Below are 57671 nucleotides of genomic sequence, written 5' to 3'. Positions count from 1 at the left end.
CCTGCCGCACCAAATCAATGGGCGTTTGCATCCAGTCGGTCACGGTCAATCGGGTAAAATTGGGACGCATCAAATCGCGGGCGGTGTAGCGTTTGAGCAGCGCATCGAACCGCACCATCACGTTCTCCGAGCGGGCGCTCATAAACACAAAAAAACCAATCAGCCCAAGCGTGAAAGTACCCACCAGAAAACTCAACAGGATGAACGCGACCGCCACTGCCTGACCTATCCACGAGGCCCATTGGGTGGCGCGGACACGCCCCAGCCGAGCCGCCAACAAAGCACGCAACACACGGCCCCCATCCATCGGGAAAGCAGGCAACATATTGAAGAGCGCCAATCCAAGATTGATGGAAAGAAAAGCCGGGAGCGCGGTAAGCAATAAGCCCGGCTCAATGCCCGTCTCGGCCACAAGCTCCTCCAATTGCGAAGGCGTCTCCATGGAGAGCAGCATTTTGAAATCGCTAAACGAAATGTGTCCGATTATCAAATGCCAGAGGCGCTGAAAAAACAGCCCGATGGCACTGAAATAGTCATTGATGGATGCGAGGAAGGCCTCCCAATAAATGCCATCGAACAGCAGTAGCCCCACCCCAAAAAGTATCAGCGCAATCACCACATTGACCGCTGGCCCCGCAATGGCGACAAAAAACTCCTGAATGGGTTTTTCGGGCATCCGTTCCAAACGGGCAATGCCCCCTATGGGGGTCAGGATGATGTCTCGTGTCTCCACCCCGTAGCGGCGTGCGGTGAGCGAGTGTCCGTATTCGTGCAACAAGACGAAACCGAAAAGAGGCAGGATGATAGCCAGCACCCACAACATCCCGAACGAACCCATATTGTTGTCGTAGCCAATCCAAAATGCGTAGAGGAAAATGAGTGCAAACGACCAATGCAAGTACACCGGAATGCCCAACCAAGTAAATATCTTCAGAGAGCCGCGCATAAATCAATAAGCAGTAGTGAGCAGAAATTTATTGTTCGCTTTGGGTTTTTGTTTTTGAAGGCTTCGTCGCCAACACGATGTACTGATAGTCGAGCGCGTCCTTGTCAATTTTTTCGACGACAAAACCCGCCGTGATGAGCTCCTTTTCCACCTGCGAAAGCGCCACCTTGTATTCCTCCGGCGGACCGATGGGCAAGTTGTTCTTTTTAAAATCAATGATGAGCAATCTGGCACCGGGCGACATACCCTTCGATAGGGTCTTCAGGTACTGAACGCGCTGCTGAATATAGCCATAGGTGTTCACCAACACTACCGCATCGGCCTCTTCGGGCATCAGCAGCGGGTCGTCGGCCTTGGCCAGCCGGCTCTCGAAACGCTCGCGGTATTGGAGCGGCAGGCGCACGTTCACGCTGTCGAGAAAACGGATGAACCGTTGGTCAATGTCAATAGCAATCACCTTCTTGGCTTTAGGCACCAATCGGAATGTGAAATACCCGGTGCCGGCGCCAATGTCAGCCACTGTTTTGTCGCTCAGGTCGCCGAGCATCGCAATCACCAATTCCGGCTTTTGCCATATGCCCCGTTCTTTGCTTTCGTAATCGGCCACGAGGCTTTCAAAGTTGCCAGCGCCTGTTTTGGGCAAAGGCAAAGGTTCGGACGCGCGCGTGGCCGTGGGTTTTTCGCGGGTCAGCACAGGTGCGTCGGAAGTGTTTGGTGCGTCGTGGCGGCAAGCCACGAGTGCCAGCGCCAGTGTGAGAACTTGGAAGAATGGTGAAAGATGTTTCATGTTTTCTTTGCTTGTAGAACGACGCAAGGCCGGTTGTTGAGCGGCACTTGGGTTTGTAGAACAAGGCAAAAGTAGGGAAGTTCGGCGATTCGTCAGGTTGTGCCTATAGTCAACGCAAATCAGCCCCGTCCGCTTCACTTGGCCGGGCAAGCCCCTGCGTACAGGGTCTGACAAGGTGATTTTGAACGAACGGTGCTCGCAATCCTTTGAAAATCATGCAAATCAATCAAGGGAATCTTAAAATCCTCTTTAATCTGGGTATATCTTTGCCTTCTCAACTTGCAACAATTCGTTGAAATTCAATTTTCTAAACAAAATCAAACAAGCGCCTAACGGCCCCGAAGCCCGACAGGCGCTCACCATTTTTTTCGCTTGTCTGCTGATAGCGAGCATGATGCTTTCTCCATTTTTGCTCTCCATCAGCATGTGGGGATTGGTGGCGGTGGGGCTGTGGCAAAGTGCCGTCAGTTGCCGGGAGCAAGGCATCGTGCGCAATGCGCGGACTGTGGCGGCGTGGCGGCAGATACTGGTGTGGTCGTTCCGACGACTTTTCCAACGACCGCCACTTGCCCTCCTTTTGCTGCTCTTGGCGGCGCCAACGCTGAGTTGCTTTTGGTCAGCCGACTTGGCCTATTGGCTGAGGAGGGTGCAGACGCGCTTGCCTTTCCTTGTGCTGCCGTGGGTGTTTGCCAACCTGCCCCCGTTGAGCGGGCGCCAAATGCGCCTCGTGTTGTACGCGTTCGTTTGGATGTTGCTCCTTATCTGTCTCGGCATCGCCCTCCATTTTGCCCTCCATTTTCACGAAATCGTGGCTGGCATCGGGCGCGGCGACCCTATTCCCGTGCCTCGCAGTCACATTCGGTTCAGCCTGATTTTGGCGATAGGCATTGTGTCGGGGGCGTGGCTTTGGGCAGAGGGATTTTACTGGCGCAGCCCCCGCGAACGCTTGGCATTGGCAGCCACAACGGTGTTTTTGTTCCTCTTCATCCATGTGCTGTCTGTCAGGAGCGGCATTCTGGGGCTTTATGCGATGCTTCTTTTTGGGCTGGGCTGGTATGTGTGGCACACCCGGCGCTGGGTTGTGGGCGCATTGGCGTTGGGCATCGTGGTGGCCGCGCCGATAGTGGCCATGAAGACCCTGCCCAGCTTTCGGATGCGCGTCCACTACATGATATGGGATTGGCAGCAATACCGACAAAACACGGGTGGCGCCTACTCGGATGCCGAGCGCATCGTTTCGCTCCATACTGGCTGGCAGTTGTGGCGAGCAAACCCGGTGTTCGGAGTTGGCACGGGCGATTTGCCGACGGAAGTGCAGCGCGTGACGAAGGAACAATATCCTCAATACAGCAAAGAACCCAAATTGCCGCACAACCAATTTCTCTATATCTTGGCCGGGACAGGGGTATTTGGCTTGGCGCTGAGTCTCGTCGCTTTTTTTGCTCCCTTGGCAACCCCTCTGTACCGACGCTTTTTTTTGTTTTCAACCTTCCAAATCCTCGTCTTCAGCTCATTCATGGTGGAATATACCATCGAAACAGCAATTGGCGTGGCCTTTTATCTTTTTTTCACCCTCTGGTTCATGAAAATGGCGGAGGTCAACGAAAGTGCTTGAAACTCAGACGCACACAACCATTCAGCTAACGCAAGGTATGCAAGCAAAAAAATCCTACGGTCAGCACTTTCTTAAACACGATGCCATCGCAGCACGCATCGCCAATAGCCTCCAGCAGGCCACCCGCACGGGGCGTGTGTTGGAGGTCGGCCCTGGCATGGGCATGCTGACCAAACACCTACTGGCCCATTCGGAGTATGTGACTTTTGCGGTGGAGGCCGACCGCGACATGGTGGATTTTTTGCAAAAAAACTACCCGGCACTGGCGGAGCACCTTGTCGCGGCGGATTTTCTCGACGTTGACCTGAAGGCGCTCTTTGGGGACGATGAATTTTGCCTCATCGGGAATTTCCCCTACAACATTTCCTCCCAAATACTTTTCAAAATGCTGGATTGCCGCCACCAAATCCCCGAAATGGTCGGAATGTTCCAGAAAGAAGTGGCCGACCGTGTGGTATCGAAACCCGGCTCAAAGGTGTACGGCATCACGAGTGTGCTGATGCAGGCGTTCTACCGCACGGAGTATCTCTTCACGGTGGAGCGAGGCTCTTTCAACCCGCCTCCGAAGGTGCTGTCGGCGGTGATACGCCTCACCAGAAAAGAGCAGTTTGAATTGGGCTGCGACGAGCATTTGTTCAAAAACATCGTGAAAACGGTGTTCAATCAGCGCCGCAAAATGCTTCGCAACACGCTAAAACCCTTTTTTCAGCAGGAAAAACTGATGAATGATCCTTTTTTTGAAAAACGCCCGGAACAACTGGGTTGGGAGGAATATGTGCGATTGGCAAACGAGATTTCCAACAGCGATTCTTGAATAAAACAACACACATCGAACCGCTTTCTCCTCGGGCAGGCCTGCTTGCCCAGCCTGTTTTTTTCCAAAAAAAATTCATTTTTGAAAAAATCGTTTTTGCCGAGATGTGCGTCGGCGAAAACGCGCGCCACGACGTGGCGGTGCATCTGGGAAAAAAACTGTTTCGCTGCTCCTGCCTTTTTCAGCCCAAACCCTGCATCCACGCGCAGGCGCTCTATCTGCTTTTTGAACGGGAGGGTGAACAAGCCTTCGTGCCCACCGTCCAATTGCCCGAATGGGCAGGCACCTTGCTGGAGGGCGCGACTGCCACCCCGCTCAAAAACGCCGCCGCCGAAGTCTCGGCACACCAGCAGCAACGCCGATTGGAACGCCTCGAACGTGCCGCCAACGGCATGGACGACTTGGAGGCTTGGCTGCTCGACACGGCCCGACGCAGTCTGGCAACGGTGGTGTCAGAGCATCCGCAGTGGTATGAAGGCATCGCCGCACGCATGGCCGATGCTTCCATGACCGGCCTCAGCCGAACCCTGCGCCTGCTTGCTCAGGTGCCCGCGTCAGCGCCTGATTGGGCTGAACAGATGTCTGCAACCTTGGCGAGCTGCTACCTTGCCGTGCGTGCTTTCCGCAATCGGGCAACGATGCCTGAGGCATTGCTCCACGACCTGCAAAATTTCATCGGCATCCACCACAAAAAGGAAGAGGTGCTGGCCAATGGCGAGCGAGTGCACGACGTGTGGGTGGTGCTTGGCCAAGTGGAGGAACCGTTGGAGGAACAACTGATGGAGCGTCGCACTTGGCTGCTGGGAAGCACGACGAAGCGCCACGCCTTGTTGCTTGAGTTTGCGTTTGGCGGCGGTGGTTTTCCCGCTGGCCTTCAGCCGGGCAGCTTTGAGCAGGGCACACTTGCGTTCTACCCTTCTGCCTATCCGCTGCGTGTGTTGGCTGTTGGCGATTTCGTCCGATTGGAAAAAAAGATGGAAACGCTGGCTGGATTCGAGGATTTCGACGCTTTCATGCGGGTCTATGCCGCTGCATTGGCCGCGCAGCCGTGGCTACAGATTTTTCCGGCGGCCTTCAGCGCCGTTGTCGCTTTGAAGCAGGGCGATGCTTTTTTTATCGTTGACAATCGAGGGAAGTTGCTTCGCCTCCAAGTGAAGGGCAACGAGGGCTGGCGGTTGCTCGCGTTGAGCGGCGGGCAAGCTGTGGGGTTGTTTGGCGAATGGAACGGCGCCGCGTTGCGCCCGCTGTGCGCGGTAGCCGAAGGTCGATTCGTAAGGCTGGGCTTGGAGGGATTCAAAAAATGACTTGAACTCGAAAACGGGGTCTCCAATCTATACTTCGCGCCGTCAAGTTTTGGGCATGGCTAAAAGCGCAATCTGGTCAAAATCATGGATATCAATCGTGGTTATCTGACTGAGCCAAGCGAGTCAAGGTATATATAGGCTCATGCCCCTGCCCGACTGTCAGGTTTTCTTTGACAGTCGGGCAGGGGCATGAGCTACACATTCAATCGCTATCAGGCTTTTTCCAGCACTTTTGGCGCTGCATTGAGAATTTCCGCCTTGGCTTGGTCGGCGTATTTCTCAAAGTTTTTCACGAATTCTTCCGCCAATTGGTTGGCTTTCTTGTCGTATTCGCTTTTGCTTGCCCATGTGTTGCGCGGGTTGAGGATTTCGGATGGCACATTCGGGCAGGAGGTGGGCATCATCATGCCGAATATCTCGTGCTTTTCGTAGTGCACGCCGTCGAGGTATCCGTTCAGCGCGGCCGTTATCATGGCGCGGGTGTAGGCGAGTTTGATGCGGTTGCCCTCGCCATAAGCGCCGCCGCTCCAGCCGGTGTTGATGAGCCAGACCTTGGCTTTGCTCTTGCGCAATTTTTTACCCAAAAGGTCGGCGTACTTGGCGGGGTGGAGGGGCAGGAACGGGGCGCCAAAACAGGCGGAGAAGGTTGACTTGGGTTCTTTCACGCCCACCTCTGTGCCTGCCACGCGAGCCGTATAGCCACTGATGAAGTAGTACATGGCCTGTTCCGGCGTGAGGCGGGAGATGGGGGGGAGGATGCCATAAGCGTCGCAAGTGAGGAAGAAGATGTTTTTGGGGTCGCCTTCGGCACGGCTCGGGCTGACGGCATTCTCTATGTGGTGGATGGGGTAGGAGACGCGCGTGTTCTCCGTGATGGTTCGGTCGGCGTAGTCCACTTTGCGTGTTCCCTCGAAGAATTTGACATTTTCAAGGATTGCCCCATGGCGGATGGCGCGGTAGATATCGGGTTCTTTTTCTTCGGTGAGGTCAATTGTTTTGGCATAGCAGCCGCCCTCGAAGTTGAATACCTCGCCATCGGCCCAGGCGTGTTCGTCGTCGCCGATGAGTGGGCGATTGGGGTCGGCGCTGAGGGTTGTCTTGCCGGTGCCGGAGAGGCCGAAGAAGAGTGCTATGTCGCCATCAAGGCCAACGTTGGCGGAGCAGTGCATGGGCAGGGCGTTTTTGGCACGGGTGGGCAGCACAAAGTTGATGACCGAGAAAATGCCTTTTTTGATTTCGCCGGTGTAGCCTGTGCCACCGATGAGCAGGCGGCGTTTTTTCACGTTCACGATGGCGAAATTGTGTTTGCGGGTGCCGTCGCGTTCGGGGTGAGCCTTGAAGCCGGGTACGCAGAGCACCGTCCAGCGGGGGTCGAAAGTGGTGAGTTCCGAGCGTTCGGGGCGCAGGAACATATTGTTGGCGAATTGGTTGCTCCAGGGGTATTCCGTGATTACGCGGATGGGCAGGTGGTAGTCGGGATTGGCGCTTGCGTTGGCACGCACGTCGCGGACATATATTTCTTTCTTCTTGAGATAGTTGCAGCAGCGGCGCCAGAGCGCGTCGAACTTGCGGCTGTCGAAGGGTAGGTTGACTTTGCCCCAGTTTACCTTGTTGGCGGTGATGCTGTCTTTCACGATGAAGCGGTCGTCGGGCGAGCGACCGGTGAATTCGCCGGTATAGATGACAAGGGCACCGCTATCGGCCAGTTGGCCCATTCCCTTGCATATTGAGTGTTCGACGAGTTCTTCGGGGGAGAGATTCCAATAGGCGGCCTTGATGTTTTTGAGGCCGAGTTCTTCCAAGTTGGCTAATGGGTTTTTAAGTCCAAGTTCTTGCATAAAATGTTAGTTTTAAACTGGTTAGGCAATAAGGCCGACAACGCAGCCGCCATGGTTTGCGCCGTTGGTGTAGGGGAAGAGGGAAAGAGGTGGTGGTCGCAAACGGCAGGCAAAAGTAAGGCAGGCCGCTTTGATTCGGATGCGGCAAGCGGAATTTTAGATTTTTTCAAAACCGTCGTGTCAAAATTGGAGCGGCGACATATCGCCTGTGGCGAGCAGGCTGGCCCAAAAGGCTGGGTGCTGCCTTGATTCGTTTGTCGGGTTGGCCAAAAAAGCGAGCTTGGCCTGCTGCAACGCGAGGTCCTTTGCCAGTCCGTCTTTGATGTGGTGGAAAAAGGCATCCACCAACGCAGGCGAGGAGGCCCCGTGCAGTTCCCAGATGCTCATGAGGGTGGCTGGCACGCCTGCCGAGGTGAGGGCGCGGGTGATGCTATACACGCCTTCGCCCTTGTGCAGTTTTCCGTAGCCGGAGTAGCAGGCGTTGAGCACCGCGAGGTCAATGGGCAGGTAAGCGCGTTGTAGTTTGTTGGTGTATAGCACGTTATAGTCCGAGCTGTCTTTTTGTGGGTTGCCGAATATGAGGCGCGACAATTCGGGGTATTCCTCGTTGGCAAACCCGTGCATGGCAAAAAGCAGGATGCGGCATAGGGGCGCAATTTTGAAAAACTGTGTTTCGTTGGCCTCGTCCCCGACGAAGGCCTCGCCACCAAACCGCGCCTTCGCGGTTTTCACGAGTTCTTCCATGCCCGAGATGGTGTTGAGCAGGCTATCGGTCTGGGGGTCGCGTGTGCCCACCTTGTACGTCGGCGCAAAACCTACGCAAGGGGTTCGCTTTATTTGGCTATGTTCGTGTGTGTTGTGCTGCTGGCGCTCGAGCACTGTGGCCGAATAAGCGTAGCTGATGCTGTAATCTTTTATCAGATAGGGCAAGTTGGCCCAATCCGCTGTTGATTTTTTGAGGAGCAATATCTCAAAAGGCAAAAATGCCAACACATCGTCGGGTGCCACCACCAGCGACTTGACGTGCGGGCCAATGTGCGGCTCCATGGGTGCGACCAGCAATTGATACAAATCTGCGGCGGTGTTTTTGAGCCAACGATTGTGCTCGTCCGCCACTCTGCGATTGTTCTTGTATTTGAAATAGTTGGCCAAGCGAGCAATGAAGCCTTGCATGATGGAGTCGCGAAAGCCAAGCGGCAGCGCGGATTTTTCCCATTGGAGCGAGCCTTTGGCATCCACCAAAAAGATATAGGCCGTGCTGTCCGTGAGGAAATAATTGAGCAGGGCTTGGTCGGGTCGGAGGAGGGCGGCGGCTTGGGCGGCTTCGAGTGGTTTCACCTCTTTTAAGAGATTTTCATAGCCGGGTATCTCTTTGGCGAGGCGGCTGCGGAAGACCTCTTGTTGGTTTTTGAGTTGGCCCCATGCGTCGTTCAATCGTTGGAGTTTCGCTTCTTCTTCCTTGCTTATTTCTTTTTGGGCTGTTAGTTCGTCTATTTGGCGCTTGTGCCATTCGGTTTTGATGCGCAGCTCGTATTCAAGTTGGCGAATGCTGTCAGGCAATTGATACGACGTTCTTGCCACCCGCATCGTTTTCAAGAGTAGGTTGTTTCGGGTCAGTTCGCTCAAAAGAAAAGCCCGCTGGGCATAGTTGGGCGCATGGGTGTGCTCATAAAGCCCCCAAGCCAAATCCATCGCCACGTTCGTGCGGGGGCGACTGTTTTCGAGCGCGCGCAGGGAGGATGACTCGTACAGATGGCTTTCCAAAAGTTTTGTTTCCACCAATGGAACAAGCTCATAGCACTGAAGTGCTTCTTCTGGCTTGCCGAGCGCCATAAAGGCTTGGGCTTTGCCCAACTGAACTTTGTAAAGGATATTCTCCGCTTTGAGTTTGGGGCCATCATCGGACGATTTGCTTGCCACCGACTGAATGATTTCAAAGGCGGATTGAAAAGAGGCTATCGCTTCTTCATATCGCCCGCAATTGAGCAGGACGTTGCCTTTCTCTTTGTAAAAAAAAGCCAGCTGGCGTTTCGGCGTTGCACCATACCCATGAGCAACGGCGATAGCCTTATCGTACCAATTTATTGCACCCTCACAATTGTCTTTGCCATTGGCGATGAGCGCGTAATTTTCGCAAATACTATATTGGAATTGTGGTGTCTTTCTTTTCACATCTCTGTCAGAAGAAACCGCAATTTGCGATTCTGCCTCTTTATTCATCTCAGATGCTTCATCGTGCTTTCCTTTTTTCTCCAAGCATTCTGCTAAGGTCAATTTCACAAACACCAGGTCTTCTTCCGACATTCCTTGACGTCCCAAGCCCTCGCGCAACAATTGTTCTGCTTTGTCAAGGCTGTCAATACCCATGTAAAACCCCGCGACATCACTGTATTTGGCGACTTTCGGAGCATTGTGTGTGTGGCTATATTCCAAGCCTTCTTCAAAAAGTCTTTTTGCGCTGTCAAAGTCTTCCAAGCGGACAAAGTTGTTCCCATGCTGGAAGAACAAAAAGCTGGCGATAGCATCCTCGCGTCCGTTGAGGTTGGATATGAATATGTCGTAGGCATTCATCAGAGCTGTTTTCCCCCTCACAAAGTCCTCGATGTATTCTTTGCAAATGAAAAACTCTTCCAAAAAAAGCCCGCATAGGCTCCGATAATCATAAAAACTCTTTGGTTGGCGCCATGCCCTCACTTGCGCCGAGCAGGAATCCAATACTTCCAGCGCTTTGTATGGCTCCTTGTCTTTCAGGCAGATTATTCTGGCCATCTGTGTTTGTGATTGAATCCAAAAAGCCAACAAACCTGTTTGCATGGATTCTTTTTCTATCACTCTTAAAGTATCGAGAGCACGGTCGTAATTTTCGCTGTTTCTTAATTCCGTGTAGATTTTAAAGAGTTGCGCTATCCGCAATGAATCTTGGTTCTGCCCAATCATTTGATTGGGCAGAACCAAGGCAAGCAAGAAAAAAATGACTCGGAAAAGCATAACACGAAGGGGGCTTTTGCTGAGAAGGGCTAAAAAACGCCAGATAACTTCTATCCGATTAACAAACTCAAATGGGCGTATTTTATGCTTAGTGGGATGTTTTAATTGATGTTTCAGGAATGAAAACAGCCCACAAGCCCCTTGACCACACCCCGTCGTCGTCGAAAGTTTGGCCCCATTATCTTCTTCTGTATAGGAGCCACAACACCCATATCAGGAGCAACAGGATGATGATGGAAAGTGCCAAGATGATGTATATGGCGCAGCAGCAGTTGTCTTTGGCAATTGCCTCGCCACAGTTGTAGCCAGTGAGAGGATTCACCGTTCTGCCAGTTAGCGCGTAGTTTTTCCGACAGTCTTGAACCCCCGTCTCCTTAAAGGTCACGCATAGCTCCAACCCTTTGCCTTCAGCCAATTTTTGCACGCCGGCCCAATTGGTTTCCACGGTGAAATACTTGTTGACACAGGTTTCAACTTGCTCCTTCAGACCACTATTTTCAGGAAGAGGCACGCCATCCAAAAACTCATCCCACCGATACGACCAAACATCCCCGACAGCACTTATAGAGGCAGGGGGAAGGGAAACCAGCTTGTCCGTGTTGTCAAACACAGGTTTGCTTATGAATCCCGTATGGTCAATAATGTCAACCCTGAACGAATCCGTGTGCATATATCCTTCATTGCAAACTTCCATTTTGATGCGCACTTTGTAGCGATTGTTGCCAAGCGGGCATATCTGCTCAATGGTCAATCCGTTAGGGTCAATGGCAGCCACCATGGATACATCGGTGGAAGAAATCCCCCTGATGAACTTGCCGCCTCCAAACGATAGATTGTTTGTGCCGAAATAGGATTGCACATCGCTGGCCAGTTGTGCGGCCACGGATGATGGCATACTGCCATCTTGTGCCATGTTGCTCCCTCCTATAGCCAACGACAAGTAGTGCCCAATCGGAAGAGTAGTGTCGCCAGTTGTCACCCATGTAGGGTCCCACATGGTTCTCAACGCGGGAAATATGCGAAACTCGTCAAACGTATTTTGTGCCACCGACCTAAATGCGGCCCTTTTGCCAGTGAAGTCATATTTATCCTTGCCTCCTGCAAAAGCACTCACAGGCACGGGAACGACGATGAAGTTATTGAAACGCCGAGCAAGGAACGACCTTAAGCCACTGTCAATGTGAGTTGGAAGACTGCTGATAGGATACTCCACAAAGCTCAGCCCTGAGGGATAGTAGTTGGGCAAATGGACAAAATGCAGCGAATCGTGGATGCTTCTTGCCCCATAGCTGCCAGACGGGTTTTTCACGCTATTGTAGAAGAAATAAACAGTATCAATCCTGTAATCCTCGCTTCGCCCCGACACGGCAAAAACCGTTGGGTAGTGTGGGCGATTGCGCTCGTGATTGAAAATGTCCATGCTGACAGCGTTGAAAATTCTTCGATGAAAGCTGTCCGCACTGGTCGGCGGCAAGGTTGGCGATGGCAAATCAAATGACCTGAACAAATCTGGTGGCGGGTCGGTATTGCTTTTCTTCTCCACCAATATCACGCCCGGGCCGATGGAGCCAGATTCGGAGCGATACCGATACCCCAGATTGTAAGTACTCACATCGCCCAAAGAATCGCTATCGGGAAAGTAGCGCATATTGCCGTCGCCCAACATCCAAAAGGCCTTGTATCGAGCGCCGGGGTTGATGTTCAAGGTGCCTGCTGTGCCAATGACATCGTAGAGTAGATAGTTGCTGGGCACCAACGGAACGCCCGTGGAAGATGCGCAGCTCGTGATGTCGAAATTGACACTCACGCAAGGCTGCGCAGCCAAGCCAAACAATAATAGGAAGAAAAAAAGGATGGTGGCAAAAAATCTGCGAATAGCTTTCATTTCAAAAATTTTTTTTGGTGAATAAATGTGCCGAGCGGCAAAAATGTGAACAATTTGAAATCAGGTGCGAAAAAAACGTTGTTCCCGCCGATTTTTTGTCATTACCTGTTAACATTTTTTTTCGAGGCCACATTAACCGACAAACAACATCCTACTTTTGCCCCCATTGCAACCGCCTCGGTAATCAAAACCGGTTGACAATCAACAAGCATGGATGTATCTCGAGATAGCACTGGCGATGAGGGCTTCCGTCGCCGGGTCGAGCAGATGTTGGAGCAGGAGTATGCCTCTTGCCGGAAAAAGTTCATTGGCTGGGCCGCCGGATGGGTGAAAACCAACACGGGCAAACGCCTCGACGAGCACGAACTCGTGGACTTGTACCACGATGTCATTCACATCATGCTGCGCAAAATCGCACTTGGCACCATGACTGAGCTAACCGTGGCACCCTCGACTTACTTAATCGCCATCGGGAAGTTTTACATCCCTGCCTGGATACGTCGGCGCAACCGCACCGATTTACCCGGCGACGAGCAACTTCCCCGCAACGAAGGCACCGAACTCAGCCCTGAGGACAAAACAATGCTCGCCGAATTGTGGGAAGAGATAGACGAACTCGACGAACCGGGCCGAACGATTCTCTATCTGACGTTCAAACTCGGCTTGAGCAGCAAGGAAATCGCCGAACTTATGGGGTATGCCAGCGAAGATGTGGTGCGCCAACTTCGCTACCGCGCCATGAAAGAACTGCGATTCTGGCACCAAGTCAATCAAATGAAACAACCATGCCGCACCCTTGTCGTGCTGTCAAAAAAACATCGCCTGAGCGACGAAAAAATAGCCCAAAAAATGAACCTCCCAAACGCCGAAGAAGCCCGGCGCCTTCGAGAGGAATGTATGAAAAACATAAAAAAGTAGCCCTTTTAATCCAACCTTACAATGCTTACTAACGTACTAAAAAACACCGCAAACCCACATTCGCTTCAACTCCGACCGACTTAACCCGCGTTCGGTTGGAACAAAACGCTGTATCATGGAAAATAGATACGAACACTTGTTGGAGGCGTATTTCGCCAATACGCTCAACGAAGCAGAAAAACAAGAAATAAAAATACTGCTCGCCACCGATACCGAATTTGCCGCCGAGTTCGCTTGGCAACAATCACTGGCGCGGAGCATACGCACACAAACCGAAAAAGACCCCTTCGACCAAAAACTCAAAGAACTGGAGCGCCGATTTCGATTCAAAAGACTGATTCTGCAAATCACTGCCATCGCCGCATCCATTGCCCTCATCATCTTCGCCTACCTGTCCATCCCCCCCGTCGCAGAGCCAAACAAAGAACAGGTTTTGCAAAATCAGCAAGAAAGGATGGGAAAAGCCGAAGAGCCGTCCATCCAGCCTGCCCCTAACACAACGACTGCCCCTGACGCAAACCAAGCGCAAGAGCAGGCCGAAAAAGAACGGCAGCAGGCAGAGCGGATGATGCAACAACAACGCAGGCAACAACTCGAAAATGCTCGACAAGACTCCCTGCTTCGGCAAAAAATGGTGGCCAATTTTGAATACTTCGGCAATGAATCGGAGTACAACACCGCTGGCAGCGCATCGGACAGCAAGCAATTGGCGCTCATTGCCTTTGCCATTTACAATGACATACTCAAAGGAGAGGACAAACACAAGGAAGCCGTAGCGGCCTTCAAAAAACTAGTGGCAGTCTCCCCCGACAACTCTGAATTCCAATTCTACTATGGCATAGCGCTGCTCGGCAACAAACAATACAAAGAGGCCATTGAACCATTCGACAAGGTATCAAGAGATGATAACACCAATGAAAACTATCAGACAAACGCCTTTTACTACCTCGGCATGGCTCATGCCGGCACCGGCAACTACTCAAAGGCACGCGCCGCTTTTCAGAAGTATCTTGACATGGGGGGCGCAAACAAGCGTTTCGGCAAAAAGGCGAGCGCGATGATAGAGCAGTTGCCCGATAAATAGCCTACAATGGCCGAACGATTCGGTTGCTGACGATTATAGTTAACGCAAATCAGCCCCGTCCGCCTCCTCACTTGCCGGGCAAGCCCCTGAGTACAGGGTCTGACAAGGTGGCTTTGAACGAACGGCGCTCGCAATCCTTTGAAAATCATACAAATCAATCAAGGAAGTCCCCGTCCTGCCAACGGGCAGGTTCAAATCCTCTTTAATCCGGGTATAAAGCCGAGTGGAGGATTCGATTGAACCCCGCATTCGATAGTTGACCGTCGTAGAAAAAACAATCCTCCGCTGGCACAGGCTGGCGGAGGATTGTTCTTTTGTGTATGCCATAAGACGTAAAAACCACACGCAGCAAAAAACTATCGCGGAATGCCATTGCGCACGCCCTCTCGGAAAACCATTCCGGGTTCCCGTTGCGACAATTGCTATTCGCGCCAACAAAAAAAGCCTTCCCGAGGGGTATCGGAAAGGCTTGAGTCACAAATGGCATGGGATGTTTTCAAAGGTCGCGCGTCGTACTCGCCGAGGAAGCCAAACTGAGGCAATTCCGACTTCCCGGCGAGCATCAACGTTCGAGGTGTGTTCCCAAATGATAAGAAGGAGTGTTTCGCATTTGGTCAGGGCCTTAGCCGTCTTTGTGGAGTTACACAGGGTGAACTACCAATCGCGGGTCTATTAGCCGCTAACGTTTCATTCCTTTTTCGTGAGGTTACTAAGCATTTATGTCTCAAGCCGCGACTTCGTGAACAACCCATTTCGTTTTTTTTACGAAAAAAATAAAAAAGGCCGCGAGGGAATGTTCCCAATGCGGCCTTTTTTGTTGAAAATCAAGGCTTTGAAACAAATTTTTACAGCTCAAAGTTCGGCGAAAGTTCCTCGATGTTTTTTTCGTAAAAACGATTGATGTATTGTGTCACCTCCTCTGGGTCGTCGGTGATGAGGAAGAGGTCGAGGTCTTCGGCGTTGATGTTGTGGTGGCGTTCGAGCATCACCTCCACCATCCAGTTTCTCAGCCCTTCCCAAAATTCCTTGCCGACGAGCACAATCGGCACCGGCGATATTTTTTTTGTTTGCACAAGCGTCAGCACCTCGAAGAGCTCGTCCAAGGTGCCAAACCCGCCGGGCATCACCACGAACCCCTGCGCGTATTTGACAAACATCACCTTGCGCACAAAGAAGTAGCGGTGCTTGAGGTTTTTGTCCGGTGCGATAAAAGTGTTGTGGTTTTGCTCGAACGGCAGGTCAATGTTCAGCCCGACGGAGGGGCCGCCTTTCATCCACGCCCCTTTGTTGCCAGCCTCCATGATGCCCGGGCCGCCGCCAGTGATAATGCCATAGCCCTCCTCTGTCAGGCGAGCGGCCACTCTCACCGCCAGTTCGTAATAAGGCGTGCCGGGTTTGGTGCGTGCCGAGCCAAATATCGAGATGCAGGGGCCGATTTTGTTGAGCGTTTCGAAGCCGTCCACAAACTCGGCCATGACTTTGAACATCGTCCAAGCGTTTTCGCCGCGCAGGCTTTTCCATTCTTTCATGACGCGGGCAGGGGGTTGGCCGTTTTCCGGCGTTTTCAAGGCAGCGCCATTCGCTTCTTTTTCGTGATTATCCATAATGCACAGTATTAAAAGGTGAGGATAAAAAAGCCTTCCCGAACGAGTCGGAAAGGCTCTTTCAAATTTGTTTGCGCAAAGTTTTGTTCAAAAAACCGAAAAAATCAACCATTTGCCCGAAAAAACTTGACCCATGCCCCCAACTGACCCACCAGTTTATTTTTTGGCAACTACCGGGGCAGGGGCAGCGCCCCGGAATGTGTTTCGGGGGCGCTGCCCCTGTCTTGGTGTTCGCCTTTTTTGACAGGATTGATATGATTTACAAGCCATTGAAAATGAAACCCCAATCCTGTCAAAAACTTTCTTCCGACAAAACCTGTCAGTCGTTTGGAAGCATTAACCCGCCACAAACACGATTTTTGCCTCCAAAAAACGCAATGCGCCGCTTTGGACTTATTGGCTACCCGCTCGGACATTCTTTTTCAAAAAAATACTTCACGGAAAAATTCGCCCGCGAAGGCATCACGGATGCCACCTACGACCTGTTCCCGTTGGAGCATATCGCCGACCTGCCCGAGCTGTTGCATCAATATCCCGACCTGCGTGGCCTCAACGTGACCATCCCGCACAAAGAAACCGTCGTTCCTTTGCTCGATGAACTGGACGAAAGCGCTCGAGCGGTCGGCGCGGTGAACTGTGTCAAAATCGAGCCTCGGCGTTGCAAGGGCTTCAATACCGATGCAGTTGGCTTTGAGGCTTCCCTGCTAAGCGGGCCCGGCGCTCGATTTGTGGCGCGGGCAATGATGGTGGGCGGCAAGGAGGCGCAAGCGTTGATTCTGGGGACAGGCGGAGCGGCAAAAGCCGTCGCCCACGTCTTGAAAAAACTCGGCATCGCCTACAAATTCGCATCGCGCAGCCCCGTCAGCGACGACCAAATCTCCTACGAAACCCTCTGCCTTCCGCCTTCCACCTTCCGCTCTCTACCCCCTCTCATCATCAACGCCACCCCGCTCGGAATGGCCCCCAACGTGGATGCTTGCCCCGATTTGCCGTATGAGCGACTGACACCCGAACATTTCGTGTACGACCTGATATACAATCCTGCCGAAACGCTACTTTTGCAGCGAGCCAAAGCGCAAGGCTGTTCCGTCCAAAACGGTCTGGAAATGTTGCACTTGCAGGCCGAGGCCGCTTGGAGTATTTGGAGCCGTTGAGATTGTTGGAACAGTTGTGGATTACATCTTGCCAACGAGCTTAACCGATTCAGGGCCATCAGCCAATTCAACCATTTTATGCCCACAGTTGATTTTTCGAATACCGAAATTGCCTTCTCCCACCTCACCAACCGCGAGCTGAAAAAAACGGCTTGGTTGTTCCGCATGATGAGCAAACCCTGGCTCGTGAAACACGGCTCCAAACTCGCGCTTTGGGCCGTGACCAATCGCTTGCCTTTCGCGGAAACCATCGTGAAAAACACGGTATTTCAGCAGTTCGTGGGGGGCACCACGCTGCTTGGCTGTCAGCCCAACATTGACCGTTTGGCAGCGCACAACACGTTGACCATATTGGACTACGGCGCGGAAGCGAAAGAAACGGAGCTCGACTTCAACCATACCATGAACGAGAACATCCGCGCCATTGACTTTGCCAGTCGCTCCAAACACATCCCGGTGGTGAGTACCAAAGTGACGGGACTGGCGCGATTCCACTTGCTTGAAAAAGTACAGCATCGGCCCACCCTCACCCGCGAGGAGCTGAGCGAATATCGCAACGTGCTCAAGCGCCTCGATGCCGTGTGCTACCAAGCCTCGCTCAAAGGCGTGGCCGTCTATATTGACGCGGAGGAAAGCTGGATTCAGGACACGATAGACCACCTCGTGTGGCTGATGATGAAACGATACAACAAGAAGCGCGTGGTCGTGTACAACACCTTCCAGATGTACCGCAAAGACCGCCTGCAATTTCTCATCGAAAGCTACGACCGCGCCCAAAAGGCCGGCTTCATGCTCGGCGCAAAACTCGTGCGCGGCGCATACATGGAAAAAGAAGCATTTTACGCCGCCGCCTACGGCTACGAAAATCCCATCAACCCCGACAAAGAAGCCACCGACGACCACTACAACACCGCGCTGCGATTCTGCCTCGACCACTTGGACACCATGGCTTTTTGCAATGCCAGCCACAACGCCAACAGCGCCCTGCTTCAAGTGGAACTCATGGATAAAAAACGCATCCCGCACGACCACCCAAACATCATGTTCAGCCAACTATTTGGCATGAGCGACAACCTGACCTTCAATCTCGCCGCCGCCGGATTCAGGGTGGCCAAATACCTCCCTTACGGTCAGGTACGCGAGGTCATCCCTTATCTCATCCGAAGGGCGCAAGAAAACACCTCCGTCACCGGCGATGCGGGCCGCGAGTTGGCACTTGTGCAGCAAGAGGTGAAAAGAAGGGGCTTGTGACGACACCCAAAAGGCACTTACCTTGTGCCCATGAAATCCGGCATCAAACTCCTCTACGTCGAAGACGAGCCGTTTTTGGGCAAAATCGTCAAAGAAAGCCTCGAAAGTCGCGGCTTTGAAGTGGTGATGGTAGCCGATGGCGCCAAAGTGCTCACCGCTTTGGGGCAGTTCCAGCCAGATATTTGTGTGCTCGACGTGATGTTGCCCAACCGCGACGGTTTCTCGCTGGCAGCAGAAATGCGCCGCACTCGCCCCGCCCTGCCCATCGTGTTCGTCACTGCCAAAACCCAAACCGAGGATGTGCTGCAAGGCTTCGCCGCCGGCGGCAACGACTACCTGCGCAAACCATTCAGCATGGAGGAACTCATCGTCCGGCTCCACAATTTGCTCGCGCTCACCCACGGGCGCCCCACCCACACCGACCCAAACGAGGCGAGCAAAATAGGCCAATACGAGTTCTTGCCCCTCAAATACGAACTGCGCAAAGGCGACCATATCCGCAAACTCAGCGCCCGAGAAGCCGACTTGCTCAAAATGCTGGTGGAACACCGCAACTTCACCGTTGCCCGCAAAGACATTCTCTTGCGGCTGTGGGGCGACGACAATTTCTTCAACTCGCGCAACCTTGACGTGTATATCACCAAACTCCGCGACTTTCTGCGCGACGACCCTTCCATCGAAATCATCACCATCAAAGGTGTGGGGTATCATTTTGTGGCGGGGTGAAAGAGCGGGAGGCTCGTAGGCAGCGTTTTTGCCCATACCGCTGGACATTGTTTTTGTGCTGCAAAGACACAAAGGCACAAAATTCGGCTAATCAACGCGTATTTTGCTTTGCGTCTTTGTGACTTCGTGGCAAATTTGAAATGTCCAGTAGTGTGGTCACTGCCTCTGGTAGCCTTCAGATGCTGTGTTTGTTGGGTCGCCACGAAATCCCCCCCCCCACCCTGCCATTTCTGGCGCAAACTCAACCAACGGCGGCGTTTCAAGATTTTCCGGCACCGATTGGCAAGCAAGCGGCGGCAGGTGGGCCATGCCGCCATTCTCCCCAATGTTAAGTTTTTTCGCGCCCCCTTGCTTCTCTCCGTCGGCTTGCCGACATTTGCAAGGGTGTTGCGTCTTCGAAAGTGCGCACGGGCGCGATGCCGGGCAGGCCTGCTCTCCTACCTTTAATCTTTTTCCTTACTGTGGCATTGGTTCTTGTGAAAAGTTGCCCAGTCGCGGACGCGACTGGGCATGGTTCTCATTGTTCATCAAAAACTTTCTTCGACATGAAAAAGACAGTAAAAATCGCCTGTTTGACAAACGTACTGCCCGCCGGCATAGACTCCAATTGTGAAAATCCTGTACCTTGTGTCGCGGGGGGGGCATAGCCCCGTCAGCCGCCAGAAGCCCAGATGGATGCCTCTCTTCACATCTTATGTATCAATTCTATTGATGCATTTGCTTTTTGGCATCGTTCCTCACAGCACTTTGCTTGCACAAACCACCGAGCCAGATATTAGTCGCTTTACCCATTGCGTTCCACCTCGCCCTCCTCAGGCACCGCTTGAGGAGCAGACATTATGTCAACAGTACCCCAACCTCAACCCGACTACCGCCTACAAGGTGATTGGGGCCGACCAGTCCAGCATTTCTTATTCCTCGAACGAGAAAGACCCGTCATCACCGCTCGGTTGGTCTGGCAAAACAATGGTGATAAATGGAACGCTGTATATTGACGAATTGACCTTGTTTATTGATTGTACCATCAAAATGGGGCCGGGAGCGCGAATGATTGTGCAAGGCAATCAGTCAATAGAGGTGTTTTTTTCGCGTATTTTTGCTTGCGACCAAATGTGGGAGGGGATACGCTTGGAGCAAAACAGCAACGGGAGCTTCTGGTACTGCCATATTCAGGATGCCAACAACGCCATACACACCACAAGAAACGCTCCCATAGCGGCAGTGCACAACCGCTTCAATCGAAACAACGTTGGCATTCGGTCAGCGTTCGCGGCACCGGGAGGGACGGCGCTGCCCACGAGCCTTGTCACCACTTTTTTCTTTGGCAACGAGTTTACCATGAGCTCTTCCATGAACAATCCATACCCCGGTCAAAGTTTGGCGATTAACTGGCCAACCGGGATTTTATTGAGGAACTCCTCTGCCAGCATACCCGGGTTGGCTGGCGCCCCCAACCGCTTTTCCAGATTGGGTTATGGTATCCATATATTTGGCTCCTCCCTTGTCACCATTGGGAACGCGCAATTCACGGGCCAAGACGTTGCCGGGATATGGTCAAACCGCTGCTTCCTGAACATCAATGCAGCCAATCCTTGTCATTTCAAGGACAACTATGTGGCTGGCATTTGGACCAAGGCGGGCAATACCAATATTTCTGGCTGTACCTTCGGTGCCGACGAGTACCAACTCTACGGAATCATAACCGAGCGAAGCGGCAGCACTCTCTTCCAAAACAATTTCGTGTTGGATAAGACGCACATTGCAGCCGTCTATTGCGAAAGAGGCAGCCACGACATCCATGTTGTCAACAATACCATTGACATTACATCCTTAGCCAATGGCATAATGGTGGAAACGCCCACGGGAGTCAGTGCGCAAGGGGTCTGTTCCGTTGATGACAACAAGATAACAATCAACGAAAACGGCCAAGCCGACAACATCGGTATCCACGTCATCGGCGGCACGGGCGACAACTTCCAAATCACCTACAACACCCTCGACATAAGGCCGCAAGGCGGGATGTTCTACAACATCAGGGGCATCCTCTTTGAGCAATGCACCGGCTTGGACCATCTGGTGTCGGGCAACACCATCTTCAACGCGCTCGACGACAAATCCGCCGCGGCGGCCATTTATATTCGCGGTGTGCAAAACGGCGTGTATTGCCTCAACACCACCGACGACTCCTTCGACGGCATGGTCTTTTTTGGCAACAACTTTCCAGCGGATGTAGAGCGCAATTACTTCGACCACCACAACTACAGCCTCGTCGTGGATGGCAATGCCTTCTCTCCGGCGGTAATCGGCCAACAGGTGCGCAAAGCCAATGCGTGGAACCCCGAAGGGTACAAGGTATTAGCGGCGGTTTGCACGGGGGATGCAGAGCTTTCCCAATTCTTCATCCATAGCCCAAACGTGCTTTACTTTCCGCCACCGCCTTTTGTGTCTCCCCCTACAAATTGGTTTATTGATTTCTTTGGCGACCCCAACCCATTCAACACCTGTGTACGAAGGCCCGAAGCATCAGGCGATTTTGAGATACAAATCGCTGAAGGCACTTATTTTGCTTCAAGCACATCTCCTTTGGTGCAATGGGAACTGAAGCGCAACCTTTATTACAAGATGTTGCGCAACTCCAACTACGGGCAAGAGAACCCAGCCTTCGCAGCCTTCTTCTCCGCCAATGCCAGCACCAGCGCGGGCAAATTCGCCAAAGTGGAGCGCGACCTTTATCTGGCCGGAACGATGTCGGCCTCGCTGCTCGAGGACTTGGCGGAAATAGCAACCCAACGCGACAGCTTGTTGCTGCAATTGGCTCAATTGGAGGCTTCTCAACAGCCGCCGAGCGAGCCGGAGCCTGTGAACGTGACTTTCGCAAACGCGAAGCATGCGCTGTTGGACGATTTGAGCGAATTGGGCGAAGAAGAAGCGACACTGCTCGACCAGCATTTTGCCAACGTGGCCGCTCAATTGGCTACCATCCGCGCCTACAATCAGGCCATCCCGGTCACACACACTTTCGAGGCCAACCAAAAGGCCATCAACGAAATCGGCATCAAGATGGCGCTGGGCGAGCCGCTCTTGCAGAGCGATTTGACCACCTTGGAAAACATCGCCGAACAGCCGGATTCCACCGCAGGCACCACGCAATGGAGAGCCGCTTCGATGTTGCCGTGCAGAGTCGGAGTTTCGCCGAGAAGCAATGGCCATGATGAACGACCGAGTGTATTGGCGGAGATGGCACAAAAGGAAGCGTTCCAGCAGTTGTTTGTGGCTCCCAATCCTGTTAGCGACGAGGTAAATGTTCGCTTCCAGCAGCCGTTCACAGGAACGCTCACACTGCTGGATGCCTTCGGCAGGTCTGTGCGGGAAGTCGCCGTTAGTGAAACCTTGTTTGCTACAATTGTGTGCCAGGGTCTTCCCAATGGCATCTACTACTTGCAAGCGCAAGGAGACAAGCAAAAGCCTCGCATCGCTAAGTGTGTCATTGCAAATTGAACAGTATGTTTATCCCTCCCCCCCGACTGCGATATGCAGCCGGGGGCTTTTTTGTTCTGAATCAAAAGTTGCTTTATGAAAAAACTTTTTCTGGCCTTTTTACTCACTTTTAGCCTTACTCTGCACGCCCAAAAAGAAGACTATATCTGGTACTTGGGCTATCTTCCCAATGTACCCGAACAAAAATTCGGCGGCACTAAGATTGATTTTCACAAGTCGCCGCCGGAGGTTTCGTTTTTTAATGTCGCCTTAAGATTCTTGCCAGTCGGGATGATTAGTAGTTCATCTGGCATGGTTCAGTTTTACTCTGGAGGATGCTCTGTCGCAAATCGGGATAATGAATTGATGATAAATGGCAATGGAATAAATTCTGGTTCTTTTGCCGATGTTTATTGTCCAGTATCTGGTTACCCCTGTGGAAATTGCGTATTAGCTATGCCAGTACCGAGAGACACGTCGAAGTATTATTTGTTTCACAAGCGAGCTGACAACTCTACATTATCGAAAGATTTGTTGCTCACACAGATAGATATGAGTCTGGGCAGTGGTTTAGGCGCAGTGACATCTAAGAATGAAATCATCCTTCAAGACACATTCTCCGATTTTCTCACCGCCGTGCGGCATGGTAATGGGCGCGACTGGTGGGTGATGCTGCACAAAAACCGCAGCAACCGCAGCCTTTGCTACCTGCTCGACCCGGCAGGACTGCACGCTCCAATCGTGCAACACCTCGGCCCCATCTGGAATTATCAAGACTGGGCGGGGCAGTCGGTCTTTTCTCCCGACGGGAGCAGGTATGCCCGCGCCAACCCCAACAACGGCCTCAGCGTCTTCGACTTCGACCGCTGTGCTGGCACTTTGTCCAACCATTTGTTCATCAGCCTCGCCGCCGATTCTGCTTCCGCTTGCGGCGTGGCGTTTTCTCCTAATTCCCGGTTTTTGTACCTTTCTACCGGCACGAAACTTTTTCAGTTCGATATGCAAGCTGCTGATATTGCCGCCAGCAAACAGTTGATTGGCGTGTACGACGGTTTTTTGGCGCCTTTCCCCACTACTTTTTATCAGCAACGTCTTGCACCGGATGGGAAAATATATATGAATTCGACCAATGGGGTTAATCATTTGCACGTCATCAACAATCCTGATTTGCCCGGATTGGAATGCAATTTTGTTCAACATGAGATTGAACTACCTACTTACTCTCAAACAGCAATCGTAAACTTCCCCTACTTCCGCCTCTACGACCTGCCGGGCAGCCCCTGCGACACGCTGGGCATAGACGGCGGGCCGGTGTCGAGCGGGGAGCTTTCGGCTGGGGCAGAGGTGACATGGAGGGTCTCTCCCAACCCTGCCGTTGACGAGATAAACATCTCTTTCAGTCAACCTTTTAGCGGTGTCGTCACTTTGCTGGACACTACAGGTCAAACAGTAAAAAGCGTAAACGTGCAGGCTGTTGATGGCGTTTTGCTGGGAATAAATGTCAGCGACCTGCCTAACGGCATCTATTATTTGCAGGTGAATGGCGGTGGAGCAAGGCCATTCGTCTCAAAAGTCGTTATTGCGCACTGACACATAGTAGTGCGAAGGGCATCCCGGTTTAGCAACTGGGATGCTATTCCTTTTTCGTCAAAACATACAAACCATCCGGTTATGAAAAATCTTGTATTCCTTCTTTTTCTCTCCATACAATTGGTTGCCTATGGGCAAGAAAAGCGTGACAACATCTGGCTTTTGGGATACGGGCCGCCGAATCCCGAACAAGGGTATGGGGGCACAAAAATTGATTTTGGCACTTCACCTCCAGAAATATCTTTTTTTCACATCCCTATCGGCTTGATCGCAGTTGGGATGATGTGCGACATTGAAGGTCAAAAAGCGCTTTTTTACTCTGGCGGTTGTTCTGTCGCAAATTCTGAAAATCAAATCATGACAAATGGCAATGACATTAACGCTGGCCAGATTGCGGATGCATATTGTCCGTTTATAGGCTACCCAACTTTTAATGGTGTAATGGCTTTGCCGAAGCCAAGTGAAGCAGGGAAATATGTTCTGATTCACATCCGAAGAGATAATTCTTCCCTATACAAAGATTTGCTGACCACCGAAATTGACATGAGTTTGGATGGTGGGCTTGGGGATGTGACTAACAAAAACCAAGTTGTTTTACAAGATACTTTTTCCAGTTTTTTAACCGCCGTGCGCCACGGCAACGGGCGCGACTGGTGGGTGATGCTGCACAAAAACCGCAGCAACCGAAGCCTTTGCTACCTGCTCGACCCGGCAGGGCTGCACGCTCCAATCGTGCAACACCTCGGCCCCATCTGGAACTATCAAGACTGGGCGGGGCAGCCGGTCTTTTCGCCCGATGGGAGCAGGTATGCCCGCGCCAACCCCTACAACGGCCTCAGTATCTTCGACTTCGACCGATGCGCCGGCACTTTGTCAAATCCATTGTTCATCAGTCTTGATGCCGATTCCGCTGCCGCTTGCGGAGTGGCTTTTTCGCCCAATTCGCGGTTGTTGTACCTCTCCACGGGGACCAAACTTTTCCAGTTCGATATGCAGGCCTCCGACATCGCGGCCAGCAGACAATTGATTGGTGTTTATGATGGCTTCGCGTCACCTTTCCCTGCGACTTTTTATCAGCAGCGCCTCGCCCCCGATGGGAAAATCTACATGGCTGCCACCAACTCGGTCAAAGTGCTCCACGTCATCAATTATCCCGACTTGCCTGGGCTTAATTGTGATTTTTTGCAACATGAAATACAACTGCCCGCAAATATGTATGTCGGTCTCCCCAACTTCCCCCACTTCCGCCTCTACGACCTGCCCGGCAGCCCCTGCGACACGCTGGGCATAGATGGCCCCACCACAAGCGCCCCCACGCCACCCGCCCCCGACCTGCTGCACCTCCAGCCCAACCCCGCCACCGACGAGGTGCTCGTCAGCTTCCACCAGCCGATGGAGGGTCGCTGGCAGCTGGTGGCGCCATCGGGCCAAGTGGTACGCGCTGGTCTCTGGTCCGTCACGCAGACCACGCAGCGCATTGACATCAGCCACCTCAGCGCCGGGGTGTACTTCTTCCGGCTCGTGGCCGAATCGGGGCGGGTGGTGAGCATGCGGAAGGTGGTGGTGGTGCGGTAAAATCTCATCGTTCATCAATCACCTCCGGCGCAATTGGCACAGCTGCTGGCGTCCCCGCCAAAAAAGACTGCAATTCACAAAGAACACTCGTGCGGACATCCTGCGAGAGCAGATGTTTCGTGTACCCTCGTCGAAAAACACCCCATTTGTTAAGCCCCACATCTTATGTTTGCATAGTCTGCAAATCTCACCACATTTCTTCACCAACACCGAAAGCAATGCGCATAGCCTCCCTACCACTTATTTTCTCCCTGTTTTTTGCACTCCCGATTTTTGCCCAAACCGACTATTCCGGCAACTGGAAGGGTGCCATAGAATTGCCGGGCATGAACCTCGAAATCGCCATTGACCTCAAAAAAGAAGGCGGCCAATGGGTGGGCGACCTCGACATTCCAGCCCAACAGGTCAAAGACATGGCGCTGGCCGATTTGAAAATAGAAGGGCGAAGCATGAGCTTCAAACTACCCGAAGTACCGAGCAACGCCTCGTTTTCGGGCAGTTTTGATGAAAAAGGCGAGCGTTTGGAAGGCACTTTCGCCCAGTCGGGTATGTCGTTCCCGATGAAGCTCGCCCGCGCCAGCGCCGCCGAGAAAGCCGCCGAGGAAAAACGCTTGCAGGATGCCATAGCCACGCTGCGGCATTTGGCCGACTCGCTGCGCGAAAAACGAATGGTGCCGGGCTTGGGCTTCGGCATGGTGAAAGACGGCAAGGTGTTGCTCGCGGAGGGCTACGGCTACCGGGATTTGGAAAAAAAATTGCCCGCGACGGCCAACACGCAATTCGCCATCGGCTCCAGCACGAAAGCGTTCACAGCGGCGGGTCTCGCTGTTTTGGCCGACAAGGGCCAGTTGGAATGGGAAAAGCCCATCATTCACTATTTGCCCGATTTCAAGCTGCACGACGAGCTCGCTACCCGCGAAATGAGCGCCGTGGACCTGCTGAGCCACCGCTCCGGCCTGCCGCGTCACGATTTTATGTGGTATGGCTCGGCATTTTCAAGAAAAGAAATCTACGACAGGCTCCGCCACTTGCCGCCCAACAAAAGCCTGCGCACCACTTGGCAATACAACAACCTGATGTTCATGACCGCAGGCGTGCTGACCGAACGCATCTCGGGCAGCACTTGGGAGCAGTTTGTGAGTACCAATTTATTTCAGCCGCTTGGCATGAGCAATTCCAACTTTTCGGTGAAAGATATGGCCGCCTCGAAGGATGCCGCGCTCGGCTACCGCACCAAAGCTCGCAAGGAAAACATCCGCATGGACTATCGCAACATTGATGCAGTAGGGCCGGCGGGCAGCATCAATTCCAGCGTGAACGATATGCTGAAATGGGTTCAGTTTCACCTCGACGAAGGCAAAGCGGGCGGCAAACAGGTGCTGAGCGCCGCCGAAATCGCCCGGTTGCGGCTGCCCGTCATGCTGATGAACGAATCCGGCACGGAAAAAACGCCTGAAATCACCGACTACACCTACGGCTTAGGCTGGTTCATCTATCGCTACAAAGGCTTGCGCGTGGTGGAGCATGGCGGCAACATTGACGGTTTTTCGGCACTCGTGTTCATGGTGCCGGAAAAGGAGTTTGGTCTGGTCGTCCTCACCAATCAAAACGCTTCCGGGGCACCCACCTTGTTGGCTCGATATGCCACCGACCTTGTGCTCGGCCTCGCGCCCACCGATTGGTATGCCCGCATCTATGCCGAGGGCGACAAACAAGAAGCGGAAAAAAAGGACGACAAAAAACCCGAACCCAAACGGGTGGCAGGCACGCAGCCAAGTCATTCATTGAGCGAATACGCGGGGGAGTACGAGCATCCGGGCTACGGCATCATCGAGGTGAAACACGATGAGAAGGGGCTTCGCATGAAGTTCAACAGTTTTTCTTTGGCACTCGAACACTGGCACTACGACGTGTTCAGCGCCAAAGACGAGGATTTGGAAATGACCGTGATGCTCAATTTTCAGACTGACCAAAATGGCAACATCTACCAACTCACCACCAGCACCGACCCGCTCGTGGATGATATGGCATTCAAAAAAACACCGCCACGCCGACTTTCCGACCCTGTTTTTTTGCAAAGACTGACGGGCAAATACACCATAGAAGAGGGCAACACACCCATCACGTTCGAATTGCGCCACGAAACCCTTTACCTGAAAATACCGGGTCAGCCGGAATACACGCTGGAGCCGTTTCAAGGCATCGAGTTCAAACTCAAAGGGCTGAACGGGTATAGCATAGCTTTTGAACTCGACGATAAGGACAAGGTGACGGGCGCTTCATTCGTGCAGCCGAATGGTGTGTTCAAGGCAAGGCGAGAATAGTATACCTCGCGCCGCCAAGTTTTGGGCATGGCTGCAATCGCAATCTGCTCAAAATCGGCGCATCAAGGTATAAAAATGATTTGGAAAAAGTTATCTTCGCGCCAACTCGCCTTAGTACGTCGGTGGTATTACACCTCGCGCCGCCAAGTTTTGGGCACGGCTAAAAGCGCAATCTGCTCAAAATCAGGGTGTCAATCAAGCTCGTCTGATAAATCCTATCGAATCAAGGTATAAAAGCGCAACCTCTCTCGAAACCCAGCTATTCTCGGTTTGTAAGAGGTGTCATCTTTTGAGGAACGAAAAAGGTGACATCTCGACCTGTTTTTGAGATGTCACCCCTCCATGCTTCCGGGACGACACCTCAGAACCCGACAACGCGAGAATCGCTGCTCGAAACCTCGGGATTAGCACGATTTATCCCTAGATTTTGGGATTTTCCAATCATCACATTGTGCTTGCCGCTCAAAAATCCCCTCATATGGACTGCCCCCTCCCGCCTGACACTTACGTCTAACCATTTTTTTTAAATACTAAATCTGTAAGTCATGCGAACAGTCTATCTTTTTCTCGCTCCTTTTCTGTTGGCAGCACTCTGCGCTTGCCAAGCCAAAAAGGCCCAAAATCCCCCCCCTGCCACCACGAGTACCATCAGCTTCTGCGCTCCCAAAAACGTCATCCTCGATACCGAACCTGCCCCTGACGGCTCGCTTTCGCCCCTGTTTTGGGGGCTGACCGACCACTTCACCTACCCCGTCACCACGAAGTCGAAACAAGCACAGAAGTATTTCGACCAAGGAATGATGCTTTCCTACGGCTTCAACCACGCCGAAGCACACCGCTCTTTCCGCGAGGCCGCTCGCCTCGACCCCGATTGCGCGATGGCCTATTGGGGGCAGGCTTATGTGCTTGGCCCCAACTACAACGCGGGCATGGACCCCACCACTCTGCCCGCTGCGCTCGAAGCCGTGGAGCAAGCACGCGCCCGAATGCACACCTGCACACCCAAAGAGCAGTTCCTGATTCAGACCATTGCCAAACGCTACCCAAAATCGCAAGACGAGGATGCCCAACCCTACTACCAAGCCTACGCCGACGCCCTCAAATCGGGGTACCAACAATACCCCGACGACCTCGACCTCGCAGCCATGACTGCCGAGGCACTCATGGATATGCACCCGTGGGACTTGTGGGAGAAAAACGGCCAACCCAAGCCCTGGACACCCGAAATTGTCCAAATCATCGAGGGCATTTTGGCCAAAAACCCGCGTCACCCGCAAGCCGTTCACCTCTACATCCACGCGACGGAAGCCAGTGGCAACCCCGAAAAGGCGATTCCTTACGCCAAAACACTGGAACGCCTCGTGCCCGGCTCCGGCCACTTGGTACACATGCCCTCACATACCTACATCAATACGGGACATTACCATGAGGGTACTTTGGCCAACGAACGCGCCGTGAAAATTGACAGCCTCTATGTGGAAACCTGCCATGAGGGAGGTGTTTACCCGTTGGTCTATTACCCACACAACTGGCACTTTCTCGCAGCCTGCGCCGCGCTCGAAGGGCGGGGCCGCCGCGCCCTCGAAGCCAGTCGCTACATGGCCAACCACGTCGTGGACCAAGAGGCCATGCACGACCTCAGCATGGCAACGCTCCAGCACTATTACACCATCCCGTGGTACATCATGGTCAAATTCGCAATGTGGGATGACATCTTGCAGGAAAAACAACCTGACCCGTCATTGCCCCTGCCTACCGCTATTTGGAACTACGCACGGGGCATGGCCCTTGCCAACAAAGGCAATTTTACGGATGCCGAGGCCACCTTGCGCATCGTGCAAACGCTCGAAAACGACACCACGATTGCCCAAATAACCATTTGGGACATCAACCAAGCATCCGACCTCGTGCGCATTGCCGCACTCGTGCTGGAAGGCGAAATCTCTTTCAGAAAGGGGAACCTGACCAAGGCCATCGAACTGCTTAAAAAAGCGGTGGACGTGGAAGACCAACTCAACTACAACGAGCCGCCCGATTGGTTCTTCTCCGTTCGCCATCCATTGGGACACGTCCTGTTGAAAGCAGGCAAATACAGGGAAGCCGAAGCGGCGTATCGCAAGGATTTGGAGGAATACAAGGAAAATGGTTGGGCGCTCATCGGGCTTTATCACAGCCTCAAAAACCAACCCGGCAAATCCGCTGACGCGGCCAAAGTGTTGGCACGCTATAAAAAAGCGTGGCAATGGGCTGATGTGAAACTGGATTCGTCGGTTTTGTAGGCTTTGTGGGCGACGGTCTGGCATCAGACCCCGTCTGGCGCCAGACCGTCAAACATCCGTCCAGCGATTCTCGCTTTGTCAGGTTCTGAGGTGTCGTCCCGGAAGAATAGAGGGGTGACATCTCAAAAACAGTTCGAGATGTCGCCTTTTTCGTTCCTCAAGAGATGACAACTCTTACAAACCGAGAACGGCTGAAATCCATCAGCATCATCCCCTCTTCACCATCAGCCGCTTTTCAGCGACTCCCTTGTCCGTTTGGATGCGCAAGGTGTAGATGCCTTCTTGCCATTGGCCGACTTGGAGGCGCGTCGTGCGTTCGCCTGAGGGCTGCACCGAGTGGAGCACTTGGCCGAGTGTGTTGATGGCATCAATCCTTTCCACTTTCAGCTCGCCCGTCACGAGCAGCGCCACATCGGAAGCAGGGTTGGGGTACACCTGAACTTGTTCGCTCAAACTGGAAGTAGTGGAAGTGGTGGATTCGAGCAGCTTTATCCAAACCGTGTCCTGCACGAGCGGCGCAGCTAATTGTCGCGGATTGCCATACGCATCTATGGCGCGGATTCCTTTGACCGGGACGGTGAACGGAACAACACCCTTGTCTGCTCGTTCGATGATATCAATAATAATGATGAAATCCGACGAGAAGGTAAGTTTTGCAACCCGCCCAAATCCGTTGACACCCTGCCCCGCAGTAGTGCGGGAAATGCCCAAATCGAGCTGCCGACGGCTAAAATTGTCTTTGTGGAAAAAAAGCGTCTGGAAGCTAGGGCCTAAGAGGTCTTCCGCATAAAAAGTCTCAGGGTCGTGATTGACATACTCTGGATATTGCAACGCAAACGCCAACCCGTACAAGTCAAGAGCAGGGTTGGAAGAACTGCCCACCAGCACATCTGCCTTGATTTCCAGAGGCGATGAGCTGTTCGGATTGATATAGATAGTATCGGCGGAAAATTTGACTCTTACTTTGGGCGCAGCAGGAACCCACACGACCGTATTGGTGTCAATAGGCACATAGTGTTGTTGCACTGGCCCGATGTCCGAGCTGTTCACAAAGCCATTCCCATCGCAATCCAAATGTTTGAAGTTCACGCCAGTAGCGACCGATTGCTGCCAGTTAGGGGCAAATTGAGGGAGCCAAGCAGTCGTGGCGTTGGGGCGTGGCGCACCCACCGACGAATAGCCCAACCCAATGTTGAGCACATCATATACATTGGCTCTTTTATCTCCATTGGCATCTCCCGGCATCACATAGTCAGTCGTGTTGGGGAGATTGTCGCAGACCATGTAATAACTGTCTGTCACCAGCAACTGAGTAGCCGACGACACACAGCTATTGTTTTTCCAAACCGTCAGATTGGTTCGGTAGATGCCGCCGTAGGGAAAATGATGCACTACCGCATCCCATTGTGAGGATTCCCAAATCGGGCTGCCATCACCAAAATCGAGTTGGGCAAACGAGTAATCGCCCGACGATAGATTGCTGAACCGATAGGTGTAACCCTGCTCCGGGTTGCCACTGACCAATTCAACTTTCATATCGGCCACGCAACTTCCCGTGCTGGCACCGCATTGACCTGCCCACCAAGTGGAAACCCCTGCCGCCATAGCCTCGCACTCATTGCCATAGGTGTTTCCGTCGCAGCCACAAACCGGGGCGAACAACGACGGACAAAATCCCGTAGGGTTCACCATGTTTGGATTCACGCAAGCTGGGTCGGCCACCGTGACCCGTTGGCAACGTGTGGTGGTGCAGCTGCCATCGCTCAAGCTATCATACACCTCATATTGGGCACATATCAGGTACGTCCCGTTAGAAGGGATGGGAAAACTGAAGTTGGGGGTTTGCGCTAAAATTTGATTGGATTTGCTTTCATACCATTGCACCGAGGTCAGGGTGCCTGCCGAAGTGCTCAATGGGTATATTTTGCCGTAAATCAGTTCTCCAACTGCTGTCACATGCACATCATAGTCGCACCAATTGGGGTTTTGTTCGCTCACCTCGATACTTTTGCAGGCTTTCGCCTCGCAACCTAGCGCATCGGTGACGGTCAGGCAAACCGAAAAATGGCCCTCTTGGGGGAAGGTGTGTTGCACCGTCTTGCCAACCGCTTCCGCACCGTCGCCGAACTCCCAACGACAGGCCTGCGTCGAGGCATCATACACATGCGCCTCAAAAAGGTAACTGTAAGCATTGAGTTCGCTAATGGCGTAGCCAAATTTTGCTTGACAGGGCAATGTGTCGGAAACACAGGTGAGCGCCACGATTTCCAAACCGTCAGATGAGCAGCCAACAGGCAGCAATGCTGGTTCGGCACTGAAGCGAATCGTTTGGCCCACTTGAAGGGCATCCGTGCCAGCCACCGCTTTCAGGATGTTGCCATTGTCGAGGTCAATAATTTTGAGGCCACAATTAGACGTGGCGTTGGCTACCCAGCCAATACGTTCGCATTGGGCGAGCGCCCCACTATCGCTCGCCAGTAAAATAATGACGGCAGCGAGTAGCGTTTTCCAAGCAGAAAGCATCGAGAAGTAGAAGTTACTGCGCATACTTTGAGCGATGATGGACTTGCTACGGAGGGTCAACGAGCCAAAAAATCATCCTAGCACCCTCACCGCGACAAGTCTAATGTTCACAAGACAGACAAAACAAATGATAAGTTGGGGCAACTTGAAATTTTACACCCCGCGCCGCCAAGTCTTAGGCATGATTGATTAAAAGCACAATCTGTTCAAAATCAGGAAAATCAACCTTGGCCATCTGACAAAAGCCAGCAAATCAGGGTATAACGGAACAAAGGTTCGGCTTAGCAAGCGCAAATCCAAAGACATTTTACATAACTTGCCGGAAAAAAAATTGTTCGTATTTTTGTTTAAAATTTTGATTTTCATTGTGTTAAGGCATTTTTTTTGAAGCTGTTTTCCCCGGCCCCTCTTGTCATGCTGTTCCGTTGAAGGCTGAAAAGAATGTTGCATGGCATGGCGGGGCCGTGCGCTTCCCATCCACCTGTCGCCGCCATGTTCAGCGAAAAGTTAATTTCACTGCTTCAGACCTTCTCCAAATACGAGCTCAACCGCTTTCGGAAGTTCTTGCTGTCGCCATATCTGAACGACCAAGAAGACCTCACCCGCTTGTTCGATGTGGTGAACGAAGCCTTGCGCAAAGACGAGTATGCGCTCGCAAAACTTGACAAGCAAAAAGTCTGGAAGTCGCTTTACCCCACTCAGTCATTCGACGACGCACATCTGCGGCGTTTGGCTTCTGACCTGAACCAAATGGCCCTTCGCTTTATGGTGGAAGAGCACAGAAACCAAAATGCCCTATTTGAAGCATTGGAATTGCAAAAAATACTGGAAAAGCCGGACCTAAGCAAGCATCTGAATGGGGTGGAACGACGCATAGAACGATTACTGGCGCATAGTGAAGGCAAATCGAGCGATTATTATTTTGCGCAATTCCAGCTGCACTGGAACATCTTTAGCCGTGCATCCAAAGTGGTAGCCACAACCGGATATGCCGAAAAATTATCTTCCGCCGATTTTTTCCTTGAATGTTATTATCTGGCTCAAAAACTAAAGCTGTACATCGCTTGGCTTCTGTACAGAGGTTTTCGGGTTACTGAACACGAGGTGCCCGTGATGCCCGGATTTTGGGAGTATTTGCAAGACGAGCGTTTTGCCGACATCCCTTTGATTCGCATCTATCGAAAAGTTATATTGTGCTTTGTGGAGTCAGAGCAAGAAATACATTTTCAAGAGATGCTTAAAGATTTGCAACAATTTTCCAAGGAAATAACCAAAAGCGATTTGCGCGAGTGTTATTATATGGCGCAGAATTATGCCGCCCTAAAAATCAATCAAGGCAAGACTGAGTACTACCGGAAAGTATTCGATATATTCAACAGTATGATGGAACAAGAAATTCTCGTGGAAAACAGACAATTGCCAGAGGCTGTTTTCAAGAATGTCATCACAGTCAGCTTAGGCGTAGGCGAATATGAATGGACCGAACAGTTTATTCAAAGATATTCCGAATTTCTACCTGTCAATATTCGTGAGAACGCTAAAATGTTCAATCTGGCTTACCTACATTTTTATCAAAAAAACTATGACAAAGCGATAGAGTACCTTCGAGATGTGGAATATAATGACGTGGTCTATGCACTCGGAGCAAAGTCTATTTTATTGCGTACTTATTATGAGCGCGGGGAGATGCTGGCCTTGGATTCCCTTATGGATAGTTTTAGAAATTACTTGCGCCGCAATAAAGTCATTTCCAAGAACCTGAAACGCGAGTACAATAATTTTATCTATTTGGTGAAAAAACTCACTACGATAACTCCACAAGACAAAAAATCTATTGCCAGTTTGCGTCGTCGAATCAGCGAGGCATCTTACTCGATGCCCAAGAACTGGCTGCTAAAAAAAATTGCAGAAATTGAGGAAAATCAAAAGTCAAGAGGAAGGGGGTAATTTGTATAGTCAGCGCAAATCAGCCCCGTCCGCTTCGCTTGGCCGGGCAAGCCCCTGAGTACAGGGTCTGACAAGGTGGTTTTGAACGAACGGTGATCGCAATCCTTTGAAAATCATGCAAATCAATCAAGGAAATCCCTGACTTGCCAACGGGCAGGTTCAAATCATCTTTAATCTTGGGTGTAAAATCATGATGTCAACAAATTGAAAAAACATCTACTCATTTTATTGGTCATAGGCAGATTCGCCGCCACGGCCCAACCTCTGTCTCTCGAAACCACTCTCTACGCCGGAGCCGTCTGGCGACACACGCCCAAACTTACCACACAAACTGGCGAGACGCTTTGGGGTCAAGAAATCGGTTTTCGGCTTCAGACGACTGGCCGACACGACTGGCAGGCGTGGCAACGCTATCCTATCTGGGGGGCAGCGCTGCTGCATTTTCGGCTGGGCGATGGCTCGCATGGCGACGGTTGGGGTCTGCTGCCCCACTTGTCAGTGCCCGTCGTCCGTGCTGGGGCATTCGCGGCGTTTTTCCGATTGGGCACGGGGTTGGCTTGGGTATCGAACCCCTACGATTACTTTGACAACCCGAGGCAAAACGCGCTTGGAGGGCATTGGAACAATGTCACCCAGTTCCGCTTGGGCGCGGAATGGCGATTGGGCGACCATCTGTGCCTCAACACCGGGGCAAGCCTCGCGCATTTCTCCAACGGCGGCACTACCTTGCCCAACTTTGGCATCAACATACCCGCAGGCTATGCCGGGCTGGCTTGGTCGCCAAAACCTATTCGCAGAACGGACTTTCTCCCTGCCAACAGCGACAAACGCTCTCAACGTCGCTTTGGCGGACTGCTGCAAACAGGCTTGGCCATGCTCGAATACGGCGTGTTCGACGGCCCCAAATATCCAGTGTGGGCCGGAGCGGCGGCTGGCTATTTCCATTTCAACCAAGTGAACCGGCTCCATTTGGGGGTTGACTACGAGTTCAATCGAGCGATTTACGAGTTTGGCCTTCAATCCGCCGATTTCGGGAACAAGGCAGACGCCAAGAAAGGGGCCACGAGACTGGCAGTTTATGTGGCGGATGAGTTTTTGTTTGGCAACATGGGGGTGCAATTGCAAATGGGCCGCTATGTGGGCCGCGAGATAAGCCAGTATGTGTTGTCGCGCCAATACAGCAAGCTCACCGTGCGGGCCTATCTTCCCGCCTTGTTCACTACCTCTTTGCGGCCACATTTCGGCATCACCATGAAGGCGCACCAAACGACAGCGGAATATATCTCGCTGAATCTGGGATTGGTGCTGTGACAAGGCGCATTGCGAAGCTCGTAGTTTTTCTACTTTTGCGCCGATTTTGGGGCAGCGCGAGCACTCTGCGCAGCGTTCCCCCCCCGACGAGGCCAGCCCGCACAACCATCGCACAACAAAAACAGCACGAGCGGAGCAGCCTCCACGCAACCTTCACAAACATGAACAACCGCGACAACCTCCTCGGCGTTTTCCAGACGATGTACCGATGGAGAAAAACTATTCGGAACGTCTGTCTCATCGCGCTCGTCGGCAGCATTGCCCTCTCCCTGACGCTCAAAAACTATTTTCAGGCCAGCACTATTTTTTACCCTGCCAGTCCCGAACTGGCCAGCCCGGAACAAATTTTCGGCGCGACGGGGCAGGTGATGCGATATTTTGGCAACGACCACGACCTCGACCGCATCCATGAAATAGCCAACAGCAGCGAGCTGGTGGATTACATGGTGCATCACTTTAGGCTCTATGAGGTGTATGGCCTCGACTCCACTTCCCTAAAAGGACGCGCCAAGGTGCGCGAATACTTCCGCAGCCTCTATGTGGCGCAGAAAAACAAAAACGACGCTATCGAAATCAGCGTGGAAGACACTGACCCGCAACGCGCCGCCGAAATGGCCAACGCAGCCCGCGACAAAGTGAACGAAATCGCTCAGCGTCTCATCAAAAGCAGCCAATCGCGGCTGTTGGCAGCCTTCGAGGAGAACATCAAAAACAAAACTGCCGAGTTGGAGGTGTTGAGCGATAGCCTGCGCGGATTGCAGGCTCGATACGGCATCTATTACGGCTCGGAACAGGGCGAGCAGCTTGCCGCGCAACTGCTCGCCGCCGAAGCGGAAATCATCCGTGGCCGCGCACGCCTCGAGGTTTTGAGCAACAATCCGCACATACCCCGCGACACGGTGGAGTACATAAAGGCCAACCTGAAAGCCTATGAAAAAGAGCGCCAATCCTTGATGTCGAACAATCAAGGCGGTGTCTCCATCAAGGATTTCAACGAGGGGCTGCCCAAGGTGGCCGTGATGACAGACCTGCATTTCCAAGCCCGCAAGCAGCTCAGTTTCGACCTCGAACGCTACAATCAGATTAGAGCCGCGTTCAACACCGATATTCCTGCCGTGCAAATCGTGGAAGTGGCCGAGCCGCCGCTGCTCAAAAGCCGCCCCAAGCGCAGCGTGATTGTGCTCGCATCGGTCGTGGCGGCGTTTTTGTTTGCCGTGCTGGGGGTGCTTGTCGCCGAGGCGTACCGCGATTTTAGCTGGAAAGACGTCACGCGCAGCGACGCTTGACGGGGCGGCAAAAGCACCTCGTTTTTCAGAGCGCCACACGCGCCGATTAACTTTCAAATCAACCTGCAGACTTTATCAACGACGATGTTACGCCGCCTCCATTCCATCTTGGCAGTACCCGACGACCACCCGCAGGGGGGGCTATTGTCGGTGTATTTGTTGACGATGGTCGGCGCGGTGTTCGGGGGTATTTATCTGGGCATGCCCGCGTTGATGGCGATTCCGGGCATGGTGGCAGTGGTGTGGTTGTCTGCGATGGACATTCGGAAAACCTTCTTGCTGATGCTGGTCAGCATTCCACTTTCCATGGAGTTGGATTTGCCGGGCGGGTTTGCCACCGATTTGCCTTCCGAGCAATTCATGTGGCTGCTGACGCTGGTGGGGAGCGGCTGGTTTTTGCGCAACTGGCGCACCGTTGACACCCAGTTTTTGCGCCACCCCATCACGCTGGCACTATTGGCTCATCTGGCTTGGATTGTCATCACGACCATCACTTCGCAGCACCTTTATATTTCTTTCAAATATCTGCTTGCGAAGGTGTGGTATCTCATCGTGCTCTATTTCCTCGCTGCCCGTTTTTTGCAAGAAGAGCGCGATTTTAAAAACCTGCTTTGGTGCTTTTTCCTCCCGCTTCTTTTCGCCGTCCTGACGGTCATCGTCCGCCACGCAGCGCGAGGCTTCAGTTTTGAAGAAGTCGGCTATGTGATGGGGCCATTTTTTCGCAATCACGTCATGTATGCCTGTCTGCTGGCGGTTTTTCTTCCTTTCGTGTGGTATGGCACCTATTGGTATCGGCGCTGGTCGGGGAAGTGGTTGTTGCTGGTGTTGGGCATTTTGGTGTTGTTGGTGGGTATCAACTTTGCCTACACCCGCGCCGCCTATGTGGCGCTCGTGGGGGCCATTGGCATTTATTGGGTAGTGCGCTATCGGCTGTTAAAGGCTGCTTTGGTGGCTGTGGCGTTTGTGGTGGTGATGTTTGTCGGGTTCGTTGGCACGCGCGACAATTGGCTCCAATTCACCCCCAACTATGAGCGCACCGTGACCCACAAACGTTTTGACCGCCTGTTGGATGCCACCATCAAGTTGGAAGACATTTCCACCATGGAGCGCGTGTATCGGTGGGTAGCGGCTTCCTACATGATGCAAGAGCGGCCTTACACGGGATTTGGCCCCGCCACTTTTTATACTTTTTACAAAAACTACACCGTCACGAGCTTCAAAACTTATGTGAGCGACAACCCCGAACGCTCCGGCATACACAACTACTTTCTCATGGTGGCGGTGGAACAAGGGTTGCCGGGATTGGTCATTTTTCTGCTTTTCTGCGTCATCGTCATGCTCAAAGGTGAGCGCATCTACCACCGAACGAAAGAGGCGTGGAAGAGGCGTGTCCTGCTCGCCTCGTTGCTTTGTTTCATGCTGACGCTCCTGCTGATGCTGATGAACGACCTGCTGGAGACCGACAAAATCGGCGCGTTGTTTTTCATGTCCACCGCCATTTTGGTCAATATGGACCTGCAAAGCCGCGACAACAAGGCCCTCTCCTCTGCTTCCACCTAATTGAAGCTCCTTCAAGCCCTTTTTCAAGCCCTATCACATTTTTCAATCGCGGAGCAATTGTCCAGCACGATGTTGCCTCTGTATTTGAACATGGTGCCGGGGCCGTACCATGCTTCGAGCGTGATGAAGCGCATTTCGCGGGTGGGCACGAACTGGAAGGGATATCGGCGCCAATCGTTGTGGTCAATCAGCGGCGACGAGGCCAGCAACATTTCCTTTTTGCCCCGCGTGGCGCTGCCCCATATCCGCAATCTGACCGGATGATTGTAGCCCACATATTTGGGCACATGAGCCAGATAGATGGAAAAGGTGTAGCACACCCCGCCTTGAAGCGCCTCCGAAAGTCCCTGCGAGATGTCCTCGCTTGTGCCGTCGCGGCGCGTCACCAACCCCACACAGGTTTTGCCATCTTGTGCCGCGAATTGTATATCCCAAGCCCCCGGAAGAATATCGGGCGTGCTGTCGGGCGTGTCGGAGTGCCAGCCTTTGGGCAGTTTGGAGCGCCCGGGTTTGTCGTCTTCAAAAGATGGGTTGCGAATGGGGATTTTCTGGCTCGGCTGCTCCCAACACACGATGGCAAACAACAAAAATGCGAGGTACTTCATGTTTTGGTATGGTTTAGGTAAGTTGAATGTAAAGGGTAAAAACTACTTTTGCCGCGATTTCAACGACCCAAGTACTACAACGATGCCACGCGCCAGACCTACCTACCTTTACGCCATCATCAGCGTTGCGCTGGTGCTCTACATTCTCGGTTTTTTTGCGCTGACAGCATTGCATGGGCGCAAGTTAGTGACCTTGTTCAAAGAAAAAGTGGATGTGTGGCTGGAATTTAAACCGGACACACCGCAATCCGAAGTGCCGCGCCTTATCGCTTCTATCCGTCAGCAACCTTTTGTGAAAACCGAAACGGTCACTTTCATCACCCGCGACCAAGCTGTGGCGGATATGAAACGGGAGCTTGGCGAGAACAGCCTGCTGGAAGACAACCCCGATCTGCTCCGCGATGTGATTAGATTCAACGTCCGCGCCGATTTTTTGAACAGCGACAGCCTTGCTGCATGGCGGGAGGCACTCAAAGCGGATTCTTTCGTAGCCGACCTTTACATAGAAGCAGCGAATGTCGGAAATGTGGGCAGAAACATTCAAAATCTTGGATTGATAGCATTGGGGCTTGGAATTTTGCTCATCTTTGCCGCCGTTACGCTCATTCACAACACCATCCGACTGGCGCTCTATTCCAACCGTTTTTTGATAAAAAATCAAGAACTGGTGGGCGCGTCTTGGGCTTTCATCAGCCGTCCGTACATCCGCAAGGGCATAGCGAACGGTATGGTCAGCGCAGGCATTGCCATTGCGGCGCTGGTTGCTTCCTTGTGGTGGCTCTATTCCATGATGCCCGAGCTTCGGTATTTGCAAGACCTGAACGGCATTCTGGCGATGTTTGTCGGGCTAATCCTACTGGGGGTGTTGATTTCTGGCATGAGCACTTTTTTTGTTGTCAACAAATTCCTGCGTATGCGGGTGGACGATTTATACTGAAATGGCAAAACAACAACAGCGGCCTCAACCCCGCCCTCAACAACAGCAAGCAAAAAGAACTGCGCCAACCCCCACGCGCCGCCAGGAGAAACGCGACAATATCTTCACGGCAGGCAGTCGCGAGTTCATTTTTGGCCGTCAAAACTTCATTCTTTTTGGCATTGGTTTCGCGCTCATCATGGCGGGCCTCATCGCCATGACCGGAGGGGCAATGCCTGACCCGAAGGTGTGGGAGCCTGAACGCATTTACAGCTTCCGCCGCATCACCTTGGCCCCTATCCTCATGGTGGCGGGTTTTATCACAATCATCTTTGGTATTTTCAAAAAAACTGATTCCTCGGCAATGCCCTCCGTGCCGCAAGAACCTTCACAATCGGCATGAATCTTCTCCACGCCATCATCCTCGGCATCATTGAGGGACTGACGGAATTTTTGCCCGTGTCATCCACAGGGCACATCATCATCGGCTCCACCGTCATGGGCATCGCGAGCCATCCATTTGTCAAAGTGTTCACCGTAGCCATACAATTTGGCACCATACTATCGGTGGTGGTGCTTTATTGGCGGCGCTTTTTTCAGAATTTTCAATTCTATCTGCGTCTTTTGGTGGCATTCATGCCTGCCGCGGTATTTGGGCTTTTGTTCAAAAAATACATTGACGCGCTCCTCGAAAACATCGTGGTGGTAGCCGTCGCGCTCATCGCTGGCGGTGTGGTGTTTTTATTCATTGACGATTATTTTCGCCGCCGCAGTCGGCGCAACACCTCCACGGACGACATTTCGCTTCCAAAGGCGCTGCGCATTGGCCTGTTTCAAGTTGTTTCGATGATACCCGGCGTGAGCCGCTCGGCAGCCACCATCATTGGCGGGCTTACACAGGGGCTTTCTCCCAAAACAGCGGCGGAGTTTTCGTTTTTTCTCGCAGTGCCTACCATGTTCGCCGCCACCTGCAAATCGCTCTGGGACTACTCAAAAGAAGGCGGCTCGTTCTCTCAACACGACCTCATACTGTTGGCAGTGGGCAACGTGGTGGGGTTCGTCGTGGCTATGATTGCGATAAGAGCCTTCATCGGCTATCTCACCAAACACGGCTTCAAGGTATTTGGCTACTACCGCATCATAGTAGGCACTATCATTCTCCTTTTGTGGATGACAGGCTATTTTGAAGGCGTGGACGTGGGTAGTTTTTAGTGCCGCCCATCACCGCGCTTCATCGAAGTGCCATTGTGCCAAAATTTTGCATTTGCCCGAACAGCGTCGCACAGACGCGGAGTATCTTTGTTGCATTCGCTTTCCCGCCCGATTCGGCTTATTGCCTCAACCTCCATAACTTTATTCAGGTAATTGTTAGAAAATCAATAAAATGACGGGCATTGTCACTTGGAAGGCATAAAAAGAATTTCGCAAATGCCGTACTTCGCCCAATCAAATTGCCCCTGATACGCCCCATTTCCCGCCTAACTTTTTCCAACACCGATTTTTTCACTTTTTCTAAATGCAACAGCTGCTTATGAAACAATTTCTGCTCATCGTTCTTTTTCTTTTCCTCTATGGCGGAGTGAGGCTAAGTGCACAGTTTGGGGGCGCTTGCCCACCGGGGCAAGTGCAGAGCGCCCCTTTTTGCCAATCGGCTTGCGTTGCGTGCGATTTTGCCAATGGGTTTGAAGACAACACCTTCCTCTCGTTAGGCGCGCCGATAGATTTGAATTGTGCCAACGGCGGCAGCATCACCTTAAACAACCCTCGGTGGTATGCCTTTATAGCTGGGCAATTGTCCCCCTTTATTCCGGTTTCGCTCAATATCAAGGCGCTTCAGTGCCAAGGTGCCAGCACTTTGGAGGTGGCGATTATGGACGCTTGTCCCGGCGGTGGCTCTGGCCCGCCTCCGACGGCTTTGGCTTGTGCCACGATTAATGCTGGCAACAGCAACATCACTGTGTCGGGCCTCACGCCCGGTCAAATCTACTACCTCGTCGTTGATGCCAATGGTTCACAGTGCAAGTTCACGGTGCAAGTGGCGCAAGGCGACCTCGTTCCTCCGCCTTTGGGACCTCTCGGCAGCATTGAGGGCATCACGGCAATATGCCCGAAAGCAAAATTGAAATACTCCGTGACTCCTGTTGCGAATGCAACTTCCTATACATGGACTTCCCCTCCGGGTTCCAAAATAAATGGCGGCACCAACGTGGTGACCATACCAGTCGTTGCTGGTTCAGGAGCAGGCGGCCCTATCCCACACGCCGTGGACATAGAATTCGGCAACTTTGGGGGCAATATCTGCGTCACCGTCAACAGCCCCTGCGACACGCCAAAAACGACCTGTATCACGGTGACCAGCCAAGCCATCCCTATCACAGTGCTTGATGAGGAAATCATTTGCTACGAAGAGTTGCCTTTCGTGTGGTCGCAGGCACCCAACACGACCATCGTCGCGCCGGGCACATACACTTTGACCTCTACCCCCTATCAATCTTATTTGGGTTGTGACAGTGTGGTGCGGCAAAGAATCGTCGTGCGTCCCCTCAAGTACAGGATAATTCCCAACATCTACCTGTGCCAGCCAAACTGCTATTCCCTGAACGGGTTTGATTTCTGCGAGTCCGGCACTTATGTGGAAACCCTGACCACCCCGGAAGGATGCGACAGCACCATCAATTTTACCATCATCAAAATCCCCGTGCAGGCTGCGGCGCAAGTGCGCGATACCTTGACCTGCGCGAAAACCTCCGTGTTGCTGACCAGCGAAGGTTCCTCCAAAGGCAATACTGTCTTCTACGCATGGTTCAACAGCTCCGGGCAAAATATCAGCAATGCCGACACGGCATTGGCAACCGCACCGGGTGAGTACACGCTCATTGTGACCAACTTTGGTGGAGGAGGCAATGCCTGCAAGGATACCGCCACAGTCGTCGTGGTCGCCAATACGACCCCGCCATTGTCCAACGCCGGGCCTGACAGGGTGCTGTCGTGCGCGCAAGCGGTCATACAACTGCAAGGCTCAGGCTCCGTCGGTCCTCAATATACCTATCAATGGGTCGCTACCAATGGTGGCAACATCGTGTCGGGGGCAGCCACCCTTACGCCCACGGTCAATGCTCCGGGATTATACATTCTATATGTGACCAACAACCTAAACGGCTGCGTTTCTTTTGATGTCACAAAAGTCACCGCAGAAACACTGCCACCCACCGCGAGCGCACAAGGCGGCACTTTTACCTGTCTGCAACCCACCGTCACGCTGCAATCCACTACCAATGCCGTCAACCCAACTTTCAGTTGGACTGGCCCCGGCGGCTTCACCTCCAACCAGCAAAATCCAACAGTAAATGCGGGCGGGGAATATGTGGTAGTCGTGACTGATGGAAACAACGGATGCACCACGACCGCGACGGCTACGGTGATTGCCAACACACAGCCACCCGGTGCCAGTGCAGCAGGCGATACGTTGACTTGTGTCGTCAATGAAGTGGCACTAAGCGGGGGCTCACCGGCATCCAACCCGTCATTTGCTTGGGCAGGGCCAAATGGCTTCACCTCCAACCAGCAAAACCCCACCGTGACAACACCGGGCACTTACACGCTCACCGTCACAGGCCCGAATGGCTGCACAAGCACAGCCACTGCCGTTGTCGCGTTGAACAACGCCCTTCCGGGCGCATCTTTGGCTCCAAGTGCCAACCTCAACTGCAACAACGCAAGCATCAACCTCGTGGCAACGAGCAATCCGCCTGCAAGTGTGCTCAACTTCAATTGGACCAATCCCGATGGCTCCACCACCAATACGGGCAACAACCCCGTGCTGAGTGTAAACCAACCGGGTGCATACACCGTAGTCGTCACCAACACCATCAACGGGTGCACCAGCACCGCCAATGCTACGGTGATTCAGAACCCGAACGTGACAGCTGTAGCCACAGCCAACAACGTAACCTGCAACGGTGCGCAAAACGGCAGCGCAAGCGTCACACCCGGTGGCGGCAACAATACCTACACTTATCTATGGAACACGGGAGCCAATACACCTAACATCAGCAACCTCGGTGCCGGCACCTATACCGTGACGGTGACGGATGGCGAAAACTGCACCGCTAGCACTTCCGTGACCATTACGCAGCCCGCACTGCTGCTGGCCAACGCAAGTGCCACACCGCAGACCGCCAATGGCACCATTGATGGCACGGCTACTGCTGCCCCAACAGGCGGCACCCCCACTTACTCCTTCAACTGGAACACTGGCGGCACCACAGCCACCATCACCGACCTCTTGCCGGGCAACTATTCCGTCACCGTGACGGACATCAATGGGTGCACGGCAGTCGCGGTGGTCACGGTGAATGCCTACAACTGCACCATGGCTGCTACCATTCAAGGTCAAGACGTGAGCTGCGCCGATGCAAACGACGGTGTTGCCACTATCACTGTGAACGCTGGCGAAGCACCCTACACCTATTCTTGGAACACAGGTGCCGAGACCAGCACTATCGAGAACCTTGGTCCCGGCTCCTATTCCGCCACCGCGACTGACGCGGCCGGTTGCCCAGTCGAACTGCTGATTCAAATTACCGAGCCAGACACTTTGCTTGCCAATGCCACCAAAACCAATTCCAGCGGACCAGCCACTAACGATGGCACAGCCACCGCAGGACCCACTGGCGGCACCGAACCATACACTTATGAATGGAACACAGGAGAGACCACGCAAGGCATCACGGGGCTTGGAGCAGGCATCTATACCGTCACAGTGACGGACGCCAATGGTTGCACCGCTGTCCAATCGGTGGAAGTGGAGGCCGGCAACTGTGGTTTATTGACCAACTTCCTCTCGACCAATCCCACTTGCAATGGCTCTACCAACGGTGAAGCAACCGTGCTTATCACAGGCGGAGTCGGTCCTTTCACTTACGAGTGGAGCTCTGGCGGCACCAATGCTACCGAAACAGGGCTTGGCGCAGGTGATTACACCGTCTCCATCACGGATGCCAATGGCTGCGAAGTGACGGACGATGTCACCCTGACAGAGCCAGAGGCATTGACAATCGAAGTGGAAGAAGCAAACACCACCGACTGCGTGAACTCGCCGAACGGCTCAGCCACCGTAAGCGTGGGCGGCGGCACTGGCGATATTTCCATCGCTTGGAACAACGGCCAAACCGGCCCAACCGCTACCGGATTGGTCGCAGGCACCTTCATTGCCACCGCAACAGACGACAACGGCTGCACCATCACAGCCAGCGTCACCATCGAGGCCGTAGATGAGGAATCCCCAGTCATCACGGGCGCTCCTATTGACGTGCCGCTCGGCCCAACAGGCACCGTGACCCTCACCCCGCAAATCTTGGGCGTGACCGTCACGGACAATTGCGTGGTAAGCAGCGTGACCGTCCAGCCGACCAACTTCAATTGCCTCACATTAGGCGAGCACATCATCACCGTGACCGCCACCGACGATTCTGGCAACACCAGCACCGCTACCGTCGTAGCCAATATCATTGACAACTCGCCACCCACCACAGAATGCCCTCCAAGCATCGTGCGTTGCTTCGGCGACAACGTGGTGCAATACAGCGCGCCCGTCGCTACGGACAACTGTCTCGGCAATGGCGGCTTCTGGGCACTTACGGAAGGCCTGCCAAGCGGTGCCACTTTCCCATTGGGCGTCACTACCAACACCTATACCTACACAGATGCAGGGGGCAACCCGGGTTCGTGCAGCTTTGAAGTCACCATCCTGACCCAAGTCACCGCGACCGCGACCATCACCGACGATGTGGACAACCAAAACATCGGTGCCATCAACCTGACGGTGGGCGGCGGCCTTCCGCCCTACACCTTCCAATGGACGAAGGACGGCGCTCCTTTCGCCGACACGGAGGACTTGACGAACATCGGCATGGGCGTTTACACAGTTGTCGTGACCGATGCTGCCGGCTGTTTGTCACAAGTCTATTCCTTCGAGGTAAAAAGTTTGGTCAACACAAAAGACCCCAGTTGGGCATCCGGGCTTTCCATCCGCCCCAACCCCACCAGCGGCCATGTTGTGGTGATTTTCCCTGATGGACTCAACAAGGAAGTTGTGCTGACCGTGTTCGACGTGACAGGGCGGCGGGTCGTGGAGCAAATAGCCACCGCGCCCAAACAGATGGATTTGGACCTCACGGCGCTACCAAGTGGGGTTTACCCCATCATGTTGCGCGTCGGCAATGAGATGATTGCACGTCGAATCGTCGTGAACAAATAACGCTGGGTCAAGCAAGTCCTTGCGCTATCAACCAACGAGGCCACCCCCACAGAACAGGGGTGGCCTCGTGTTTTATGCCTTGATTCGCCAAGACGACATAACGGCTCGTGGTGATGTGCAAAAATAGCCGCCCCAGCGGGGCAAAATGTCGGTAGCAACTACCACAAAATCCAGCCCCAGCGGGGCGTGATGTTTGGCCCGTCTTCGGCGGGGCGCAACGTATGAGCAAGGTTTTTTGCAGATGCTATACCTTGATTCGCTAGGATTTGTTAGATGAACATGATTGATGTTCTTGATTTTTAGCAGATTGCGATTGCAGCCATGCCCAAAACCTAACGGCGCGAAGTATAAGAAGGCTCAACTCCTCGCTTTCTTGAATTGCCCCCTAATTCTTCTCCTGCTTTTTCTTCTCTTTGTCTTTATCGCTGTCATCCGGCTTGTCAGGCTTGTGGCCGAACAGCCGTTTGAAAATACCGCCTTTTTTCTCCTCTTCTTCTTTGTTGGCGGGCGGCATATCTTCTCCGCCACCCTCGCCTCCCGGCAGGGGCAAAGGTTTGTCTGTCCGTTCGTCAATGGGCGTGGTGTAGTAGGCGACAATTTGCTCCCGGAGCGTGGAGTCCCCCTGTTCGTTGAGCAACATATCCAACGAATCGGGTGCGATGCTTATCCAAGGGTGGCAATTCAAGGCGGTCAAAACTTCGGGCTTGGGCGTGGGGAATTTTTCATTGAGCATGCCGCCCAATTTTTTATCGTTGGCCACCTTGTGCCAAAACCACGCGACAATGGGCAGCGCCATCGAAGCGCCCTGCCCGAGGCTCATGGAACGGAATCGTACGGCAGGGCTTGCCGCGCCCACCCAAGCGCCCGTGACAAGTTGCGGGTTGTAGCAAATAAACCAGCCATCGGCTTGGTTCTGCGTCGTGCCCGTTTTTCCCGCAAAATCACCTCGAACGCCGAAGCCATATCGCAAGCGGGCGCCTGTGCCATAATCCACCACGTTCTGCAACATTTTGGTCATCGTGGCAGCCTGATTGGTGGAGAGTGCCTCCACGAAAGGGCCAAGCTTGGGGTTTTGGGTCAGTTCTTCCTTGTAATCGTACACCACTTCACCGTCGCGGCTGAGCACTTTGAGCACGGTGACCGGCTCTGGGCGCACGCCTTGGTTGGCCATTGTGCCATACACTTTTATCATGTCGTAAAGACTGATGTCGGCAGCGCCGAGGCTGATGCCGAACTCGCGGCGAAGTTTGGCCGTGACACCCATTTTTGCCGCCAAATCAATAGTGGACTGAATGCCTACCTTTTCTATAAGCTGCGCGGCCACCACATTCACCGAGCGAGTGAGCGCTCCTGACAAAGAATAATACCCCCCATAGCGTTCGTCGGCGTTGTGCGGCTCCCAATCCACGATTTTCGTGATTTCGTTGGGCAGGTAGAAGCAGGGTGAAATGTTTGATTGCAAAGCAGCCGCATACACGATTGGCTTGAACGTGGAGCCAACCTGCCGTTGCGTCTTGATATGGTCGAGCTTGAAGTATTTGAAATTGGTGCCGCCCACCCATGCGCGCACATAGCCGTTGCGATGGTCCATCGCCATGAAGCCGCAATTGAGCAAACAGAAATAGTAGCGCACCGAATCGAGCGGGGAAAGGGTGGTGTCCACCTCGGAGCCGCCGTTTTTCCAAGCGAAAATTGTCATTTTCACGGGCTTCTCGAATTCTTCCAATGCTTGCCCTTCGTTCAGCCCAGCTTCTTTGTACGATTCCCAACGATTGCTGCGCCTCACCCAATCGAGCACCCACTTGTCGTCGCCCCAAGGTTTTTCTTTTTTGTAGTTCTTCCAATGTTGGTCGAATTGTTTTTGCAGCTCTTGCATGTGCTTTTCCACTGCCTCCTCAGCGTATTGCTGCATTTTTGAGTGCAGGGTGGTGTATATCTTGAGGCCGTCGGTGTAGAGGTTGTATTTCTCCCCGTCCTTTTTTCGATACTTTTCCAACAGTTTCGGCATCACGTCGGTGCGCAGGTGCTCGCGGAAATAGGTGCCCGTGCCAGCATTGTTGCTATCCACGTTGTAGCGACGAGCGCCGACGGGCTTTTGGCTCAGGGTGTCGTATTCCGCTTGGGTGAGGTCGCCGTTTTTCACCATTTGCATCAGCACCACGTTGCGGCGTTTCTTGGCGTTTTCGGGGTTTCGCACGGGGTTGTAGTAAGTAGTGGCCTTCAACATCCCGACCAGCGTGGCTGCTTGGTCCACCGTGAGGTCTTTGGGTTTTTTATCAAAATACTGCCGCGAAGCCACGTTGATGCCAAACACATCGCCCCCGAAGGGCACGGTGTTGAGGTAAAAGCTCAACAGCTCTTGTTTGGTATAGACTTTTTCGAGGCGGATGGAGATAAAGTTCTCTCGAATTTTGCTGACGATAAGGCCCAGCCCGGGAATCTTGTATTTTTTGCGGGGGTAAAGATTTTTGGCCAACTGCTGACCCAACGTGGAGCCTCCACCCAGCCCTTCGCCGGAGAGCAGGCCATAGCCCACGCGCAGCCAGCTTTGAAGGTCCACGCCGCTGTGTTCCAGAAATCGCCTGTCCTCGGTGGCGATGAGCGCGTTCACGATGAAGGGCGACACATTGTCGAGCGTGACAGCCGTGCGGTTTTCGATAAAAAATTTGCCAATCAACATGCTGTCGGCAGTATAAATCTCTGTGGAGTTGGCCGTCTCTATGCTTTTGAGTTCAGTAGTGGTGGGCAGTTTGCCAAAAAAACCGACCCATACGCCTAACACGAGAAAAAGCAGCAGGTAAATTGCCCACTTGACCAACCATCCTGCCCAGCCCAAAGTGCCTGCCACGAAAGGATGGCGCTGCCTGAAACCCGCCCATGCGGTGCGAGCTGGAGCAGTCCAACGCGACCAAGCATCGGTGGCTGGCGCCAAAAACGCCCGAACCGGAGCCGTTAGCTGCGACCAAGCGGCCCGTGCAGGGGCTGTTTTTTCAGCCAGCCACCGACGGGCGGTCTGGAGACTATTATTTTGAGACTTCAAATTGTTGTCGCTCATAGACGGGGGAAACGTTTTCGAGTCGCTTCCAAGCAGTGTTTGGGAGCGCGAAGGTAGGAAACTTTGTGGTCTTCTAACGCGCCAATTGTTCGCTCGTCATACCGAACCTGCGTTCGCGGCGCTGGTAGCTCAAAATAGCCTCAAACAGCTCTTTCCGACCAAAATCCGGCCAAAAAACAGGGGTGAAGTACAGCTCGGCATAAGCGATTTGCCAGAGCAAAAAGTTGGAGATGCGGGTCTCGCCGCTGGTGCGGATGAGCAGTTCGGGGTCGGGGATGCCACGAGTGCTCAACGAATTTTCGAACATGTTTTCATCAATTTCCGACGGTTCTATTTGCCCCGCCTTGGCTTGTTCGGCCAATTGGCGGGCGGCGCGAAGGATTTCCCACTTGGCGGAGTAGTTGAGTGCCAGCACCAGCGTGATGCGCTGGTTGTTTTTGGTCTGTTCGATGCCTTCGACGAGGGCTTTGTAGCTCGATTTGGGCAACGCCTCGATGTCGCCGATGGCCGTGAGCCGCACCCCGTTTTTGTTCAAGTCCCGAATCTCTCCTTTGATGGTCTCTACCAGAAGGCTCATCAGTGCCGTCACTTCGGCGGGTGGGCGGTTCCAGTTTTCGGTGCTGAAAGCATAGAGCGTCAGAAAGCCCACGCCGATTTCGGCGGCGGCTTCCGTCACTTCGCGCACGCTTTGCACCCCGCTTCGGTGCCCCAGCACGCGCGGCATTCCTTTTTGTTTGGCCCAGCGGCCATTGCCGTCCATGATGATAGCGATATGACGGGGTACCTTGTCGGGGATGATGAGCGATTTCAGGTCGGACATATTTCTATGAAAAGGTTGGAGGATTGACGGGTTTGCAGGTCTTGTTTAGCGGAACCCCTTTGCTTCGGGTTTCAGCCGACATTCGTAGAACCCTCAAAGGTATTTCAAAATGCTGTTTTTTCAGGTTTCAACATGATGTGACGGCGCTTTGCAAGATTTTTTTCCCGTCATTTCATTTTCAAATTTCAAAAAATGCGAACCTTCGCCGGAAGGGCAGGGTGGGGCACGCTTGTTTCGGCATCGAGCCTTGGGAAAACACGGCACGCGCTTCATCCATTTGCCTTAACGCACAAACCTGACAACCCGCCGCGCATGGAGTGGTCACGCCATGCGCGAAACCCGTAAAAAAAGTTATGCACAAAGAAGCCCGCCACCGCTACAACGCGACATTCACCCCCGAAAAATACCAAGCATTTCTCGACACCGTGAACACGGCCTACGGGGAAGCCTGCACGTTCCGCGTGTCGGAGACACCGATTTTTGTGCCCAAATCACTAAAAGCCCAGCTGTTGAAAGGGGTGGAAGATATTTGTGCGGTCATCACGCAGCCAGATTTCGTGCAGCGCAGCGAGGCCGCGCTGCCCGCTCACCTGAGGGTGCCGGGCGAGGATGCGCACACGATGTTTTTGCAACTCGATTTTGGCGTGTGCCGCGACGCGGACGGGCATTTCACGCCACAACTCATCGAGATGCAGGGGTTTCCCTCGCTCTACTTTTTCCAGCACCTGTTGGCCGAGTCGTACCGCAAGCATTTTGAGATTCCGGCGACGTTCCACCATTTGTTCGGCGGCCTCGACGAGCATGGCTACATCGAGCTGCTCCGGCAGGTCATCGTGGGCAATTCCAAGCCGGAGAACGTCATTTTGCTAGAAGTGGAACCCGAAAAGCAAAACACCCGAATTGATTTTTGGGGAAGCCAAAAATATCTCGGCATCAAGGTACTGTGCCTTTCCAAACTCAAGCGCGAAGGCCGCGACCTCTACTATCTCGACGACAACGGGCGGCGCGTGGGCGTGGAGCGCATCTACAATCGCATCATTTTTGACGAACTGGAAAAACGCGCCGACCTGCCCCGCGAATGGGACCTGACCTCAGAGGTGAACGCGGAATGGGTCGGCCATCCCAACTGGTTCTTCCGCATCTCAAAACACACCTTGCCATTTCTTCAAAGCGATTTTGTGCCGAAAACGCTTTTTGTCAACGAATTGAAAGAAATTCCGAGCGACCTCGAAAATTGGGTGTTGAAGCCACTCTTTTCCTTTTCCGGGCAAGGCGTGAAAATCAACATCAACCGTGCCGATGTGGAAAATGTGGACAATCCCGCCAATTTCATCCTCCAACGCAAGGTCGAATATGTGGCGGGGGTGGAAACCCTCAATCCCGCCGAGCCTTCCAAGTGTGAAATCCGCATGATGATCGTTTGGGATAAAAACTGGGACAAACCCCGACTGGTCAACAACCTCGTTCGCATGAGCAAAGGCGAGATGGTGGGTGTGCGCTACAACCAAGGCAAAGATTGGGTAGGCGCAAGCGTTGGCTTTTTTGAACCTTGATGCCCCATGCTTTTCTACGCGCCAAAAATCGAACATGGCTTCGCGCACCTCGACGAGGAAGAAAGCCGACACTTGCTCACCGTGCTGCGCCGCAAGCCGGGCGACCGACTGCAACTGACCGATGGCAAGGGCTTTTTCCACGAGGCCGAACTAACCGAAGTGGGCAAACGCCATGCCCTCGCCCATATCCTCTCCTCCACAGCAACCCCGCCCGAGCATTCCACGCATCTGCACATCGCCATAGCTCCCACCAAGCAAATGGAGCGTTTCGAGTGGTTTTTGGAAAAAGCCACCGAAATCGGCGTGGGCGAAATCACCCCCTTGCTCTGCCAACGCTCCGAACGCGACACTATCCGAATGGACAGGCTGGAAAAAATCCTTGTGTCCGCCATGAAACAGTCGCTTCGCGCCCGACTGCCAAAACTGAATGAACTCACTCGTTTTCAAACATTTGCCCTTAACGCCTCGGCATCGCAAAAGCGCATTGCTTGGTGCGCCTCCGCGCCTTTGCCACACCTAAAATCAACCCTCTCGCCGACGCAAAGCGCCGTGGTCGCCATCGGCCCCGAAGGGGATTTTTCGCCAGCCGAAATTGAGTGGGCGCTTCAGCAGGGCTTTCAGGAAGTCAGCCTCGGCACCGCCCGCTTGCGCACGGAGACGGCTGGCATATTGGCAGTGAGCGTGTTTATACCTTGATTCGCTAGGATTTGTTAGATGAACATGATTGATATTCTTGATTTTGAACAGATTGCGATTGCAGCCATGCCCAAAACCTAACGGCGCGAAGTATAACTTGCTGTAAACGCATCCGCTAAATTGGGTTGACTTAACCACATTGAGACTGTTTGGAAAAACGTGCCGCCTCGACGGACGGGAGTTTACTTTTTAAAAACAACGCCCCACTCCAGAAAAATCAAACCCGCCAACACAATCAGTTCAAGCACAAAATAGGTGCTTCCCCACAAGGGCAAGTCAAGGTCGGCCCCAAACACCAGCCAGAGGGTCAGAAGACCGTACAGCGTGTTAGCCAGCGCTATCCCGGCCAAGTATGGCCGCCACCGAACGGGGGCCAAAAAATAACAGGCAAGCGAGTACGCCGCAAAAACGCAGGCCACGCCTGCCAAAGGAAAAAGGATGCCCAGCGGCACCCCAAAAGTGTCTGGGAAACGAGGGAGGAGGATGCCCAAGCAGGTCGCAGAGAGCATGGCCCCCAAGCCGTCCAAGAGGAAAATCTTGTGTGGTGTTGCCAGAAATGACGTGATGATGGAGGCCATGCTGTTTGATTCTTTTTGCTTATAGGCTCAAAAGTACGCCCGATACATCAGGTTCGGGAAAAAACCGAACTGCGTCATGTGGCCGATGTTGCCCGGCTCGCTCGCGTCGTAGAACTCCATAATCCGGCCCTTGTGGTTGGTGATATTGTCGAGGTTGAGAAAAATCTCGTGCGTGGCCCGGTGCTTGTTCCATTTGTAGCTCGCCGACAGCAGCACCTGATAGGGCGTGTCGAGACCGGTCTCGTAGGCTTTGTCGTAGTCCCAGTAGCGGTTGGCAGCGGGGTCGGCGGCGAGATTGCCCTGTGCGTCGCGCAGCAGCGGGATGATGCGACGGGCGCCGCCGACAAAGACTTTGGCGTTCAGGCCGAGCGTCTGGTTTTTGCGCTTGCCCAACCCGGGGAACTCCTTGCCGCAGAGGAAGTTGACCATGTAGTTGCCGTTGAACGGCGTGTTGCGCTCACGACCGTCGAGGGGGGTGTATTTGGATTCAAACAACGAGGCGTTCAGCAGGAAGTAGTAGTGGCGGCTGAAAAACTTTTCGAGCGTCAGTTCCACGCCGTAGTTGCGCCCCTTGCCTTCGTTCACCAAATCCACATAGCGGAAGTCCAGCCCTTCCACGATGGTGGCGAAATAACTGGTGTCCACGTTCTCGACGGGCAGGTTGTAGAGGCGTTGGTAGTAGAATTCGAGTTTGGCCCGCATATCCTTGCCGATGCGCCGCTCGAAACCGAGCAGGTAATGGTCGGCTTTCAGCAGGTCGAGGTCGCGGTTTGGCTCGGCGACGCTGCCATCGGGCTGCTCCACTTTGGCAAAATAGTGGTGGATGCTCTCCATGGTGCTGTGCTTGCCGTAGCCGAGGCGGACGGCCCAAGCCGGCGCGGGGAGGTATTCGAGCGCGAGCCGCGGCTCGAGGGTGCTCTTTTGGTTGAGCAGCACGTTCATGTTGTGCAGGCCCGCCACGAAGGAGAGTTTTTCGGTGGGCCGGTATTTCCAGGTGGCGAAGTTGCGCACCGTGCCAACTTTTTCGGCAAAATCGAGCAACACAAACCGCTCGTTTTCGGCGCCCCGCAGTTGGCTCTGCGCGAAACGGTAGTCGAACAGGGTGTACTTGGAGCCGATTTGGACCTTGTGCCGGGCGTTGAATTTGTGGTGGAGCGTGGCCGATGCACGCCAGACGGGTTTTTGCAGAGTACCCTGAAAATTCAGCCGTTTGCTGATGACCGAGTCGCGCAGAAACACGCCCTTGTCGTCGTACAATTTTACGATGCCCGCCTCGAAAATGTCGTCTTCGATGCCCTCGTTCGAGTAGGTGAGGGCGGTGTTGAGCATGGTCTTTTCGCCAAAATTGACGGCGTGTTTGATGCCCGTGTTGAACAGGTGCGCTTTTTTGTCAAAATCGTTTCGGATTTCGGCTCGGGAGGCGTTCGTGCCCGGAATCACCCAGATGGCCGGGGTCACGTCCTCAAAACGGAAGGTGCTCAAGCCCCCCAGCCCGTACACCGAAAAAACGCCCATGTGGCGGGTGGGGAGCACGAGTTTGAAGGTCATGTCTTGAAATTTGAGCACCCCGCCGATGTCGCCGAGCAGCCCCAATTGGCTGAGCAACCCCGCCGTGGAGTAGCGGTAGTTGACTAAAAAAGAGCCGCCGTAATCTTTTTTGAACGGGCCTTCGAGGGTGGCTTCCATGCCCAGCAGCCCCAGTCCGACGACCGACTCGAACCGCTCGTTGTTGCCCGCGCGCAACCGCACATCGTACACCCCAGAGAGCACGTCGCCAAACTCGGGTGCGAAGGCCCCGGTGAGGAAGTCGGAGGCCGCGAGCAGGTTGTTGTTCAGGATGCTGACCGAGCCGCCCACGGCGCTTTGGTCGCCAAAATGGTTGGGATTGGTGATTTGTTCGCCTTCGAGTCGCCATTGGACGTACTTGGGCGAGTTGCCGCGCACGATGATATCGTTGGAGCCGTCCTGCGTGCTGGTGATGCCTGCGAAGTTGGCGAGGATGCGCGAGGGGTCGTTGAAGCCGCCGGCGTAGCGGTTGGTTTCCTCCGGCGAGATGGCGCGGGCGCCGAGCAGCGCCATCTCGTTGAGGGCTTCGCCCTTGTTGCGGCCGGCCGTGACGGTGGCCGTCGCGAGCGTGTGGGCCGATTCGCGCAGCTCGAGCGCCAGCACGACCTCTTTGCCGGAGTTGACCACGATGTTCGGGATGGCAAGCGCATCGTAACCGAGGTAGGTCACGCGCAGCGAGACCCTGCCGACCGGCACTTTTTCGAGCCGGAAACGACCTTGCGCGTCAGTGACGCCACCGATGACGTTGCCGTGCTCCCCGTTTGGGGCAGCATCGGCGTGCAGGGACACGGTAGCCCCGACCAATGGCAGCCCGCTGTCGGCATCCTGCACGGTGCCTCGGACGGTTTGGGTGGGGATTTGACCAAAAAGTTGGAAACTGAAAAAGACGACAAGCCAGGCCGTCAGACCGAGTTTTTGCTTCATAAGACGTTGCTTTTAAAATTTGAAGCAAAGGTCAGGGCGAGCGTGGCTGCGGTTCATTGACTTTGGGTAAGAAGTGGTTTTGAAAGCGATGATTGGCCGAAATTTATTTGCCCATTATTCGCTTCCGAATCCGGCTCAGCGAATCCGGCGTGATGCCGAGGTAGCTCGCCAGTTGGTATTGCGGTGCGCTGCCGTGTTCGAGGCCAACGGGTCAATCAGTACCGCCGCCACCGCCGGCTCGGCGAAACAGCGCCGAAGCGCCGACCGCATCATGTCGGAACCGCAGCCTTTCCTGGTATCTTCCGCTTCGCCAATCCAAATGTCAATGGCCCGCAGATTGTCGGGCACATCGCCCCAATAGTGCGTTTCTTCCCGCACCGGGTCAATGATTTGCGCAAAGCCGATGGGCCGCCCGGCCAATTCAGCGATAAGTTGTTCGCGCCAATCGGGGGCGCGGAGCAGTTCGGTTTCTCATTCCCAGTCGTCGTTCGGGTCGGATTCTACGAGGTGCGGCTGCTCGTCCCAGTGTTTGAGCAAGGCGAGGTCGGCGATGGTGGCGGGGCGGAGATGGAGCATTTTGGTCAAAAAATTTATGTAAACAAAGAGGCCCCAGATGGGGAAGTGCATCAAAAACCAGCGTCCAGCATGGCGTTGTGCTGCAAATTAAAATCAAATCAAGGTCTGTACGGGAAAAATTGGTAAGTCGTCGGGCAGTATCGGTACCGCTACCGGGTCGGGGCGCCCCCACCTTTGTGTCATCAAATCGAACAAGCATTTTCACATTCTTAAAAAGAAAAAACGATGACACAGTTTACTGTCCCCACCCGCGACCAAGTTTCTGAAAACAACCAAACGCTTTTTGACAACCTGCAAAAAGGCCTCGGTTTTGTGCCGAATCTATACGCCTATTTTTCCAAAAGCGACACCGCGCTGGGCGATTATCTCGCGCTGCAAAATCGTAAAAGCACTCTCCGCGCCAAAGAACGCGAGGTCATCAACCTCGTCGTCAGTCAAGTGAACAACTGCCGCTACTGCCAATCGGCGCACACGGTGCTGGGCAAAATGAACGGCTTCACAGACGAACAAATCCTTGAAATCCGCAGCGGTGAGGCTTCTTTCGACCCGAAACTCGACGCGCTCGCCCGTTTTGTCCGTTCGCTCACCCTACGTCGCGGCAAACCCGAAGCCACCGCCACTCAAGCCTTGTTCGCCGCCGGCTACAACGAGGCCAACCTTGTGGACATCATCATTGTTGTAGGCGACAAAATTATCAGCAACTACATCCATGGTGTGACACAGTTCGCTATTGATTTCCCGGTAGCACCTGTTTTGGAAGAGGCTTACGCTGGGTAAGACAAGTTTGTAAGGCGGGCTTACAGGGTTTGCGGATTTTTCATTTCAAATCCTGCAAATCCTGCGAGCCTTGTTTGAATCCCAAATCCTGAGTCCATTCTTCATTTAAATTTTCACTCATGAAATATACACTTTTGCTTGCCATAGTTCTCTTTTTTATAGTTGGCGTTTTTGCCCAAACCGAAACCAAATCTGTGCACGCCACCAAAGCCGGGGCTATCAAAGGCTACGACCCGGTGGCCTATTTCACCCAAAACAAACCTTTAAAAGGCGCGGTGGACATCACATTCGAGTGGAACGACGCGACTTGGCATTTTGCTTCCGCTGAAAACCGCGACTTGTTCCATCAAAACCCTGAAAAATACGCCCCACAATATGGCGGCTGGTGCGCTTACGGCTGGGCACAGGGTTATCCTGCTAAAACAGAACCCCAGGCGTGGAGCATCGTGGACGGCAAACTCTACCTCAACTACAACCTTTCGGTGCGAGCGGACTGGAACAAAAAACGGGCGGAATACATCCAGACCGCCGACAAAAACTGGGCGAACGCCGTCAAGAAA

The 57671-nt window shown here is 53.3% G+C and carries 38 protein-coding genes (2 of these 38 only partly in view); 25 read left to right on the top strand and 13 right to left on the bottom strand.

Going from position 1 to position 57671, the window contains the following annotated elements; all coding sequences use genetic code 11:
• Together KIS77_17700 and KIS77_17695 are read right to left on the bottom strand one after the other, a co-directional pair.
• On the bottom strand, positions 1 to 946 hold the 5' portion of the coding sequence (locus tag KIS77_17700; protein MCW5924161.1) for a site-2 protease family protein. Its footprint begins 293 nt before the window's first position; 946 of the gene's 1239 nt are visible here — the first part of the coding sequence; its start codon is at positions 944 to 946; its stop codon lies off the left edge, out of view.
• A 28-nt stretch (positions 947 to 974) separates the two neighbouring features.
• Entirely contained in the window at positions 975 to 1733 is a 759-nt protein-coding gene (locus tag KIS77_17695) for a class I SAM-dependent methyltransferase (protein ID MCW5924160.1), read from the bottom strand.
• 292 nt (positions 1734 to 2025) lie between these two features.
• Between KIS77_17695 and KIS77_17690 the strand changes: the two genes are divergently transcribed.
• Genes KIS77_17690 through KIS77_17680 form a run of 3 tightly spaced genes read left to right on the top strand, consistent with a single transcriptional unit; the run spans position 2026 to position 5466 of the window.
• Positions 2026 to 3348: an O-antigen ligase family protein gene (locus KIS77_17690; GenBank protein MCW5924159.1), complete on the top strand. Its 1323-nt coding sequence runs from the start codon at positions 2026 to 2028 to the stop codon at positions 3346 to 3348.
• Between the two features lie 37 nt (positions 3349 to 3385).
• The gene (gene rsmA / locus KIS77_17685; protein MCW5924158.1) at positions 3386 to 4162 is read left to right on the top strand and encodes a 16S rRNA (adenine(1518)-N(6)/adenine(1519)-N(6))-dimethyltransferase RsmA; all 777 of its coding nucleotides are present in this window, start codon (positions 3386 to 3388) and stop codon (positions 4160 to 4162) included.
• Positions 4159 to 5466, top strand: coding sequence for a hypothetical protein (locus tag KIS77_17680; protein MCW5924157.1), 1308 nt, complete (start codon positions 4159 to 4161; stop codon positions 5464 to 5466). The genes rsmA and KIS77_17680 overlap by 4 nt, the downstream gene beginning before the upstream one ends.
• 212 nt (positions 5467 to 5678) lie before the next feature.
• Here the strand turns inward: KIS77_17680 and pckA are convergent, their stop codons facing one another.
• The 3 genes from pckA to KIS77_17665 all read right to left on the bottom strand — a co-directional run bounded on the left by pckA (position 5679) and on the right by KIS77_17665 (position 12177).
• Entirely contained in the window at positions 5679 to 7304 is a 1626-nt protein-coding gene (gene pckA / locus KIS77_17675; GenBank protein MCW5924156.1) for a phosphoenolpyruvate carboxykinase (ATP), read from the bottom strand.
• 180 nt (positions 7305 to 7484) lie between these two features.
• The gene (locus KIS77_17670; protein MCW5924155.1) at positions 7485 to 10073 is read right to left on the bottom strand and encodes a CHAT domain-containing protein; all 2589 of its coding nucleotides are present in this window, start codon (positions 10071 to 10073) and stop codon (positions 7485 to 7487) included.
• A 397-nt stretch (positions 10074 to 10470) separates the two neighbouring features.
• The gene (locus KIS77_17665; GenBank protein MCW5924154.1) at positions 10471 to 12177 is read right to left on the bottom strand and encodes a hypothetical protein; all 1707 of its coding nucleotides are present in this window, start codon (positions 12175 to 12177) and stop codon (positions 10471 to 10473) included.
• A gap of 210 nt (positions 12178 to 12387) precedes the next feature.
• Here KIS77_17665 and KIS77_17660 point away from each other — a divergent pair, with 210 nt between their 5' ends.
• Positions 12388 to 13095, top strand: a complete 708-nt coding sequence (locus tag KIS77_17660) for a sigma-70 family RNA polymerase sigma factor (GenBank protein MCW5924153.1) — start codon at positions 12388 to 12390, stop codon at positions 13093 to 13095.
• A gap of 115 nt (positions 13096 to 13210) precedes the next feature.
• Positions 13211 to 14179 carry a tetratricopeptide repeat protein gene (locus tag KIS77_17655; protein MCW5924152.1) on the top strand — a complete coding sequence of 323 codons (969 nt, stop codon included), beginning with the start codon at positions 13211 to 13213 and terminating at the stop codon, positions 14177 to 14179.
• A gap of 845 nt (positions 14180 to 15024) precedes the next feature.
• Here KIS77_17655 and KIS77_17650 read toward each other — a convergent pair.
• Positions 15025 to 15708: a TIGR00730 family Rossman fold protein gene (locus KIS77_17650; protein ID MCW5924151.1), complete on the bottom strand. Its 684-nt coding sequence runs from the start codon at positions 15706 to 15708 to the stop codon at positions 15025 to 15027.
• Positions 15709 to 16160: 452 nt separating this feature from the next.
• Between KIS77_17650 and KIS77_17645 the strand changes: the two genes are divergently transcribed.
• From KIS77_17645 to KIS77_17610, 8 genes are all read left to right on the top strand, one after another.
• Entirely contained in the window at positions 16161 to 16937 is a 777-nt protein-coding gene (locus KIS77_17645) for a shikimate dehydrogenase (protein ID MCW5924150.1), read from the top strand.
• A 168-nt stretch (positions 16938 to 17105) separates the two neighbouring features.
• Positions 17106 to 18188, top strand: coding sequence for a proline dehydrogenase family protein (locus tag KIS77_17640; protein MCW5924149.1), 1083 nt, complete (start codon positions 17106 to 17108; stop codon positions 18186 to 18188).
• A 30-nt stretch (positions 18189 to 18218) separates the two neighbouring features.
• Positions 18219 to 18914, top strand: coding sequence for a response regulator transcription factor (locus tag KIS77_17635; protein MCW5924148.1), 696 nt, complete (start codon positions 18219 to 18221; stop codon positions 18912 to 18914).
• A 609-nt stretch (positions 18915 to 19523) separates the two neighbouring features.
• On the top strand, positions 19524 to 22412 hold the full coding sequence (locus KIS77_17630) for a hypothetical protein (GenBank protein MCW5924147.1): 2889 nt from the start codon (positions 19524 to 19526) through the stop codon (positions 22410 to 22412).
• 435 nt (positions 22413 to 22847) lie between these two features.
• On the top strand, positions 22848 to 23981 hold the full coding sequence (locus KIS77_17625; GenBank protein ID MCW5924146.1) for a T9SS type A sorting domain-containing protein: 1134 nt from the start codon (positions 22848 to 22850) through the stop codon (positions 23979 to 23981).
• 441 nt (positions 23982 to 24422) lie between these two features.
• Complete coding sequence (locus KIS77_17620; GenBank protein MCW5924145.1) at positions 24423 to 25556, top strand: T9SS type A sorting domain-containing protein; 1134 nt, start codon at positions 24423 to 24425, stop codon at positions 25554 to 25556.
• Between the two features lie 218 nt (positions 25557 to 25774).
• Entirely contained in the window at positions 25775 to 27880 is a 2106-nt protein-coding gene (locus KIS77_17615) for a serine hydrolase (protein ID MCW5924144.1), read from the top strand.
• Positions 27881 to 28425: 545 nt separating this feature from the next.
• On the top strand, positions 28426 to 30159 hold the full coding sequence (locus KIS77_17610) for a hypothetical protein (GenBank protein ID MCW5924143.1): 1734 nt from the start codon (positions 28426 to 28428) through the stop codon (positions 30157 to 30159).
• A 207-nt stretch (positions 30160 to 30366) separates the two neighbouring features.
• Here the strand turns inward: KIS77_17610 and KIS77_17605 are convergent, their stop codons facing one another.
• Positions 30367 to 32706: a PKD domain-containing protein gene (locus tag KIS77_17605; protein MCW5924142.1), complete on the bottom strand. Its 2340-nt coding sequence runs from the start codon at positions 32704 to 32706 to the stop codon at positions 30367 to 30369.
• A 468-nt stretch (positions 32707 to 33174) separates the two neighbouring features.
• Between KIS77_17605 and KIS77_17600 the strand changes: the two genes are divergently transcribed.
• From KIS77_17600 to KIS77_17585, 4 genes are all read left to right on the top strand, one after another.
• Positions 33175 to 34629: a hypothetical protein gene (locus tag KIS77_17600; protein MCW5924141.1), complete on the top strand. Its 1455-nt coding sequence runs from the start codon at positions 33175 to 33177 to the stop codon at positions 34627 to 34629.
• Positions 34630 to 34833: 204 nt separating this feature from the next.
• Positions 34834 to 35940, top strand: coding sequence for an acyloxyacyl hydrolase (locus KIS77_17595; protein MCW5924140.1), 1107 nt, complete (start codon positions 34834 to 34836; stop codon positions 35938 to 35940).
• Between the two features lie 161 nt (positions 35941 to 36101).
• A complete protein-coding gene (locus KIS77_17590; protein ID MCW5924139.1) occupies positions 36102 to 37226 on the top strand; it encodes a hypothetical protein in 1125 nt (374 codons plus the stop codon).
• A gap of 84 nt (positions 37227 to 37310) precedes the next feature.
• Complete coding sequence (locus tag KIS77_17585; GenBank protein ID MCW5924138.1) at positions 37311 to 38786, top strand: O-antigen ligase family protein; 1476 nt, start codon at positions 37311 to 37313, stop codon at positions 38784 to 38786.
• Positions 38787 to 38809: 23 nt separating this feature from the next.
• Here KIS77_17585 and KIS77_17580 read toward each other — a convergent pair whose 3' ends face one another.
• The gene (locus KIS77_17580; protein ID MCW5924137.1) at positions 38810 to 39391 is read right to left on the bottom strand and encodes a hypothetical protein; all 582 of its coding nucleotides are present in this window, start codon (positions 39389 to 39391) and stop codon (positions 38810 to 38812) included.
• A gap of 82 nt (positions 39392 to 39473) precedes the next feature.
• On the opposite strand from KIS77_17580, the gene KIS77_17575 reads away from it, so the two are divergent.
• The 4 genes from KIS77_17575 to KIS77_17560 all read left to right on the top strand — a co-directional run bounded on the left by KIS77_17575 (position 39474) and on the right by KIS77_17560 (position 46566).
• Positions 39474 to 40328: a permease-like cell division protein FtsX gene (locus KIS77_17575; GenBank protein ID MCW5924136.1), complete on the top strand. Its 855-nt coding sequence runs from the start codon at positions 39474 to 39476 to the stop codon at positions 40326 to 40328.
• Between the two features lies 1 nt (position 40329).
• The gene (locus KIS77_17570) at positions 40330 to 40710 is read left to right on the top strand and encodes a DUF3098 domain-containing protein (GenBank protein ID MCW5924135.1); all 381 of its coding nucleotides are present in this window, start codon (positions 40330 to 40332) and stop codon (positions 40708 to 40710) included.
• Positions 40707 to 41519 (top strand): undecaprenyl-diphosphate phosphatase, encoded by an 813-nt coding sequence (locus tag KIS77_17565; protein MCW5924134.1) that lies wholly within the window; start codon positions 40707 to 40709, stop codon positions 41517 to 41519. Before KIS77_17570 ends, KIS77_17565 begins: the two co-directional genes overlap by 4 nt.
• Before the next feature lie 319 nt (positions 41520 to 41838).
• Complete coding sequence (locus tag KIS77_17560) at positions 41839 to 46566, top strand: HYR domain-containing protein (GenBank protein ID MCW5924133.1); 4728 nt, start codon at positions 41839 to 41841, stop codon at positions 46564 to 46566.
• 385 nt (positions 46567 to 46951) lie between these two features.
• Here KIS77_17560 and KIS77_17555 read toward each other — a convergent pair whose 3' ends face one another.
• Positions 46952 to 49621, bottom strand: coding sequence for a transglycosylase domain-containing protein (locus tag KIS77_17555; GenBank protein MCW5924132.1), 2670 nt, complete (start codon positions 49619 to 49621; stop codon positions 46952 to 46954).
• A 73-nt stretch (positions 49622 to 49694) separates the two neighbouring features.
• Complete coding sequence (locus KIS77_17550) at positions 49695 to 50441, bottom strand: isoprenyl transferase (GenBank protein ID MCW5924131.1); 747 nt, start codon at positions 50439 to 50441, stop codon at positions 49695 to 49697.
• A gap of 353 nt (positions 50442 to 50794) precedes the next feature.
• Between KIS77_17550 and KIS77_17545 the strand changes: the two genes are divergently transcribed.
• Together KIS77_17545 and KIS77_17540 are read left to right on the top strand one after the other, a co-directional pair.
• Complete coding sequence (locus KIS77_17545; protein ID MCW5924130.1) at positions 50795 to 51994, top strand: hypothetical protein; 1200 nt, start codon at positions 50795 to 50797, stop codon at positions 51992 to 51994.
• Positions 51995 to 52000: 6 nt separating this feature from the next.
• Positions 52001 to 52690: a 16S rRNA (uracil(1498)-N(3))-methyltransferase gene (locus tag KIS77_17540; protein ID MCW5924129.1), complete on the top strand. Its 690-nt coding sequence runs from the start codon at positions 52001 to 52003 to the stop codon at positions 52688 to 52690.
• 182 nt (positions 52691 to 52872) lie between these two features.
• Here the strand turns inward: KIS77_17540 and KIS77_17535 are convergent, their stop codons facing one another.
• The 3 genes from KIS77_17535 to KIS77_17525 all read right to left on the bottom strand — a co-directional run bounded on the left by KIS77_17535 (position 52873) and on the right by KIS77_17525 (position 56178).
• Positions 52873 to 53268 (bottom strand): hypothetical protein, encoded by a 396-nt coding sequence (locus KIS77_17535; protein MCW5924128.1) that lies wholly within the window; start codon positions 53266 to 53268, stop codon positions 52873 to 52875.
• Positions 53269 to 53295: 27 nt separating this feature from the next.
• The gene (locus KIS77_17530; protein ID MCW5924127.1) at positions 53296 to 55758 is read right to left on the bottom strand and encodes a TonB-dependent receptor; all 2463 of its coding nucleotides are present in this window, start codon (positions 55756 to 55758) and stop codon (positions 53296 to 53298) included.
• Between the two features lie 135 nt (positions 55759 to 55893).
• On the bottom strand, positions 55894 to 56178 hold the full coding sequence (locus KIS77_17525; protein ID MCW5924126.1) for a GNAT family N-acetyltransferase: 285 nt from the start codon (positions 56176 to 56178) through the stop codon (positions 55894 to 55896).
• Positions 56179 to 56559: 381 nt separating this feature from the next.
• On the opposite strand from KIS77_17525, the gene KIS77_17520 reads away from it, so the two are divergent.
• Both KIS77_17520 and KIS77_17515 read left to right on the top strand, forming a co-directional pair.
• On the top strand, positions 56560 to 57111 hold the full coding sequence (locus tag KIS77_17520; GenBank protein MCW5924125.1) for a carboxymuconolactone decarboxylase family protein: 552 nt from the start codon (positions 56560 to 56562) through the stop codon (positions 57109 to 57111).
• A gap of 119 nt (positions 57112 to 57230) precedes the next feature.
• A protein-coding gene (locus KIS77_17515) for a YHS domain-containing protein (GenBank protein ID MCW5924124.1) crosses the window boundary here: on the top strand, positions 57231 to 57671 show its 5' portion. It continues 3 nt past the right edge of the window; the window shows 441 of its 444 coding nt (coding positions 1–441); its start codon is at positions 57231 to 57233; its stop codon lies beyond the right edge, outside the window.

It is taken from the genome of Saprospiraceae bacterium, assembly GCA_026129545.1.
Lineage (GTDB): Bacteria > Bacteroidota > Bacteroidia > Chitinophagales > Saprospiraceae > M3007.
Note: the sequence above shows the minus strand (reverse complement) of the source record. Positions and strands in the feature narration are given on the sequence as shown.

What these genes read in the sequence shown, in the direction of transcription:
- KIS77_17695 (MCW5924160.1), bottom strand. Translation starts at nt 1,733, where the DNA reads ATGAAACATCTTTCACCATTCTTCCAAGTTCTCACACTGGCGCTGGCA.
- rsmA (MCW5924158.1), top strand. Translation starts at nt 3,386, where the DNA reads ATGCAAGCAAAAAAATCCTACGGTCAGCACTTTCTTAAACACGATGCC.
- pckA (MCW5924156.1), bottom strand. Translation starts at nt 7,304, where the DNA reads ATGCAAGAACTTGGACTTAAAAACCCATTAGCCAACTTGGAAGAACTC.
- KIS77_17670 (MCW5924155.1), bottom strand. Translation starts at nt 10,073, where the DNA reads ATGGCCAGAATAATCTGCCTGAAAGACAAGGAGCCATACAAAGCGCTG.
- KIS77_17665 (MCW5924154.1), bottom strand. Translation starts at nt 12,177, where the DNA reads ATGAAAGCTATTCGCAGATTTTTTGCCACCATCCTTTTTTTCTTCCTA.
- KIS77_17660 (MCW5924153.1), top strand. Translation starts at nt 12,388, where the DNA reads ATGGATGTATCTCGAGATAGCACTGGCGATGAGGGCTTCCGTCGCCGG.
- KIS77_17655 (MCW5924152.1), top strand. Translation starts at nt 13,211, where the DNA reads ATGGAAAATAGATACGAACACTTGTTGGAGGCGTATTTCGCCAATACG.
- KIS77_17650 (MCW5924151.1), bottom strand. Translation starts at nt 15,708, where the DNA reads ATGAAAGAATGGAAAAGCCTGCGCGGCGAAAACGCTTGGACGATGTTC.
- KIS77_17645 (MCW5924150.1), top strand. Translation starts at nt 16,161, where the DNA reads ATGCGCCGCTTTGGACTTATTGGCTACCCGCTCGGACATTCTTTTTCA.
- KIS77_17640 (MCW5924149.1), top strand. Translation starts at nt 17,106, where the DNA reads ATGAGCAAACCCTGGCTCGTGAAACACGGCTCCAAACTCGCGCTTTGG.
- KIS77_17635 (MCW5924148.1), top strand. Translation starts at nt 18,219, where the DNA reads ATGAAATCCGGCATCAAACTCCTCTACGTCGAAGACGAGCCGTTTTTG.
- KIS77_17625 (MCW5924146.1), top strand. Translation starts at nt 22,848, where the DNA reads ATGCCAGTACCGAGAGACACGTCGAAGTATTATTTGTTTCACAAGCGA.
- KIS77_17620 (MCW5924145.1), top strand. Translation starts at nt 24,423, where the DNA reads ATGGCTTTGCCGAAGCCAAGTGAAGCAGGGAAATATGTTCTGATTCAC.
- KIS77_17615 (MCW5924144.1), top strand. Translation starts at nt 25,775, where the DNA reads ATGCGCATAGCCTCCCTACCACTTATTTTCTCCCTGTTTTTTGCACTC.
- KIS77_17610 (MCW5924143.1), top strand. Translation starts at nt 28,426, where the DNA reads ATGCGAACAGTCTATCTTTTTCTCGCTCCTTTTCTGTTGGCAGCACTC.
- KIS77_17605 (MCW5924142.1), bottom strand. Translation starts at nt 32,706, where the DNA reads ATGCGCAGTAACTTCTACTTCTCGATGCTTTCTGCTTGGAAAACGCTA.
- KIS77_17600 (MCW5924141.1), top strand. Translation starts at nt 33,175, where the DNA reads ATGTTCAGCGAAAAGTTAATTTCACTGCTTCAGACCTTCTCCAAATAC.
- KIS77_17590 (MCW5924139.1), top strand. Translation starts at nt 36,102, where the DNA reads ATGAACAACCGCGACAACCTCCTCGGCGTTTTCCAGACGATGTACCGA.
- KIS77_17585 (MCW5924138.1), top strand. Translation starts at nt 37,311, where the DNA reads ATGTTACGCCGCCTCCATTCCATCTTGGCAGTACCCGACGACCACCCG.
- KIS77_17580 (MCW5924137.1), bottom strand. Translation starts at nt 39,391, where the DNA reads ATGAAGTACCTCGCATTTTTGTTGTTTGCCATCGTGTGTTGGGAGCAG.
- KIS77_17575 (MCW5924136.1), top strand. Translation starts at nt 39,474, where the DNA reads ATGCCACGCGCCAGACCTACCTACCTTTACGCCATCATCAGCGTTGCG.
- KIS77_17570 (MCW5924135.1), top strand. Translation starts at nt 40,330, where the DNA reads ATGGCAAAACAACAACAGCGGCCTCAACCCCGCCCTCAACAACAGCAA.
- KIS77_17565 (MCW5924134.1), top strand. Translation starts at nt 40,707, where the DNA reads ATGAATCTTCTCCACGCCATCATCCTCGGCATCATTGAGGGACTGACG.
- KIS77_17560 (MCW5924133.1), top strand. Translation starts at nt 41,839, where the DNA reads ATGAAACAATTTCTGCTCATCGTTCTTTTTCTTTTCCTCTATGGCGGA.
- KIS77_17555 (MCW5924132.1), bottom strand. Translation starts at nt 49,621, where the DNA reads ATGAGCGACAACAATTTGAAGTCTCAAAATAATAGTCTCCAGACCGCC.
- KIS77_17550 (MCW5924131.1), bottom strand. Translation starts at nt 50,441, where the DNA reads ATGTCCGACCTGAAATCGCTCATCATCCCCGACAAGGTACCCCGTCAT.
- KIS77_17545 (MCW5924130.1), top strand. Translation starts at nt 50,795, where the DNA reads ATGCACAAAGAAGCCCGCCACCGCTACAACGCGACATTCACCCCCGAA.
- KIS77_17540 (MCW5924129.1), top strand. Translation starts at nt 52,001, where the DNA reads ATGCTTTTCTACGCGCCAAAAATCGAACATGGCTTCGCGCACCTCGAC.
- KIS77_17535 (MCW5924128.1), bottom strand. Translation starts at nt 53,268, where the DNA reads ATGGCCTCCATCATCACGTCATTTCTGGCAACACCACACAAGATTTTC.
- KIS77_17530 (MCW5924127.1), bottom strand. Translation starts at nt 55,758, where the DNA reads ATGAAGCAAAAACTCGGTCTGACGGCCTGGCTTGTCGTCTTTTTCAGT.
- KIS77_17520 (MCW5924125.1), top strand. Translation starts at nt 56,560, where the DNA reads ATGACACAGTTTACTGTCCCCACCCGCGACCAAGTTTCTGAAAACAAC.